Annotated in this window: 53 protein-coding genes (2 of these 53 cut by a window edge); 27 read left to right on the plus strand and 26 right to left on the minus strand. The window is 70.6% G+C overall.

Annotated elements, in window-relative coordinates:
* The 8 genes in view from C9J87_RS12050 to C9J87_RS12085 are tightly spaced (at most 33 nt apart) and all read left to right on the plus strand, a layout consistent with a single transcriptional unit that may run on beyond the window.
* A protein-coding gene (locus tag C9J87_RS12050; RefSeq protein WP_010833876.1) for an HAD-IB family hydrolase crosses the window boundary here: on the plus strand, nucleotides 1–1,955 show its 3' portion. It extends 340 nt beyond the left edge of the window; only the last 1,955 of its 2,295 coding nucleotides appear in the window; its start codon lies off the left edge, out of view; it ends in the stop codon at nucleotides 1,953–1,955.
* Complete coding sequence (locus C9J87_RS12055) at nucleotides 1,952–3,154, plus strand: zinc-dependent alcohol dehydrogenase (protein WP_107705642.1); 1,203 nt, start codon at nucleotides 1,952–1,954, stop codon at nucleotides 3,152–3,154. The genes C9J87_RS12050 and C9J87_RS12055 overlap by 4 nt, the downstream gene beginning before the upstream one ends.
* 1 nt (nucleotide 3,155) lies before the next feature.
* Nucleotides 3,156–4,736 carry a lactate racemase domain-containing protein gene (locus tag C9J87_RS12060; RefSeq protein WP_036491116.1) on the plus strand — a complete coding sequence of 527 codons (1,581 nt, stop codon included), beginning with the start codon at nucleotides 3,156–3,158 and terminating at the stop codon, nucleotides 4,734–4,736.
* Complete coding sequence (locus tag C9J87_RS12065; RefSeq protein ID WP_010833879.1) at nucleotides 4,733–5,659, plus strand: lysophospholipid acyltransferase family protein; 927 nt, start codon at nucleotides 4,733–4,735, stop codon at nucleotides 5,657–5,659. Before C9J87_RS12060 ends, C9J87_RS12065 begins: the two co-directional genes overlap by 4 nt.
* A gap of 10 nt (nucleotides 5,660–5,669) precedes the next feature.
* On the plus strand, nucleotides 5,670–6,464 hold the full coding sequence (locus C9J87_RS12070; RefSeq protein WP_010833880.1) for a purine-nucleoside phosphorylase: 795 nt from the start codon (nucleotides 5,670–5,672) through the stop codon (nucleotides 6,462–6,464).
* Nucleotides 6,464–7,276, plus strand: coding sequence for an NAD-dependent epimerase/dehydratase family protein (locus C9J87_RS12075; RefSeq protein ID WP_010833881.1), 813 nt, complete (start codon nucleotides 6,464–6,466; stop codon nucleotides 7,274–7,276). Before C9J87_RS12070 ends, C9J87_RS12075 begins: the two co-directional genes overlap by 1 nt.
* Before the next feature lie 33 nt (nucleotides 7,277–7,309).
* Nucleotides 7,310–7,726 (plus strand): MerR family transcriptional regulator, encoded by a 417-nt coding sequence (locus C9J87_RS12080; RefSeq protein WP_051204522.1) that lies wholly within the window; start codon nucleotides 7,310–7,312, stop codon nucleotides 7,724–7,726.
* Nucleotides 7,698–8,681, plus strand: coding sequence for an aldo/keto reductase (locus C9J87_RS12085; RefSeq protein WP_010833883.1), 984 nt, complete (start codon nucleotides 7,698–7,700; stop codon nucleotides 8,679–8,681). The genes C9J87_RS12080 and C9J87_RS12085 overlap by 29 nt, the downstream gene beginning before the upstream one ends.
* 6 nt (nucleotides 8,682–8,687) lie before the next feature.
* Here C9J87_RS12085 and C9J87_RS12090 read toward each other — a convergent pair whose 3' ends face one another.
* Both C9J87_RS12090 and C9J87_RS12095 read right to left on the minus strand, forming a co-directional pair.
* The gene (locus tag C9J87_RS12090) at nucleotides 8,688–10,001 is read right to left on the minus strand and encodes a DUF2252 domain-containing protein (RefSeq protein WP_010833884.1); all 1,314 of its coding nucleotides are present in this window, start codon (nucleotides 9,999–10,001) and stop codon (nucleotides 8,688–8,690) included.
* 9 nt (nucleotides 10,002–10,010) lie between these two features.
* Nucleotides 10,011–10,442, minus strand: coding sequence for an SRPBCC family protein (locus tag C9J87_RS12095; protein WP_232820039.1), 432 nt, complete (start codon nucleotides 10,440–10,442; stop codon nucleotides 10,011–10,013).
* 36 nt (nucleotides 10,443–10,478) lie between these two features.
* Here C9J87_RS12095 and C9J87_RS12100 point away from each other — a divergent pair, with 36 nt between their 5' ends.
* The gene (locus tag C9J87_RS12100; RefSeq protein WP_107705643.1) at nucleotides 10,479–12,146 is read left to right on the plus strand and encodes a phospho-sugar mutase; all 1,668 of its coding nucleotides are present in this window, start codon (nucleotides 10,479–10,481) and stop codon (nucleotides 12,144–12,146) included.
* 12 nt (nucleotides 12,147–12,158) lie between these two features.
* On the opposite strand, the gene C9J87_RS12105 is transcribed toward C9J87_RS12100, so the two are convergent.
* Nucleotides 12,159–12,764 (minus strand): hypothetical protein, encoded by a 606-nt coding sequence (locus C9J87_RS12105; protein ID WP_107705644.1) that lies wholly within the window; start codon nucleotides 12,762–12,764, stop codon nucleotides 12,159–12,161.
* Between the two features lie 52 nt (nucleotides 12,765–12,816).
* Between C9J87_RS12105 and deoC the strand changes: the two genes are divergently transcribed.
* Genes deoC through C9J87_RS12120 form a run of 3 tightly spaced genes read left to right on the plus strand, consistent with a single transcriptional unit; the run spans nucleotide 12,817 to nucleotide 16,120 of the window.
* Entirely contained in the window at nucleotides 12,817–13,782 is a 966-nt protein-coding gene (gene deoC / locus C9J87_RS12110) for a deoxyribose-phosphate aldolase (RefSeq protein WP_010833888.1), read from the plus strand.
* An 11-nt stretch (nucleotides 13,783–13,793) separates the two neighbouring features.
* The gene (locus C9J87_RS12115; protein WP_010833889.1) at nucleotides 13,794–15,257 is read left to right on the plus strand and encodes an aldehyde dehydrogenase family protein; all 1,464 of its coding nucleotides are present in this window, start codon (nucleotides 13,794–13,796) and stop codon (nucleotides 15,255–15,257) included.
* Nucleotides 15,257–16,120 (plus strand): aldehyde dehydrogenase family protein, encoded by an 864-nt coding sequence (locus C9J87_RS12120; RefSeq protein WP_010833890.1) that lies wholly within the window; start codon nucleotides 15,257–15,259, stop codon nucleotides 16,118–16,120. Before C9J87_RS12115 ends, C9J87_RS12120 begins: the two co-directional genes overlap by 1 nt.
* A gap of 24 nt (nucleotides 16,121–16,144) precedes the next feature.
* On the opposite strand, the gene C9J87_RS12125 is transcribed toward C9J87_RS12120, so the two are convergent.
* On the minus strand, nucleotides 16,145–17,842 hold the full coding sequence (locus C9J87_RS12125) for a VWA domain-containing protein (protein ID WP_107705646.1): 1,698 nt from the start codon (nucleotides 17,840–17,842) through the stop codon (nucleotides 16,145–16,147).
* A 151-nt stretch (nucleotides 17,843–17,993) separates the two neighbouring features.
* On the opposite strand from C9J87_RS12125, the gene C9J87_RS12130 reads away from it, so the two are divergent.
* Together C9J87_RS12130 and C9J87_RS12135 are read left to right on the plus strand one after the other, a co-directional pair.
* Nucleotides 17,994–18,596 carry an ATP-binding protein gene (locus C9J87_RS12130; RefSeq protein ID WP_107705690.1) on the plus strand — a complete coding sequence of 201 codons (603 nt, stop codon included), beginning with the start codon at nucleotides 17,994–17,996 and terminating at the stop codon, nucleotides 18,594–18,596.
* Nucleotides 18,593–19,156, plus strand: coding sequence for a hypothetical protein (locus tag C9J87_RS12135; protein WP_107705647.1), 564 nt, complete (start codon nucleotides 18,593–18,595; stop codon nucleotides 19,154–19,156). Before C9J87_RS12130 ends, C9J87_RS12135 begins: the two co-directional genes overlap by 4 nt.
* Here the strand turns inward: C9J87_RS12135 and C9J87_RS12140 are convergent.
* The gene (locus C9J87_RS12140; protein WP_107705648.1) at nucleotides 19,140–20,219 is read right to left on the minus strand and encodes an adenosine deaminase; all 1,080 of its coding nucleotides are present in this window, start codon (nucleotides 20,217–20,219) and stop codon (nucleotides 19,140–19,142) included. The two genes, C9J87_RS12135 and C9J87_RS12140, sit on opposite strands and share 17 nt — an antisense overlap.
* A gap of 18 nt (nucleotides 20,220–20,237) precedes the next feature.
* Between C9J87_RS12140 and C9J87_RS12145 the strand changes: the two genes are divergently transcribed.
* Nucleotides 20,238–20,690: a MaoC family dehydratase gene (locus C9J87_RS12145; RefSeq protein WP_010833895.1), complete on the plus strand. Its 453-nt coding sequence runs from the start codon at nucleotides 20,238–20,240 to the stop codon at nucleotides 20,688–20,690.
* Here the strand turns inward: C9J87_RS12145 and C9J87_RS12150 are convergent.
* The 4 genes from C9J87_RS12150 to C9J87_RS12165 are packed head-to-tail and all read right to left on the minus strand — an operon-like array spanning nucleotide 20,687 to nucleotide 23,589.
* Nucleotides 20,687–21,643, minus strand: a complete 957-nt coding sequence (locus tag C9J87_RS12150) for a TIGR01777 family oxidoreductase (RefSeq protein WP_107705649.1) — start codon at nucleotides 21,641–21,643, stop codon at nucleotides 20,687–20,689. The two genes, C9J87_RS12145 and C9J87_RS12150, sit on opposite strands and share 4 nt — an antisense overlap.
* On the minus strand, nucleotides 21,640–21,882 hold the full coding sequence (locus C9J87_RS12155; RefSeq protein WP_107705650.1) for a hypothetical protein: 243 nt from the start codon (nucleotides 21,880–21,882) through the stop codon (nucleotides 21,640–21,642). The genes C9J87_RS12150 and C9J87_RS12155 overlap by 4 nt, the downstream gene beginning before the upstream one ends.
* Before the next feature lie 31 nt (nucleotides 21,883–21,913).
* Nucleotides 21,914–23,191: a thymidine phosphorylase gene (locus C9J87_RS12160; RefSeq protein ID WP_107705651.1), complete on the minus strand. Its 1,278-nt coding sequence runs from the start codon at nucleotides 23,189–23,191 to the stop codon at nucleotides 21,914–21,916.
* Nucleotides 23,188–23,589, minus strand: coding sequence for a cytidine deaminase (locus tag C9J87_RS12165; protein WP_107705652.1), 402 nt, complete (start codon nucleotides 23,587–23,589; stop codon nucleotides 23,188–23,190). The genes C9J87_RS12160 and C9J87_RS12165 overlap by 4 nt, the downstream gene beginning before the upstream one ends.
* Nucleotides 23,590–23,736: 147 nt before the next feature.
* Here C9J87_RS12165 and C9J87_RS12170 point away from each other — a divergent pair, with 147 nt between their 5' ends.
* From C9J87_RS12170 to C9J87_RS12185, 4 genes are all read left to right on the plus strand, one after another.
* On the plus strand, nucleotides 23,737–24,831 hold the full coding sequence (locus C9J87_RS12170) for a BMP family lipoprotein (protein ID WP_107705653.1): 1,095 nt from the start codon (nucleotides 23,737–23,739) through the stop codon (nucleotides 24,829–24,831).
* A gap of 85 nt (nucleotides 24,832–24,916) precedes the next feature.
* On the plus strand, nucleotides 24,917–26,431 hold the full coding sequence (locus C9J87_RS12175; RefSeq protein ID WP_010833901.1) for an ABC transporter ATP-binding protein: 1,515 nt from the start codon (nucleotides 24,917–24,919) through the stop codon (nucleotides 26,429–26,431).
* The gene (locus C9J87_RS12180) at nucleotides 26,428–27,636 is read left to right on the plus strand and encodes an ABC transporter permease (protein ID WP_232820040.1); all 1,209 of its coding nucleotides are present in this window, start codon (nucleotides 26,428–26,430) and stop codon (nucleotides 27,634–27,636) included. Before C9J87_RS12175 ends, C9J87_RS12180 begins: the two co-directional genes overlap by 4 nt.
* Nucleotides 27,633–28,925, plus strand: a complete 1,293-nt coding sequence (locus C9J87_RS12185) for an ABC transporter permease (protein WP_010833903.1) — start codon at nucleotides 27,633–27,635, stop codon at nucleotides 28,923–28,925. Before C9J87_RS12180 ends, C9J87_RS12185 begins: the two co-directional genes overlap by 4 nt.
* A 5-nt stretch (nucleotides 28,926–28,930) precedes the next feature.
* On the opposite strand, the gene C9J87_RS12190 is transcribed toward C9J87_RS12185, so the two are convergent.
* From C9J87_RS12190 to C9J87_RS12210, 5 genes are all read right to left on the minus strand, one after another.
* Nucleotides 28,931–30,127 (minus strand): amidohydrolase, encoded by a 1,197-nt coding sequence (locus tag C9J87_RS12190; RefSeq protein ID WP_010833904.1) that lies wholly within the window; start codon nucleotides 30,125–30,127, stop codon nucleotides 28,931–28,933.
* A gap of 2 nt (nucleotides 30,128–30,129) precedes the next feature.
* Nucleotides 30,130–31,110 (minus strand): methylmalonyl Co-A mutase-associated GTPase MeaB, encoded by a 981-nt coding sequence (gene meaB / locus C9J87_RS12195; protein ID WP_010833905.1) that lies wholly within the window; start codon nucleotides 31,108–31,110, stop codon nucleotides 30,130–30,132.
* Nucleotides 31,100–33,271, minus strand: coding sequence for a methylmalonyl-CoA mutase (gene scpA, locus C9J87_RS12200; protein ID WP_107705654.1), 2,172 nt, complete (start codon nucleotides 33,269–33,271; stop codon nucleotides 31,100–31,102). Before scpA ends, meaB begins: the two co-directional genes overlap by 11 nt.
* Nucleotides 33,268–35,037 (minus strand): methylmalonyl-CoA mutase family protein, encoded by a 1,770-nt coding sequence (locus C9J87_RS12205; protein WP_010833907.1) that lies wholly within the window; start codon nucleotides 35,035–35,037, stop codon nucleotides 33,268–33,270. The genes scpA and C9J87_RS12205 overlap by 4 nt, the downstream gene beginning before the upstream one ends.
* A gap of 71 nt (nucleotides 35,038–35,108) precedes the next feature.
* Entirely contained in the window at nucleotides 35,109–35,393 is a 285-nt protein-coding gene (locus tag C9J87_RS12210; RefSeq protein WP_010833908.1) for a hypothetical protein, read from the minus strand.
* Nucleotides 35,394–35,557: 164 nt separating this feature from the next.
* On the opposite strand from C9J87_RS12210, the gene C9J87_RS12215 reads away from it, so the two are divergent.
* Nucleotides 35,558–36,616, plus strand: coding sequence for a glycosyltransferase (locus tag C9J87_RS12215; protein WP_010833909.1), 1,059 nt, complete (start codon nucleotides 35,558–35,560; stop codon nucleotides 36,614–36,616).
* Here the strand turns inward: C9J87_RS12215 and C9J87_RS12220 are convergent.
* The 3 genes from C9J87_RS12220 to C9J87_RS12230 are packed head-to-tail and all read right to left on the minus strand — an operon-like array spanning nucleotide 36,592 to nucleotide 40,014.
* Nucleotides 36,592–37,371, minus strand: coding sequence for a succinate dehydrogenase/fumarate reductase iron-sulfur subunit (locus tag C9J87_RS12220; protein ID WP_010833910.1), 780 nt, complete (start codon nucleotides 37,369–37,371; stop codon nucleotides 36,592–36,594). The genes C9J87_RS12215 and C9J87_RS12220 overlap by 25 nt on opposite strands.
* A complete protein-coding gene (locus C9J87_RS12225) occupies nucleotides 37,368–39,218 on the minus strand; it encodes a fumarate reductase/succinate dehydrogenase flavoprotein subunit (protein WP_232211521.1) in 1,851 nt (616 codons plus the stop codon). Before C9J87_RS12225 ends, C9J87_RS12220 begins: the two co-directional genes overlap by 4 nt.
* 1 nt (nucleotide 39,219) lies before the next feature.
* Nucleotides 39,220–40,014: a hypothetical protein gene (locus C9J87_RS12230; protein WP_107705655.1), complete on the minus strand. Its 795-nt coding sequence runs from the start codon at nucleotides 40,012–40,014 to the stop codon at nucleotides 39,220–39,222.
* 154 nt (nucleotides 40,015–40,168) lie between these two features.
* Between C9J87_RS12230 and C9J87_RS12235 the strand changes: the two genes are divergently transcribed.
* The 3 genes from C9J87_RS12235 (at nucleotide 40,169) to C9J87_RS12245 (ending at nucleotide 43,668) form a co-directional block, all read left to right on the plus strand.
* Nucleotides 40,169–40,870, plus strand: coding sequence for a succinate dehydrogenase cytochrome b subunit (locus tag C9J87_RS12235; protein WP_036493269.1), 702 nt, complete (start codon nucleotides 40,169–40,171; stop codon nucleotides 40,868–40,870).
* Between the two features lie 72 nt (nucleotides 40,871–40,942).
* A complete protein-coding gene (locus C9J87_RS12240) occupies nucleotides 40,943–42,910 on the plus strand; it encodes a fumarate reductase/succinate dehydrogenase flavoprotein subunit (RefSeq protein WP_198652345.1) in 1,968 nt (655 codons plus the stop codon).
* A 14-nt stretch (nucleotides 42,911–42,924) separates the two neighbouring features.
* Entirely contained in the window at nucleotides 42,925–43,668 is a 744-nt protein-coding gene (locus C9J87_RS12245) for a succinate dehydrogenase/fumarate reductase iron-sulfur subunit (RefSeq protein ID WP_036493272.1), read from the plus strand.
* Nucleotides 43,669–43,744: 76 nt separating this feature from the next.
* On the opposite strand, the gene C9J87_RS12250 is transcribed toward C9J87_RS12245, so the two are convergent.
* From C9J87_RS12250 to C9J87_RS12260, 3 genes are read right to left on the minus strand one after another with little or no spacing between them, the layout of a single operon-like run.
* A complete protein-coding gene (locus C9J87_RS12250; protein WP_036491132.1) occupies nucleotides 43,745–43,966 on the minus strand; it encodes an SCO4848 family membrane protein in 222 nt (73 codons plus the stop codon).
* Between the two features lies 1 nt (nucleotide 43,967).
* Nucleotides 43,968–45,020: a YihY/virulence factor BrkB family protein gene (locus tag C9J87_RS12255; protein ID WP_107705657.1), complete on the minus strand. Its 1,053-nt coding sequence runs from the start codon at nucleotides 45,018–45,020 to the stop codon at nucleotides 43,968–43,970.
* Nucleotides 45,021–45,034: 14 nt separating this feature from the next.
* Entirely contained in the window at nucleotides 45,035–45,556 is a 522-nt protein-coding gene (locus C9J87_RS12260) for a 2'-5' RNA ligase family protein (protein WP_010833917.1), read from the minus strand.
* A 60-nt stretch (nucleotides 45,557–45,616) separates the two neighbouring features.
* Here C9J87_RS12260 and trpS point away from each other — a divergent pair, with 60 nt between their 5' ends.
* Both trpS and C9J87_RS12270 read left to right on the plus strand, forming a co-directional pair.
* A complete protein-coding gene (gene trpS / locus C9J87_RS12265) occupies nucleotides 45,617–46,666 on the plus strand; it encodes a tryptophan--tRNA ligase (protein ID WP_010833918.1) in 1,050 nt (349 codons plus the stop codon).
* Between the two features lie 174 nt (nucleotides 46,667–46,840).
* On the plus strand, nucleotides 46,841–48,031 hold the full coding sequence (locus C9J87_RS12270) for a lipase family protein (protein ID WP_157953183.1): 1,191 nt from the start codon (nucleotides 46,841–46,843) through the stop codon (nucleotides 48,029–48,031).
* 54 nt (nucleotides 48,032–48,085) lie between these two features.
* Here C9J87_RS12270 and C9J87_RS19670 read toward each other — a convergent pair whose 3' ends face one another.
* The 3 genes from C9J87_RS19670 to C9J87_RS12280 form a co-directional block, all read right to left on the minus strand.
* Entirely contained in the window at nucleotides 48,086–48,256 is a 171-nt protein-coding gene (locus C9J87_RS19670; RefSeq protein WP_156887232.1) for a hypothetical protein, read from the minus strand.
* Between the two features lie 45 nt (nucleotides 48,257–48,301).
* Nucleotides 48,302–49,546: an MFS transporter gene (locus C9J87_RS12275; protein WP_036491139.1), complete on the minus strand. Its 1,245-nt coding sequence runs from the start codon at nucleotides 49,544–49,546 to the stop codon at nucleotides 48,302–48,304.
* A 113-nt stretch (nucleotides 49,547–49,659) separates the two neighbouring features.
* Nucleotides 49,660–51,870, minus strand: a complete 2,211-nt coding sequence (locus tag C9J87_RS12280; protein WP_010833921.1) for an NADP-dependent isocitrate dehydrogenase — start codon at nucleotides 51,868–51,870, stop codon at nucleotides 49,660–49,662.
* 158 nt (nucleotides 51,871–52,028) lie between these two features.
* Between C9J87_RS12280 and C9J87_RS12285 the strand changes: the two genes are divergently transcribed.
* Nucleotides 52,029–53,084, plus strand: coding sequence for an MIP/aquaporin family protein (locus C9J87_RS12285; protein WP_107705659.1), 1,056 nt, complete (start codon nucleotides 52,029–52,031; stop codon nucleotides 53,082–53,084).
* On the opposite strand, the gene C9J87_RS12290 is transcribed toward C9J87_RS12285, so the two are convergent.
* The gene (locus C9J87_RS12290; RefSeq protein WP_010833923.1) at nucleotides 53,085–53,810 is read right to left on the minus strand and encodes a hypothetical protein; all 726 of its coding nucleotides are present in this window, start codon (nucleotides 53,808–53,810) and stop codon (nucleotides 53,085–53,087) included.
* Nucleotides 53,811–53,912: 102 nt separating this feature from the next.
* Between C9J87_RS12290 and C9J87_RS12295 the strand changes: the two genes are divergently transcribed.
* Nucleotides 53,913–54,899 (plus strand): malate dehydrogenase, encoded by a 987-nt coding sequence (locus tag C9J87_RS12295; protein WP_010833924.1) that lies wholly within the window; start codon nucleotides 53,913–53,915, stop codon nucleotides 54,897–54,899.
* 55 nt (nucleotides 54,900–54,954) lie between these two features.
* Here the strand turns inward: C9J87_RS12295 and C9J87_RS12300 are convergent, their stop codons facing one another.
* Together C9J87_RS12300 and C9J87_RS12305 are read right to left on the minus strand one after the other, a co-directional pair.
* The gene (locus C9J87_RS12300) at nucleotides 54,955–55,353 is read right to left on the minus strand and encodes a DUF3017 domain-containing protein (RefSeq protein ID WP_010833925.1); all 399 of its coding nucleotides are present in this window, start codon (nucleotides 55,351–55,353) and stop codon (nucleotides 54,955–54,957) included.
* A gap of 10 nt (nucleotides 55,354–55,363) precedes the next feature.
* Nucleotides 55,364–55,795: the 3' portion of a bifunctional methylenetetrahydrofolate dehydrogenase/methenyltetrahydrofolate cyclohydrolase gene (locus C9J87_RS12305; RefSeq protein ID WP_010833926.1), read on the minus strand. Its footprint extends 417 nt past the window's final position; only the last 432 of its 849 coding nucleotides appear in the window; its start codon lies beyond the right edge, outside the window; it ends in the stop codon at nucleotides 55,364–55,366.

The following is a 55,795-nucleotide window of genomic DNA, read 5'->3' on the forward strand; positions in this document are numbered from 1 at the left end:
TCGTGCACTGTGCGGGCGACGTGTCCTTCGACCCGCCGGTCGACGAGGGCTTCCGCACGAACGTGCTCGGCACCCGCGGGCTGCTCGAGCGGATCACCGAGGTGGGCCCGCACGTCCACTACGTCCACGTGTCCACGGCCTACGTCGCCGGGCGCCGCCGGGGCGCGATCCCCGAGGGTCCGGTCGAGCACACGGTCGACGTCGACGCGGAGACCGAGTGGGGCATGGCCCAGCGCCGGGTCGTCGAGCATGCGTCGCGCTCGGCCGACGTGCTGACGAAGCTCCGCTCGAAGGCCGAGCGCCAGCACGGACGCGCCGGCCTCCTGACCGCGGCTGCCGCAGCGGAGGCCGACCGGCGCGCCTGGGTCGACCGCGAGCTCGTCCGCGTCGGGACCGAGCGCGCGCGCTCGCTCGGCTGGACCGACTGCTACACCTTCACCAAGGCCCTCGGCGAGCGCGTCGTCGAGGAGCGTGCGCGCACCGCGCCGACCACGATCGTGCGCCCCAGCATCATCGAGTCCGCCCTCAGGAGGCCGCATCCCGGCTGGATCGAGGGCTTCAAGATGGCCGAGCCGCTGATCCTCGCCTACGGCCGCGGCGAGCTCCCGGAGTTCCCCGCCGCCGGCGACACGATCGTCGACATCGTGCCGGTCGACCACGTCGTCGCGGCGATCGCGGCGGTGCTCGCGTCTCCACCGCAGGCCGGCGCGGCGGCCTACTTCCACGTCGTCTCCGGCGCCCGCAACCCGCTCACGTTCCGGCAGCTGTACGGCGCCGTGCGGGCCTACTTCGACGAGCACCCCTTCACCCACGGCGACCGAGGAGCGGCGCGGCTGCCCGAGTGGCGCTTCCCGGGCGCACAGAGCGTCGAGCGGCTGCTGGCCACCAGCGAGCGCGCGCACAAGCTCGCCGACTACGTCGTCGGTCACGCCCCACGCGGCGACCGCACCCGCGCGATCGCCCGCAACCTCGACCGGCAGGGTCGCCGGCTGGAGTTCCTGCGCCGCTACCTCGACCTCTACCGCGAGTACGCCGAGGCCGAGCTGCGCTTCGACGACGCGCACACCCGCGGCCTGCTCGCCGCCCTCCACCCCGACGACGGTGCGGCCTTCGGCTTCGACATCGACGAGGTCGACTGGGACCACTACCTCCGCGAGGTGCACTGCCCGGCGGTCACTGCGCCGATCCGCGCGCTCGACGACGTTCGCCGCAGCCGGCCGCCCAGCGCCACACCGGTGCTGCGCCCGGTCCGAACGCGCGAGGAGCCGACCGCCGCCTTCTTCGACATGGACGGCACGCTGCTGTCCTCCAACGTGATCGAGACCTACTTGTGGATGCGGCTGCACGACCTCTCCCCGGCCGAGCGCGTCGGGGAGCTCGGCCGGATCGCTGCCAGGCTTCCCGGCCTGGTGCGCGCCGAGCGCCGCGAGCGCAGCGCGTTCCTGCGCTCGATCTACCGGGAGTACACCGGTGCCCGGCTGTCCGACCTCGACACCGTCGTCGACGAGGTGCTCACCGACCTGGTCCTGTCGCGACTCGCGCCCGGCGCTGTACGACGCATCCGCGAACACCGCGCCGCCGGCCACACCACCGTCCTGATCACCGGCGCGATCCGCCCGCTCACCCGGCCGATCGCGCCCCTCTTCGACCACATCGAGGCGGCCGACCTGGCCGCCGACGCCCGCGGCATCTGCACCGGCTTCCTGGCCAGCTCACCGCTGGTGGGCGAGTCGCGCGCCGCGTGGATGCGCCACTGGGCGGCCGAGGAGGGCTTCGACCTGGCGAGGAGCTACGGCTATGCCGACAGCCACTCCGACCTCCCGCTGCTCAGCGCGGTCGGGCAGCCGGTGGCGGTGAGCCCCGACGTGTTCCTGGCCCGGCACGCCCGGCGCCAGCACTGGACGATCGTCGACTGGGCCAGCCCCGACACCGCACCGCGAGGCATCCCGCGATGATGCTCGCGCTGCAGATGTATCGCTCGCTCCCCCGGCACCTCGCCGGGCGGGCGGTCGGCGACCGGCTGCCGGGGATCCTGTCCGGCTATGCCGCCCCGCTGCGCCTGGTCACCATCGAGGAGCCCACGGTCGAGCGCCCCGGGTGGGCGCGGCTGCGCACGCGGCTCTCCGGTGTCTGCGGCTCCGACCTGGGCGCGCTCTCCGGGCGCACGAGCCGCTACTTCTCCGGGCTGGTGTCGATGCCGTTCGTCCCGGGCCACGAGGTCGTGGCCGACCTCCTCGACGACTGCGAGGACCTGGCCGCCGGGACGCGGGTGGTGATCGACCCGGTGCTGGCGTGCGCCGCCCGCGGCGTCGAGCCGTGCGAGGCCTGCGACGACGGGCTGACCAACCGGTGCAGCCGGGTCACCGTCGGGCACCTCTCCCCCGGCCTCCAGACCGGGTTCTGCGCCGATACCGGCGGCGGCTGGGGCGAGACGCTGACCGCCCACCGCAGCCAGCTCCACCCCGTGCCCGAGGGGCTGTCCGACGAGCAGGCGATCCTGGTCGAACCCATCGCCTGCGCCGTCCACACCGCCCTGCGCGCGCGGGTCGAGGACAACGCTCGCGTCCTGGTGAGCGGCGCCGGGTCGGTCGGCCTGCTCACGACGATGGCGCTGCGCAGCCTGACCCCCGCCGGCGAGATCACGGTCGTCGCGAAGTACGCCCACCAGCGCGAGCTCGCGCTCCAGCTCGGCGCGACCGAGGTGGTGTCGCCGGACGAGGTGCTGCGCCGGCTGCGCCGCTCGACCGGGGCGTTCGCGGTGCTGCCGGAGCACTCGGCGCCGTACCTCCTCGGCGGGGTCGACATCGCCGTCGACGCGGTCGGCAGCAAGGGCTCGCTCGAGACGGCGCTCAACACGACCCGGGCCGGTGGTCGGGTCGTGCTCTCCGGCATGCCTGCCGCCGCCGACCTGTCGGCCGCGTGGTTCCGCGAGCTCCAGGTGATCGGGTCCTACTCCTCGGCGCGCCGGGAACCCGGCGATCGCAGCGCCTTCGACATCGCGACCGAGCTCGTCACCGGCGACGTCGTCGCCCAGCTCGCCAAGGGCGTCGCCAGCTATCCGCTGCACCGCTGGCGCGAGGCGCTCGACCACGCCCACGGCGCCGGGCGGCTCGGCAGCATCAAGGTCGCCTTCGATCCGTCGAGGAAGGGTTGACATGAGCCGTCCCGGTTTCGTGCTCGAGGTGGATGACCGCACACCACCGCTCGTGGTCCATGAGGGCCTGGGCTTCCGGCTGGAGGACTTCCCGCCCGGCACCCGCGTCATCTACCCGCCCGAGTCGCTGCCCGCGATCGACGACGTCGACGCCGCGATCCGCGAGGCCCTGCTCAACCCGGTCGACGCCGATCCGCTGCCCACCAAGCTGTTCGCCGGGATGCGCCTGACCATCGCCTTCGACGACATCTCGCTGCCGCTGCCTCCGATGCGCGCCCCCGACATCCGCCAGCGGATCATCGAGGCGGTGCTGACGATGGCCGCCGACGCGGGGGTCGACGACGTCAAGATCATCGCCGCCAACGCCCTGCACCGGCGGATGACCCCCGCCGAGCTCAAGCAGATCGTCGGCGAGCGGGTCTTCCGGTCGTTCCACCCGCAGGGCGACCTCTACAACCACGACGCCGAGGACCGCGACGACCTGCTCCACATCGGGATGACCGACAAGGGCGAGGACGTCGAGATCAACCGCCGCGCCGCCGAGTCCGACCTGCTGGTCTATGTCAACGTCAACCTCGTCGCGATGGACGGCGGGCACAAGTCGGTGCCGATCGGGCTGGCGTCCTACAAGAGCCTCCGCCAGCACCACAACCCCGCGACGATGGTCGCGTCGCACTCCTTCATGGACCACACCAAGAGCCATCTACACCACTCCGCCTGGCGGATGGGCCGGCTGCTCAAGGACCACCTCGACATCTTCCAGATCGAGACCACGCTCAACAACGACGTCTTCGGGGCGCCCTACGACTTCCTGCTCAAGCGCGAGTGGGAGTGGTCGGTGCGCGACCAGGCCTCGATGCTGGCCGTGCGTCGCGGGCTCGGCGCGGCTCCGCGCAGGCTGCGGCACAAGCTCTTCCACGACCTGCGCTCGCCGTACGGCCTGACCGGGATCAATGCGGGCGACACCGAGGCCGTGCACGAGCGCACGATCGCGATGGTGCACCGCCAGCAGCTCACCGAGGTGCAGGGCCAGACCGACGTGCTGGTGATGGGCGTGCCCTACCTCGGGCCCTACAACGTCAACTCGTCGATGAACCCGATCCTCGCCACCTGCATGGGGCTGGGCTACTACTTCAACTCCTACCGCGGCCAGCCGGTCGTACGCCGCGGTGGGGCCGTGATCCTCTACCACCCGCTCGACGAGGGCTTCAACCAGCTGCACCACCCGAGCTACGTCGACTTCTACGAGGAGATCCTCGCCGAGTCGACCGATCCGGCGGTGATCGCGGAGAAGTACGAGCAGCAGTTCGCGACCGATCCCTGGTACGTCCACCTCTACCGCACCTCGCACGCCTACCACGGGGTCCACCCGTTCTACATGTGGTACTGGGCGGCGCACGCAATGGACCACGTCGAGGAGGTCATCTGGGTCGGCGCCGACCGGCGGGTCGCGCAGCGCCTGGGCTTCCGCGCGGCGTCGACACTGTCCGACGCGCTGGAGATGGCGTCCGGCGCGGTCGGCACCAGCCCGACGATCTCCTACCTGCACAACCCGCCCCACCTGATCGCGGACGTCCGATGAGGAAGTGGGCACAGGAGGGCCTCGAGGACGTACGCCGAGTGGCGGACGGCTGGCGATGGGGCCGTCGCTCCCAGGTGCCGCGCTCGGCGGAGCCCTTCGTCCCGGCCCGGCAGAGCACCGTCTTCCACACCGACTGGGCGCGCACCCGCGCCGCCCAAGTCGCCCGCGAGGTCGCGCAGAAGGGTGCCCTGGAGCCGTTGTTCCGCTCGCAGGTCCGCACCAGCGTCGAGGGCCTCGACGTGCTGGCCGGGCTCGAGGGCCCGGTGATCTTCGCGGCCAACCACGCCAGTCACCTCGACACCCCGCTGATCCTGCTGTCCCTGCCGACGAGGTGGCGGCGCCGTACTGCCGTGGCGGCGGCAGCCGACTACTTCTTCGACACCTGGTGGCGAGCGGTCGGGTCCTCGATCGTGTTCAACACGTTCCCGATCGAGCGCCGGGGCGGGACGATGGCGACCACGCCCGGCGAGGTGCTGGCCGACGGCTGGAGCCTGGTGATCTTCCCCGAGGGCACCCGGTCGCCCGACGGCTTCGTCGGCCGCTTCCAGTTCGGCGCGGCCTACCTCGCCACCCAGCACCAGGTGCCGGTCATCCCCATCGCCCACCGCGGCACGTTCGCCGCCATGCCACGCGGTCAGGGCTGGCCGAGCCCCGGTCGCCGTCGCCTCACCGTCCGCTTCGGCGAGCCGCTGCGACCCGGCAGCGACGAGTCGCCGCGCGAGTTCGCTCCCCGGATCCGCGACGCGGTGGCAGCCCTGCTCGACGAGGACCGGAGCACCTGGTGGGAGGCCCGGCGCCGCGCCGCGGACGGTGCCACGCACGACCCGGCAGGCCCGGACACGGCGCAGTGGCGCCGGGTGTGGGAGCAGACGGCCACGGTCCCCGCGCCCGAGGCAGGTCCTCGGCGCGCATGGCCGGATTAGGATCGCCCGCGTGACCGATCACAAGACTCTCGCCCAGCAGGCCGCGATCGAGCTGGCCCAGCTCACCGGCATCGAGCGCCACGACGTCGCCCTCGTCCTGGGCTCCGGGTGGCTGCCCGCCGCGGACGCCCTCGGAACCGCCACCGCGGAGATCAACACCACCGACCTGCCGGGCTTCCACGTCGCCGGCGTCGTCGGCCACTCCGGCAAGATCCGCAGCATCGCGGTCGGGGACAAGCACGTGCTGGTCTTCCTCAGCCGCACCCACTTCTACGAGGGCAAGGGCGTCGCCGCCGTCGTCCACCCGGTCCGCACCGCAGCCGCCGCGGGCTGCTCGACGATCGTGCTCACCAACGGTTGCGGTGGCCTCAAGGAGACCTTCCAGCCCGGCCAGCCGGTGCTGATCTCCGACCACATCAACCTGACGGCGACCAGCCCGATCGAGGGCGCCAACTTCGTCGACCTCACCGACCTTTACTCCGCTCGGCTGCGGGCGCTCTGCACGGAGATCGACCCGACGCTCGACGAGGGCGTCTACGTCCAGTTCCCCGGCCCGCACTACGAGACCCCGGCCGAGATCGCCATGGTGCGCGCCATCGGCGGCCACCTCGTCGGCATGAGCACCACCCTCGAGGCGATCGCCGCCCGCGAGGCCGGCATGGAGGTGCTCGGCATCAGCCTGGTCACCAACCTCGCCGCCGGCATCAGCGGCGAGCCGCTCAACCACGACGAGGTCCTCGAGGCCGGCAAGGCCGCGGCCGGCCGGATGGGCGACCTGCTCGGCCAGATCGTCCCCCGGCTCTGATGCGGGTCCTGGTCACGGGGGCAGCCGGGTCCATCGGCCGCGTCGTCGTCCCCGGACTGCTCGAGCGCGGCCACGAGGTGGTCGGGCTCGACCTCGTGCCGGCACCCGACGGCAGCACCTGCCCCTGGCACACGGTCGACTGCACCGACGCCGACGCGGTCGACGCGGTCTTCGAGCAGGAGCGCCTCGACGGCGTCGTGCACCTGGCCGGGCACCCCGACGAGGCCGACCTCCCGACGTCGCTGGCCTCCCACGTCATCACCACCGCCGCGCTGCTGGACGCCTGCGTCGCCCACCGCGTCAGCCGCTTCGTCCACGCCAGCTCCAACCACGCCGTCGGCCGCACCCCGCGCCGCGACCTGCCCGGCGGCGTCATCTCCGACGACGCCCTCCCCCGCCCCGACACGTTCTACGGCGTCGGCAAGGTCGCTGCGGAGGCCCTGCTCCGGTTGTACGCCGATCGCCACTCGATCGACGCCATCGCCTGCCGCATCGGTTCCTTCCTCGACGAGCCCGCCACCGCACGAGCGCTGGCCACCTGGCTCTCGCACGACGACGCGGTCAGGATGTTCGACGCGGCACTCACCGCTCCCTCGCCCGGCTTCGCCGTGCTCTACGGCATCAGCAACAACACCCGCGCCTGGTGGGACCTCGAGCCCGGTCGCAGGCTGGGCTACGAGCCGCTCGACGACGCCGAGGCACACGCCGGCCGGATCGCCGTACGCGATGTCGACGACGCCGAGGCGGCGCACGTGGGCGGACCGTTCGCGGGCGAGGAGTTCTACCGCCCTGCGCTCGGCAACCAGGCTTGACTTCGAGTGCACTCCGAGGCGGACACTGACGCCATGAGCCTGACCATCGCCGAGGCTGCCGAGCAGACCGGACTCACGGCCCACACCCTGCGCTACTACGAGCGCGACGGACTGATGCGCACGCCGGTGCGCCGATCCGCGTCGGGACACCGGGCCTACGACGAGGCCGACCTGAGCTGGATCACGCTGATCGCCAAGCTCCGCGCGACGGGGATGCCGATTCGCGTCGTGAAGCAGTACGCCGCCCTCGTCCGCACTGGCACCGGGAACGAGGCCGAGCGGCTCGATCTGCTCAGGGCTCACCGGGAGCACGTGCTCCGACAGCTCGCCGAGATGCGTTCCCACCTGGGCGCCATCGACCACAAGATCGACCTCTACGAGGGGTTGACTTCGAGCGCGCTCCAAGGCGTTGACTCGAGCCATGACGACACCACAGCGACAGCTTCGTGACCTGACCGTCTCCGCGCTCGGCCTCGGCTGCATGGGGATGAGCGAGTTCTACGGCTCGACCGACGAGCAGCAGGGCATCGACACCATCCACCGCGCACTGGACATCGGCGTCACCTTCCTCGACACCGCCGACATGTACGGCCCCTTCACCAACGAGCAGCTCGTCGGCAAGGCGATCGCCGGCCGGCGCGACCAGGTGCAGCTCGCGACCAAGTTCGGCAACGAGCGCAATCCGGACGGCAGCCGGGTCGGCATCAACGGCTCCCCGGAGTACGTCCGGTCCGCCTGTGACGCCTCGCTCCAGCGTCTCGGCGTCGACCACATCGACCTCTACTACCAGCACCGGGTGGACCAGTCCGTCCCGATCGAGGAGACCGTCGGTGCCATGGGCGAGCTGGTGGCGGCCGGCAAGGTCCGCCATCTCGGACTGTCCGAAGCCGCACCCGACACGATCCGCCGCGCCAACGCCACACACCAGATCACGGCACTCCAGACGGAGTACTCCCTGTTCACCCGCGACCTCGAGGACGAGATCCTTCCGGTCATCCGCGAGCTCGGCATCGGCCTCGTGCCCTACTCGCCGCTGGGTCGCGGCATCCTCACCGGTGCCATCACGCAGGGGACGCTCGAGCAGGACGACTCCCGCACCAGCGCCTACTTCCCTCGCCTCAACGGCGAGGCCCTCGACGCCAACCTGGTCCTCGTCGATCGCGTCCGCGCCATCGCGTCGGAGAAGGGCTGCACGCCCGGCCAGCTCGCTCTCGCCTGGGTGCTCGCGCAGGGTGACGACGTGGTGCCGATCCCCGGGACGAGGCGGGTGAAGTACCTCGAGGAAAACGTCGGCGCCCTCGACGTAGGGCTCACCGCGGGCGACCTCACCGCCCTCGATGCGGCCGTCCCCCGCGAAGCGGTCGTCGGTGCCAGGTACGGCGACATGTCGAGCATCGACGCCTGAGTGTCCTCAGGTCGAGGCAATCCCCATCCGGCCCTCGCGGAAGGCGTCGACGAACAGCGAGTGGTCCTCGCGCACCCGCAGGGCGTAGTCGATGCCCCATTGGCACAACCACTGCGTGAAGTCCTGGCGCCGCCCCACCAGCGAGTCCACGATCGCCGCCTCGACCTGGATGTCGACGAGGTCCTGGTCGCTGTCCTCGTCGGACGCGCAGTGGATCTTGGCCGTCGCCCTGCCCAGCAGGTCGACGATCTTGCGCATGTCGGAGGGCTCGTTGATGTTCGACCAGTCGAGGTCCACCTCGTACGGCGACACCTCGGTGACCACATAGCCGACCCCGCGGATGGTGGTGTGGCCGAGGAGCGGGTCGGTGTGCACCTGGAGCGCCCGCTGGCTGACCGCCGTGCGGTGGCCCTCGTGCTCGAAGTAGGCGTCGACCTCGCTGGTGTCCACGAACCGCGACAGCGCCGGGATGTTGGCCTGCTTCACCGAGAGCACCACGTCGTTGTCCAGCGCCTGGCTGTAGCCCTCCACCAGGATGTTGTAGGCGGGCAGCCCTGCGCTGCCGATGCCGAAGCCGGACTTGCCGACGACGTCGCGCAGGTCGTAGAAGAGCGCACGGTCGAACCGCTTGGACTGCGGGATCGTCTCGAGGTAGTCACGGAAGGCGGCCACGACCAGGGTGCGCTCGTCCCGGCCGAGACGCCGGGCCGAGGTGTCCTCGCTGAAGCGTCGGAGCCCACGCGTCAGCACCGTCATCTCGTCGAGCAGGTCGGCTCGCCGCAGCGTGCGTGCGCTCTCCAGCGCCGTCAGGACCGGACCGGTCGCGTTGTCGAGGGTCAGCGCGAAGTCGTCGTCGTCCTCGGTCGCGGCGTAGTGGTTGACCTGGGAGAGGTAGGAGCGGACGAAACGGCCGATCAGCTTGCGGACCGCCTCCTCGGGCAGCGCCTTCTGCCAGCCGACGAGGGCGAGGCTGGCAGCGAACCGCTGCAGGTCCCAGGTGAAGCGCCCGAGGTAGGCCTCGTCGAAGTCGTTGATGTCGAAGACCAGCCGGCCGTCGGAGTTGAGGTAGGTGCCGAAGTTCTCCACGTGCAGGTCGCCGTGGATCCAGATCCGTTCCGCCCCGTGACGCGCCCAGTCGTCCTGCTCGGCGGTCACGTCGTTGTAGAACAGGCAGGCCGATCCCCGGTAGAACGCGTGCGGATCGAGCGCCATCTTGCGGTACTTCGCCCGGAAGGCCACCGGGTCGGCCCGCATCAGCGGCGCGAACGCCTCGCGGACCACCTCGATGATCGTGTCGGTGCGCGCGCTCGCTGAGGCCATCTCGGCAATCTAGCCCGCGAGCCGACGGCGCAGGCCACGCAGGCACCCGGCCATCATCCGGTCGTGGTTCCACCGCAGCACCGGCCCGAGCGGGCGCGCCACCAGGGCCTGCAGCCTCCCCGTCACGTCGACGTCCTGATCGTGGTCGAGCCGGGTCCCACCGACGACGGGCGACAACCGCCAGCGCACCGTCCCGGACAGGTCGCCGCTGATCGTCGTCTCCAGCAGAGTGGGCTCGCGGTGCACGGCCCCCAGCACCAGGTCGAGCGTGTAGGGCAACGTCGAGCGGCACAGCACCCGGGCGGTGTCGTCGTCGATCTTGGCCACGGCCAGGACCTGCGGCCACCAGTCCGGATAGTGCTCGAGGTCGACCAGCACGGCGTGCACCTCGGCCGGCGGCGCGGCCACCATCCACGTCGATTCGAAGTGGAAGGCGCTCACACCGAGAGGCTAGTCCGCAGGCGATAGCGTCAGCCCATGACCGACACCACCCCGACCGACGGCTTCGCCGCCGACCTCCTGTCCCGCGCCCGTGCCTGGGCCGCCGAGGACCCGGACCCGCAGACGCGGGCCGAGCTGGAGCAGGCGATCGCGGCCGTCGAGGCGGGTGGCCTCGACACCGACCTGGCCGACCGCTTCGCAGGCACCCTGGAGTTCGGTACGGCGGGGCTGCGCGGCGCACTGGGTGCGGGCCCCACGAGGATGAACCGGGTCGTGGTCACCCGCGCCGCGGCCGGGCTGGCGGCCTACCTCGTCGACACCGGCCACCGCGGCGGCAGCGTCGTCATCGGCTTCGATGCCCGCCACAACAGCGACGTCTTCGCCCGCGACACGGCCGAGGTGATGACCGGCGCCGGGCTCAAGGCGCTGGTGATGCCGCGCCCGCTGCCCACTCCCCTGCTGGCGTTCGCCATCCGCGAGCTCGGGTGCGCTGCCGGCGTGATGGTCACGGCCAGCCACAACCCTCCACAGGACAACGGCTACAAGGTCTACCTCGGTGACGGCAGCCAGATCGTGCCGCCGTACGACCTCGAGATCGCGACCCGGATCGCGGCCGTGGGCCCGATGGCCGACGTCCCCCGGGGCACCGCCGGCACGGTGGTCGGCGAGGAGATCGTCGACCGCTACCTCGACCGGGTGGCCGATCTCGCCGACGACGGTCCGCGCGACCTCACCATCGTCTACACCCCGCTGCACGGCGTGGGCGCGACGACCGTGGTGCAGGTGCTGGAGACGGCCGGCTTCTCCGCCCCCCACGTGGTGGAGCTGCAGGAGGAGCCCGACCCCGAGTTCCCGACCGTTGCGTTCCCCAACCCCGAGGAGCCCGGTGCGATGGACCTCGCGATGGCGCTCGCGGTCGAGAAGAACGCCGACATCGTCGTGGCCAACGACCCCGACGCCGACCGGTGCGCCGTCGCCGTCCCCGGCCCGCACGGCTGGCAGATGCTGCGCGGCGACGAGGTGGGCGCCCTCCTCGGGCACCACCTCCTCGGGCTCGGCCGCGAGGGCACCTACGCCAACTCCATCGTCTCCTCCAGCCTGCTGGGCAAGATGGCCGCGGCAGCGGGTCAGCCCCACGAGGAGACCCTCACGGGCTTCAAGTGGATCAGCCGGGCGCCCGGGCTGGCCTTCGGCTACGAGGAGGCGCTGGGCTACTGCGTCGACCCGGACCACGTGAAGGACAAGGACGGCGTCTCCGCCCTGCTGCTCGTGTGCGAGATCGCCGCCACGGCGAAGGCCGAGGGCCGCGGCCTCAACGACATCCTCGACGACATCGCGACCGAGCACGGCCTGCACGCCACCGACCAGCTGTCGGTCCGCTTCGAGGACCTCGCCCAGATCCCCGCCACCATGCAGCGGCTGCGCGACACCCCGCCGACGACCCTCGGCGACCTGGCGGTCGAGCGGATCGACGACCTCGCGCTGGGCAGCGACGCACTGCCCCCCACCGACGGGCTGCGCTTCGTGCTGGCCGAGGGTGCGCGGGTGATCGTGCGCCCGAGCGGCACCGAGCCCAAGGTGAAGTGCTACCTCGAGGTCGTCATCCCGGTCGACCCCGACGACGGCGTCGATGCCGCGCGGATCGCCGCAGCCGGTCGCCTCGACGCGATCAAGGGCGACCTCAGGGCTGCCGCGGGAATGTGACCCGCGGCCTGCTCAGGCCAGGACGGCGACGAGCAGGCCCAGCACCGACACGGCGATGAGTCCGACCGGCAGCCACGCCGGTCGGCGCCGTACGCCGGAGGCCAGCTCGAGCTGCTCGTCGGAGAGCAGCGCGACCCCGGCCGCCTCGCGTGCGCGCTCCATCCGGCTGCGGATCTCCTGCTCGACGTAGTCGGCGTAGGCGATGTCGGCCACCGGGTCGGAGACGTCGGGGACGGCAGTGCTGCTGGTCGGCCTGGCCGTGACGACCTTGCGGAAGGGCTTGCCGACGGCTGTCGAGACGTAGCGCTTGTCGCCCACCCGGACGGCCATCACCTGTCGTACGGCGAGGTCCTCGATCGCCGCCAGCGGGAGCCGCTGGTGCTCGACCATGGTGCGCAGGACGAGCTCGTCGGCGGTGACCGAGACCCGTGGCCACAGCATGGAGGCCCACGCGAGCACGCTGAACAGGACGACCCCCGCGACGAGCGGTGCCGGCACCGACCCGGGGTCCGCCACGGCGAGCGCGACGACCCCCAGACCTGCGACCACGGCGATGCTGCCCATGATCCGACCGCCCGTCGGACGGAACCGGATCTCGTCCTCGAACTCCTGCGGCATCGGTCTCCTTCAGGTTTGCCTGCGTTGCCCGTCCCAACCCTATGCTGGCTCGGTGACGACAACTTCTGCCTCAACGGCGAGCGCGGGAGTCTTCGACGACATCACAGCGTCGGAGTCATCCCTTCGCCGGTTCCTGCACGGCCTGCCCGGTGTCGACCAGGTCGGCGCCGAGGCGCGGGCCGCGGGCCTGGGGACGCGGTCGATCAAGACCACGGCCAAGAGCTTCGCCATCGACCTCGCGATCCGGATGGTCGACCTGACCACCCTCGAGGGCGCCGACACCCACGGCAAGGTGCGGGCGCTGGCGTCGAAGGCCATGCGCCCCGACCCGGCCGACCCGACGTGCCCGATGACCGCCGCCGTGTGCGTCTATCCCGACATGGTCGCCACCGCCAAGCAGACGCTCGGCACCTCCGGCGTGCACGTCGCTGCCGTCGCGACCGCCTTCCCGAGCGGGCGCGCCGCGCTCGACATCAAGCTCGCCGACACCCGCGACGCCGTCGAGGCGGGCGCCGACGAGATCGACATGGTCATCGACCGTGGCGCGTTCCTGTCCGGGCGCTACCTCGACGTCCACGACGAGATCGTGGCCGTCAAGCAGGCCTGCGGGCCGGCCCACCTCAAGGTCATCTTCGAGACCGGCGAGCTGCAGACCTACGACAACGTCCGCCGCGCGAGCTGGCTGGCCATGATGGCCGGCGCCCACTTCATCAAGACCTCCACCGGCAAAGTGCAGCCCGCGGCCACGCTGCCGGTCACGCTGGTCATGCTCGAGGCCGTTCGCGACTTCCGGGAGCAGACCGGCCAGATGGTCGGCGTGAAGCCCGCCGGCGGCATCCGGACGACGAAGGACGCGATCAAGTACCTCGTCATGGTCAACGAGATCGCCGGCCCCGACTGGCTCGACCCGGACTGGTTCCGCTTCGGTGCCTCCACGCTGCTCAACGACCTCCTGATGCAGCGCACCAAGATGGTCACCGGCCGCTACTCCGGCCCCGACTACTTCACCCTGGACTGAGGGAAACAGACATGGTCAAGGTCCCCGAGAAGGCCACCGCCTTCTTCGAATACGCCCCCGCACCCGAGTCGCGCTCGATCGTCGACATCAAGGCCTCCTACGGGCTGTTCATCGACGGCGAGTTCGTCGACGGCCACGGCAAGAGCTTCAAGACGATCAACCCCGCCACCGAGGAGGTGCTGGCCGAGGTCGCCGAGGCCGACGAGTCGGACGTCGACCTCGCCGTGAAGGCGGCCCGCCGCGCCTACACCCGCGTGTGGGGTCGGATGCCCGGCAGCGAGCGCGCGAAGTACCTCTTCCGCATCGCCCGGATCATCCAGGAGCGCGGGCGCGAGCTCGCCGTCCTCGAGTCGATCGACAACGGCAAGCCGATCAAGGAGTCGCGCGACGTCGACATCCCCGTCGTCGCCGCCCACTTCTTCTACTACGCCGGCTGGGCCGACAAGCTCGAGCACGCCGGTCTCGGGACCGACCCGCGGCCGCTCGGCGTGGCCGGCCAGATCATCCCGTGGAACTTCCCGCTGCTCATGCTGGCGTGGAAGATCGCGCCTGCCCTGGCCGCCGGCAACACCGTCGTGCTCAAGCCGGCGGAGACCACGCCGCTCACGGCCCTGCTCTTCGCCGAGATCTGCCAGCAGGCCGACCTCCCGCCGGGCGTCGTCAACATCGTCACCGGGGCCGGTTCCACCGGCCAGGCCATCGTCGCCCACCCGGACGTCGACAAGGTCGCCTTCACCGGCTCCACCGACGTCGGCAAGGCGATCGCACGCGCCACGGCCGGCACGAGGAAGAAGGTCACCCTCGAGCTCGGCGGCAAGGCCGCCAACATCGTCTTCGACGACGCTCCCATCGACCAGGCCGTCGAGGGGATCGTCAACGGCATCTTCTTCAACCAGGGCCACGTCTGCTGTGCCGGCTCGCGCCTGCTCGTGCAGGAGTCGATCGCCGACGAGGTGATGGAGCGGCTCAAGCGCCGGATGTCCACCCTGCGCGTCGGCGACCCGCTCGACAAGAACACCGACATCGGGGCGATCAACTCCGCCGAGCAGCTCGCGAAGATCCGCGAGCTGTCCGACATCGGCGAGTCGGAGGGCGGCGAGCGCTGGTCGCCCGCGTGCGACCTGCCCAAGAACGGCTTCTGGTTCCCGCCCACGGTGTTCACCGGCGTCACCCAGGCCCACCGGATCGCCCGGGAGGAGATCTTCGGGCCGGTGCTGTCCACGCTGACCTTCCGCACTCCCGCGGAGGCCGTCGAGAAGGCCAACAACACCCCGTTCGGGCTCTCGGCCGGCGTCTGGACCGACAAGGGCTCGCGCATCCTCTGGATGGCCAACCAGCTCCGCGCCGGGGTGGTGTGGGCCAACACGTTCAACAAGTTCGACCCGACGTCGCCCTTCGGCGGCTACAAGGAGTCGGGCTACGGCCGCGAGGGCGGCCTCCCGGGCCTCGCCGCCTATCTGAAGGGAATCCACTGATGGCGCGCATCGACGTGAAGAAGACCTACAAGCTCTACATCGGTGGTGAGTTCCCCCGCTCGGAGTCCGGGCGGACCTACGTCGTCAACGACGCCCAGGGCAACCTGCTGGCCAACGCCGCCCAGGCCAGCCGCAAGGACGCCCGCGATGCCGTGGTGGCCGCGCGCAAGGCCTTCGGCGGCTGGTCGTCGAGGACGGCCTACAACCGCGGCCAGGTGGTCTACCGCATCGCCGAGGTGCTCGAGGGCCGTCGCGACCAGTTCGTGGCCGAGCTGCGTGCCAGCGAAGGGGTCACCGCCGCCAAGGCCAACACCTTCGTCGACGCCGCCATCGACCGGCTCGTCTGGTACGCCGGCTGGGCCGACAAGATCACCCAGGTCGTCAGCTCCGCCAACCCGGTCGCCGGGCCCTTCTTCAACATCTCCGCGCCCGAGCCGACCGGCGTCGTCGCCGTCGTCGCCCCGAGCGGTCCACTGCTCGGGCTCGTGAGCGTCGTCGCTCCGGCGATCGTCACCGGCAACACCTGCGTCGTGATCGCCAGCGAGGCACACCCGCTCACCGCGATCACGCTCGGCGAGGTGATGGCCACCTCCGACCTGCCCGGCGGCGTCGTCAACTTGCTCACCGGCTCGGCCGCGGAGATCGCCCCCTGGCTGGCGTCCCACATGGACGTCAACGGCATCGACCTGACCGGTGTCACCGACCCCGACCTCGCGACCTCGCTGGAGGTGGCGGCCGCCGACAACCTCAAGCGGGTCCGGCGAGCGCCCGAGGCACCGGTCGACTGGTTGGCGACGCCCGGCATCGACCGGCTGACCGACTGGTTGGAGACGAAGACGGTCTGGCACCCGATCGGGGTCTGAGACCCCGACCGGGAACCGGCTGGCTCAGCGGGACAGCAGACCGCCCGCCAGCACCGTCAAGATGTCGCGCGGGTCGCGTGCCTCATAGGCCTGACCGCCGGTGACCTTCGCCATCGCGGCGAGGGCTGCCATGTCGGCGTCGGTGCCGATGCCGACCGGGATGATGCGCACGGGTCGGTCCGGGTTGTGCAGCTCCTCAACCTGCTCGAGCAGCTCCTCGAGGCTGATCGAGCCCGGGTCGTCGTTGGCGCCGTCGGTCAGCAGCACGAGGCTGTTGTAGTAGGCAGGGTTGTACTCGCGGTTGGCGACCTTGTAGGCCTCCAGCATCGTGTCGTAGGTGCCCGCGCCGCCGCCCGTCAGGTTGGGCAGGATCGCGGCCTTCGCGAGCAGCAGCTCAAGCTGCGTGCCACCGTCGACGTTCGGTGCGTCGAGGCGCCGCAGCGGAGCCAGCTCACGCCAGTCCTGACCGACACCTCCCTGGTTGATGGAGTAGGACCAAATCCCGATCCGGGCGTGGTCGGGGAAGGCACCGAGAGCCCTGGCGGCCGCATCGGCGGCCAGCTCGATCCGGGACAGGGAACCCTCCACGGTGTCCATCGAGGACGACGCGTCGAAGACGGCCAGGACGCTGGACGGCACCGTGAGGATTCCCCAGCTCTTCATGGTCGATTCCACCTGGCTGGGCTGCGCGGCGGGCAGCTGCTTCGTCGCCTCGACACTCTCGTCGTCGGAAAGCGGTGCGCCGTCGGGTGCGCGCAGCTTGTCGTCCGCGATGGCCGCGAGGCCCTCCTCGGTGGTGAACCACGCGGCGAGCCGTTCGCCGGTGCGCCCGGCGACGTCGAGTGCGCCGGAGCTGACGGCGATGCCTCCCTCGCCGGCGTCCGGCTGCACGAGCGGGAAGTTGAGCACGGCTGCGCCGGTGGCCGGGGTCGACCACGTGAGCGACTCGTTGCCGCGTCGGGCGATCAGGAAGTCCCGCTCGGTGGCCGGGATGAGCCGGCGGCTGCCGGCCGGGATGGTGTCGAGCGTGACGGGGCGCTCCTGCCCGGCGGCCAGCTTGGCGCCGAACTTCTGCGCGACCGGCACCAGGGCGCCCTGCGCCGCAGCGACGTCGCCGCCGCGCTCGGCGGCCTCGGCGAGAGGTGCGAGCAGGGTCTGGGCGAAGGCTCCGCTCGACAGCGGGTCCGTCTTCACGAGCTGCGGCGAGGAGAGCGCCTCGAGCCACGTCGTCGGCCGGGGCCCCGATCCGCCGCCGGCCAGGCCCACGGGGCTGCTGGCGAGGGACGGCACGAGCACCTTGCCGGTCAGGTCGGCGCCGGCCAGCACCGTCTGCCACCCCGGGGAGTCGGGGACCCAGAGGTCGGGGATCACGTCCTCCTCGCCCTCGCCGACCTCTTGCTGGGCCGCCGCCACCTCGGCCACGGTCGCGGTGCTGACCTCCAGCTCGACGCACTGACCGGTGTCCTCCATGTCGGCCACGGCCTCGTCGACGAGGTCGGCCATCGCCGGCGCGGCCACCATCGTGACGGTCGTGGTGGCGGCGCTCGTGCAGCTCGCGGCGGCGTCGGAGTCGTCGTCGCCGAACAGCGACACGCCGAACCAGCCGACCGCGGCCACGAGGGCCAGCACCACACCGATGCTGGCCCAGCTGCGGCGGTCCGACTCCGGGTGCGTGGGCGTCTCGTCGGGCTCGGGCGGGGTGATGGCGTGGGCGCCGAACATGAACGTGCCTCTCGAAGCGAAACAGGGGATTTGCTTGGCAGACGATATGCGCTGTCACGCGTGGGGACGGCCCGAATCCACAAACTGCTCCCGCACACCGCACGTGGCCCCGGGCGACGTTTGCGTGGCTCGGCGCGGCACAATGTTCCTCGTGCCTGCCCGTGTGATCGTCCTGGCCGGTCCCAGCGGAGCCGGCAAGTCGCGACTGGCCCAGCGCCTGGGCCTGCCAGTCCTGCGGCTCGACGACTTCTACAAGGACGGCGACGACCCCACGCTGCCGACGATCGCGACAGGCGCCAATGCCGGGCTGGTGGACTGGGACCATCCTGACTCGTGGCTGCACGACGACGCGCTGACAGCCCTCACCGCCCTGTGCCACCACGGCACGACCGAGGTGCCGGTCTACGAGATCGCCCGCAACGGTCGCTGCGGCAGCCGACCGCTCGACCTGGGCCGCTCGTCCCTCTTCGTGGCCGAGGGCATCTTCGCGCCGGAGATCGTCCCCGAGTGTCGCCGCGCCGGCCTGCTCGAGGCGGCGTTCTGCATCACCCAGCGACCCGTCGTCACCTTCTGGCGGCGACTGACCCGCGACCTGCGCGAGCGGCGCAAGCCCCCGGTGATGCTGCTGCGGCGCGGGCTGGACCTGATGCGCGGCCAACGCCGCGTCGTGGCCCACGCGGTCAGGCTCGGCTGCGAGGTCGCCACCCCGGACGAGGCCTACGCCCGCCTGAGCGCCGAACGCAGTCCCAGATGAGCCTCTCCGAGACCGGCCGCCTGCTCCTGGGGCGACAGCTCCAGCAACCTGACCAGCGCAGCTGCGGCGCAGCCGTGGCCGTGATGGCCGAGGCCCTGCGCAACGACGGTTATGCGCGGCGCCTGCTGGCAGGAGGCGACGAGGAGTTCGACCGCGAGGTCTTCGCCATGCACCGCCGCCTCACCGGGCCGGTCGACGCGGCCGGCTCCCTCCAGGCCCCGTGGCTGAGGATCGTCGGCACTCCCCCGTGGGCGCTGGCTCGCCAACTCGCTCGCAGGTCCGACGGGCGACGTGTCGTGCCAGCACGGTTCCGACCGGGCAGCGCCTGGGCCGCGATGACCGCCAGCCTCGCCCGTGGGGAGCTGGTCCCGGCCTACGTCGGAAACCGCCGGCTCCCTCGCCATGTCGTGCTCGCCGTCGAGCAGCTCGAGGACGCCGTACGCATGTATGAGCCCGGCTCCGGACGGCTCGTGCGCGCCACCCGCGAGGAGTGGACCGAGGGACGCCTGCTCCTCGGGGGCTGGCGCGAGCCCTGGTTCGTGGTCAGCGCTCGGCGATGAGGGCTGCGTAGCCCGGCTTGATGACCTCGTCGATGATCGCGAGCCGCTCGTCGAACGGCAGGAACGCCGACTTCATCGCGTTGATGGTGAACCACCGCAGGTCCTCGAGGGTGTAGTCGAAGGCCTCGACGAGGCCGGACATCTCGTCGGTCATCGAGGTCTGGCTCATCAACCGGTTGTCGGTGTTGACGGTGACGCGGAAGCGCAGTCTCGTCAGCAGCCCGATCGGGTGCTCCGCGATCGAGGCGGCGGCCCCGGTCTGGATGTTGGACCGCGGGCACATCTCGAGCGGAATTCGGCTGTCGCGGACGTACGCCGCCAGCCGCCCCAGCTCGACCGAACCGTCGTCGTGGACGGTGATGTCGTCGACGATGCGCACGCCGTGCCCGAGCCGCGCGGCGCCGCACCACTGGATCGCCTGCCAGATCGAGGGCAGGCCGAAGGCCTCCCCGGCGTGGATCGTGAAGTGGGCGTTCTCCCGCTGGAGGTACTCGAACGCGTCGAGGTGACGGGTGGGCGGGAACCCTGCCTCGGCACCCGCGATGTCGAAGCCGGCGACCCCGCGGTCGCGCCAGGCGATGGCGAGCTCCGCGATCTCCATCGAGCGGGCCTGGTGGCGCATCGCGGTCAGCAGCTGCCGTACGACGACGCGCCCGCCGGCCGCAGCAGTGCCCTGGTCGAAGCCCTCCTGCACGGCAGCGACGACCTCGTCGAGGGTCAGGCCCTGCTCGACGTGCTGCTCCGGCGCATAGCGGACCTCGGCGTAGACCACACCGTCGGCGACCATGTCCTCCACGCACTCGCGCGCGACCCGGGTGATGGCCGGTCCGGTCTGCATCACCGCGACCGTGTGGTCGAAGGTCTCGAGATAGCGCTCGAGCGAGCCGGAGTCGGCGGACTCGACGAACCAGCGCGCCAGGCCCTCCGCGTCGGCGGCCGGCAGCTCGTGGCCACGCTCCGCGGCGAGGTCGATGATCGTCTGCGGTCGCAGGCCGCCGTCGAGGTGGTCGTGCAGCAGGACCTTGGGTGCACGGCGGACGTCGTCGCGGGTGGGAGTGCTCACCCCCCTATCCTTCCAGCCATGCGCACATTCACCACCCTGGAAGAGGTCGCCGCGTCGGCCAACACCGAGATCGGCACCACCGACTGGCTGGTCGTCGACCAGGAGCGAATCAACCTCTTCGCCGACGCCACCGGCGACCACCAGTGGATCCACGTCGACGAGGAGCGGGCGAAGACGGGACCGTTCGGTGCGACCATCGCCCACGGCTTCTTGACGGTGAGCCTGCTGCCGCACTTCAACACCGAGTCCTTCGCACTCGAGACCCCGGGTGCGCGCCTCAACTACGGGCTGAACAAGGTGCGCTTCCCGCACCCCGTCCCGGTCGGTTCGCGGCTCCGCTCGCACGTCTCCTTCGGCGACGTCACCGACCTCGCGACCGGCAAGCAGCTGGCGATCCGGCACACCGTCGAGATCGAGGGCGTCGACAAGCCCGCCTGCGTCGCCGAGCTCGTCGTCCTGCTCCTCGCCTAGCGTGCGCCGGCCGCGCGTCCGGCGAGATCGCGGGCGGCCTCCGGCCAGGTCGGGAAGTCGAAGGCGAACCCCGCCTCCACCAGCCGGGCCGGGACGACACGACGACTCTTGAGCAGCAGCTCCGTGTCGCTGCGCAGCACGAAGGCACCGACCTCGGCCATCGACCTGGTCGCCGGCAGCCCGAACCGGCGACCGACCGCTCGCCGCAGCACGCGCATCAGCTCGCGCTGCGGCAGCGGATGGGGCGAAGCGAGGTTGACTGCCCCGCTGAGGTCGTCGCGCTCCAGCAGCAGCTCGACGGCGCGGACGAAGTCGCTGTCGTGGATCCAGGAGACGAACTGCTGTCCCCCGTCGACCGGTCCGCCCAGGCCCACTCGCGCCAGCACCCGGAGCACGTCGAACACCCCACCCCGGTCGGGACTCATCACCATCGCCGACCGGAGCGCGACCTTCCTGGTGGCCGGGGTGTCCGCCTCCTGCTGGGCGGCCTCCCAACGCCGCGCGATCTCGGTGCTGAACGCCCAGTAGGCCGGGACGTCGTGCTCCTCGCCGCCGATGACGCCGTCGTGCTCGTCGTTGGCTGCGTCGAAGCGGTGGCTGTAGATCGTGGCCGTGCTCGCCTGCAGCCACACCGTCGGTGGTCGCTCAGCGCGCTCGACGGCACGACCCACGGCAAGGGTCGAGTGGACGCGGGAGTCCATCATCTCGGCGAGGTGCTCCTTGGTGTAGCGGCAGCTCACCGTGCGGCCCGCGAGGTTGATCACCGCGTCGGCGCCGTCCACCTCGTGGGCCCACTCCCCGACGGTGCGGCCGTCCCAGAGCACGTGCCGGATCACGGGCTCGAGTGGTGTGACGTGTCGGCTCAGCACGACCACCTCGTGTCCGGAGGCGGCGAGTGCCCGCCGCAGGATTCCTCCGACCTGTCCCGTTCCCCCGGGGATGACGATCTTCATGCCCGAAGCCTATTCAGATTTTTGAACATGTTCAACTCTACGGCGACCAGCGCGCCGAGGGCGACGAGGGCCTGGGCCACGGCCGTGGCGCCCAACGCCATCACCATCGCGCGCAACCGGAGCCGCGCGAGCACGGTCCCGACCACGAGGACGGCCAGCACGGCGGCGTACACATGATCGGGGCGCCCGCCGTCGCCGATGATCCCGAGGGCACTGATCGAGGCGATCAGGAACAGCACCGTCGCGGCGGGAAGATCGTGCGCAGGTCGATCAACCGATCCGGTCGATGACCAGGGGCTGGGGCGTGAAGGCACCGTCTCCGATGTCGTAGCCGCCCTCGAGCGAGGCGAGCGCCCGGTCGAAGCGTTCGGGCTCGTCGGTGAGCAGCGTGAACAGCGCCTGCCCCTGCGTCACGGTGTCGCCGGGGCGGGCGTGCCACACGACGCCGGCGCCGTCCTGCACCGGGTCCTCCTTGCGGGCGCGGCCGGCGCCCAGCCGCCAGGCTGCGAGGCCGACGGCCATCGCGTCGAGGCGGGTGAGGGTGCCGCTTGCGGGCGCGTTGACGACGTGCGACTCCTTCGCGACGGGCAGTGTCGCGTCGGGGTCGCCGCCCTGGGCGCGGATCATCCTCTTCCAGGCGTCCATCGCCGAACCGTCGGCCAGCTTGTCGGCCGGGTCGACGCCGGTCACGCCGGCACCGGCGAGCATCTCGCGGGCCAGGGCGATGGTCAGCTCGACCACGTCGGCCGGGCCGCCGCCGGCCAGCACCTCGACCGACTCGGCGACCTCGATCGCGTTGCCGGCGGTCAGGCCGAGCGGCGTGCTCATGTCGGTCAGCAGCGCGACGGTGTGCACGCCGGCGTCCTTGCCGAGCCCGACCATCGTCTCGGCCAGCTCGCGCGCCAGCGCCTCGTCCTTCATGAAGGCGCCGGTGCCGACCTTGACGTCGAGGACCAGCGCCCCTGTGCCCTCGGCGATCTTCTTGGACATGATCGAGCTGGCGATGAGCGGGATCGCCTCGACCGTGCCGGTCACGTCGCGCAGGGCATAGAGCTTCTTGTCGGCGGGAGCGAGCCCGTCACCGGCCGCGCAGATGACAGCGCCGACCGACTCGAGCTGGGCGAACATCTCCTCGTTGGACAGCGCCGCGCGCCAGCCCGGGATCGACTCCAGCTTGTCGAGGGTGCCGCCGGTGTGGCCGAGGCCGCGCCCCGACAGCTGGGGTACGGCGACTCCGCACGCCGCCACGAGCGGCGCCAGCGGCAGGGTGATCTTGTCGCCGACCCCGCCGGTGGAGTGCTTGTCGGCGGTCGGCCGGGACAGGGTGGAGAAGTCCATCCGCTCGCCCGAGGCGATCATCGCGGCCGTCCAGCGCGCGATCTCGCGCGGCACCATGCCGTTGAGCAGGATCGCCATGGCCAGCGCGGACATCTGCTCGTCGGCGACGTCGCCACGGGTGTAGGCGTCGATCACCCAGTCGATCTGGCTGTCGCTCAGCTCGCGGCGATCGCGCTTGGCGCTGATCACCTCAACGGCGTCGTGGGTCACGTGCGGTCCTCCAGGTCGAGGTCGAGGTCGTCGGGTCCGAAGGCCTGGGGCAGCACCTCGGCCATGGTGCGGACACCCAGGGGCGTCTCGATGAGCAGGTCCGCCCCGCCGTGCTCCCACAGCAGCTGGCGGCACCGTCCGCACGGCATGATCACCTCGGCTGCGCCGTTGACGCACACGAAGTGGGTCAGGCGGCCGCCGCCGGTGACGTGCAGCTCGGAGACCAGCCCGCACTCCGCGCAGAGCGTGGCGCCGTACGCCGCGTTCTCGACGTTGCAGCCGACGACGAGCCGGCCGTCGTCGACCAGGGCGGCCGCCCCGACGGGGAAGTGGGAGTAGGGCGCATAGGCGCGCCGCATCACGGTCGTCGCCTCGGCACGGAGCTCGTTCCAGTCCATCGGCCTCACTATGACGCATCTTGCGGCGAGGAGGTCTCGAACCGGCTTCGGATTCACTCATTGCCTTCCCACGCCGGACGACTTGCAGGCATCATTCACACCGACAAGCGGTCCCACTCCGGGGGCCGACTGATTTTGGAGGCATCTGTGAGGAAGACGAAGAAGGTCGTCGTCGGCGGCATCGTGGCGCTGCTGGCGTCCGCAACCCTGGCCGCTTGTGGCGACGCTCCCGAGGAGGACAACGGCACCGGCGGCGAGGCCACCGCGAGCGACTTCCTGCCCTGCATCGTCTCCGACGCGGGTGGCTTCGACGACAAGTCGTTCAACCAGCTGGGCTTCGAGGGCGCCACGCAGGCCGCCGAGGAGCTGGGCACCAAGCTGAAGCCGGTCGAGTCCAACAGCGAGAACGACTACGGCCCCAACCTCGAGAGCCTCGTCGCCGAGGGCTGCGACACAATCGTCACGGTCGGCTTCGCACTGTCGGCCGCCACGGTCGAGTCGGCCACGGCCAACCCGGAGATCGAGTACGTCCTCATCGACGACGCCGCGGACAACGACTTCGACGGCACCAAGGACGCCGAGAACGTCAAGCCGCTCCTCTACAACACGGCCGAGGCCGCGTTCCTGGCCGGCTACGCCGCTGCCGACTACACCAAGACCGGCGTGATCGGGACTTACGGCGGCATGGAGTTCCCGACCGTCACGATCTTCATGGACGGCTTCAAGCAGGGCGCTGACTACTACGCCCAGGAGAACGACAAGAAGGTCAAGGTCGTCGGTTGGGACGGCAAGACCGGCTCCTTCACCGGTGGCTTCGAGGCCAACGAGGCGGCGACCAGCACGGCTCGCCGCATCATCGAGCAGGACGCCGACGTGATCCTGCCGGTCGGTGGCCCGATCTACCAGGGTGCGCTCACCGCGATCGCCGACTCCGGCAAGGACGTCGCGATGATCGGCGTCGACGCCGACGTCTACGAGACCGACCCGAACACCCAGGACGTCATCCTCACCTCGATCCTGAAGAACATGAAGGTCTCGACCTACGAAGCCGTCCTGGAGGCGGGCGAGGGCGACCTCGACTTCGAGTCCTACGTCGGCACGCTCGAGAACGACGGTGTCGGCCTCGCGCCGTTCCACAACTTCGAGAGCAAGGTGTCCGAGTCCCTGGCCGCCGACCTCGAAGAGGTCAAGGCCGGCATCATCGACGGCTCCATCGAGGTCACCTCCTACCTGGCTCCCTGAGTCACGTAGACGATCCCGTCCCCGGGGGGAGGCCGACGCTCGCGTCGGTCTCCCCCTCGGCACGTCGTGAATAGGATGCGTTGCCATGAAGCTTGTTCTTCGAGACATCACCAAGCGATTCGGGTCGCTGGTCGCCAACGACCGGATTTCGCTCGAGGTGTTGCCCGGCGAGGTGCACTGCCTGCTGGGTGAGAACGGCGCCGGGAAGTCCACCCTGATGAACGTCCTCTACGGCCTCTACCGGGCCGACGAGGGCGAGATCGTGCTCGACGACGTCGTGCAGCACTTCTCCGGTCCCGGCGACGCCATGGCGGCCGGCATCGGCATGGTCCACCAGCACTTCATGCTGATCCCGGTGTTCACCGTCACGGAGAACGTCATGCTCGGCAACGAGGCCACCGGCTTCGCCGGCACCCTCGACCTCGACGCCGCCCGCGAGCGGGTCCGCGAGATCTCCAGCCGCTTCGGGTTCCACGTCGACCCCGACGCGATCGTGGAGGACCTGCCGGTCGGCGTACAACAGCGCGTCGAGATCATCAAGGCCCTGTCGCGAGACGCGGAGGTGCTGGTCTTCGACGAGCCGACCGCGGTGCTCACGCCGCAGGAGACCGACGAGCTGATGGACATCATGCGCCAGCTCAAGGAGGCCGGGAAGGCCATCGTCTTCATCACCCACAAGCTGCGTGAGGTGCGTGCGGTTGCCGACCGCATCACCGTCATCCGCCGCGGCGCGGTCGTCGGTGAGGCAGAACCCACCGCCACCAACGCCGAGCTCGCGGCCCTCATGGTCGGGCGACCGGTCGAGCTGACGGTCCACAAGGACGCACCCCAGCTCGGCGACGACGCGCTGGTGGTCCGTGACCTCCGCGTGGTCGACGCCCTCGGACAGGTCCACCTCGACGGCATCAGCTTCACGATCAAGGCGGGCGAGGTGCTCGCCGTCGCGGGTGTCCAGGGCAACGGCCAGACCCAGCTGACCGAGGCCCTGCTCGGCCTCCAGGACCACGTCGAGGGCTCGATCACGCTGGACGGCAAGGAGCTGGTCGGCCGCTCGGTGCGCAAGGTGCTCGACGCCGGCGTCGGGTTCATCCCGGAGGACCGCCAGACCGACGGGCTGGTCGGTAGCTTCTCCATCGCCGAGAACCTCATGCTCAACCGCAGCTTCCGCTCGCCGTTCGTCCGGCGCGGTGCGCTGCGACGAGACGCCCTCGAGACGTTCGCCGAGCAGAAGCTCCAGGACTACGACGTCCGTGCGCCCGACATCCACACCCACGCCGGCAAGCTCTCCGGTGGCAACCAGCAGAAGGTCGTCGTCGCCCGCGAGCTCTCGCGCGACCTGCGCCTGCTGGTGGCCGCCCAGCCGACGCGCGGGGTCGACGTCGGCTCCATCGAGTTCATCCACAAGCAGGTCATCGCCACCCGCGACAGCGGGATCCCGGTGCTGGTCGTGTCGACCGAGCTCGACGAGGTCGTGGCCCTGGCCGACCGGATCATGGTGCTCTACCGCGGGCAGGTGGTGGGCATCGTGCCCGGCGACACCCCACGCGAGACACTCGGACTGATGATGACCGGCGAGCGCCCGAAGGACGTGGTCGCGTGAGCGGCACCGAAGTGAAGCCGAGGGCCACCCCGCCCGAGGGCCCCAGCCGTTCACAGTCAGTGCTCCGCGAGATCGCCTCCGGCAACGCGCTGGCCGGCGTGCTCGCGGTGTTCCTGGCCGTCGTCGTCGGCTCGCTGATGATCGCCATCACCGACGAGGAGGTGCGGGCGTCGGCGTCCTACGTCTTCGCCCGCCCGGGCGACTTCTTCCAGGCGAGCTGGGACGCGATCTGGGGCGCCTACACCGCGCTGTTCCGTGGTGCGGTCTACAACGACCGGGTCGACGACTTCGCCACGCAGATCCGCCCGCTCACCGAGACCCTGAAGTTCGCCGGGCCGCTGATCGCGGCCGGGCTCGGGGTCGGCCTGGCGTTCCGCGCGTCCCTGTTCAACATCGGCGGTCGCGGCCAGATGTTGCTGGCCGGTGCTGCCGCCGGTTGGGTGTCCTTCACGTTCGACCTGCCGATGGTCGTGCACCTGCCGCTCGCCATCTTCGCGGGCATGCTGGCCGGCGCCCTGTGGGCCGGACTGGCGGGCCTGCTGAAGGCCCGCACCGGCGCGCACGAGGTGATCGTGACGATCATGCTCAACTACGTCGGCTACTACCTCGTCTTCTTCGCGCTCTCGCGCCAGGGGCTCCTGCAGGCCCCGGGCTCGGCCAACCCCAAGTCCGCACCGGCCCACGACTCGGCGATCCTGCCGAAGATCCTCGGCGACCGGTTCAACCTGCACCTCGGCTTCGTCCTCGCCCTGGTCGCCGTCGCCCTCGTGTGGTGGCTGCTCAACCGGTCGACGCTCGGCTACCGCATCCGTGCGGTCGGGGAGAACCCCGACGCCGCCCGCGCCGCCGGCATCAACGTGGGCCGCACCTACACCGTGGTGATGCTGATCGCGGGAGCCCTCGTCGGCCTCGCCGGCGCCAACCAGGTGCTCGGCACCGTCACCAGCGGCGTCACCACCGACCTCGACGCCGGCATCGGCTTCGACGCCATCACCGTCGCGTTGCTCGGCCGGTCCAAGCCCCTGGGCATCCTGGGCGCCGGGCTGCTCTTCGGCGCCTTCAAGGCCGGCGGCTTCGCGATGCAGGCCTCCGAGGGCATCCCGGTGGACATCGTGCTCGTCGTCCAGTCCCTGATCGTCCTGTTCATCGCGGCGCCGCCCCTGGTGCGCGCGATCTTCCGGCTCCCCGCCAAGGAGGCGAAGTGAGTACCACGACCGCTCTCTCCCCCACGCCCCACACCGGCGGCCCCGTCGTGGGCACCGTGAAGGTGGCCAGCCGCAAGACGCTCGTGATCTTCGCCGTACTCACCGCGGGCCTGGCGCTCATCCTGGCCACCTCGGCCGAGGCCGGTGACACGACCTTCCGCCTCGCGGCCGACAGCGACTTCTTCCAGCTCCCGCAGCTGACGGTCCCCTCGCTCCCGACGGCCTGGGTGCTCGCCGCGGTCTGTGCCGTGCTCACGGCCGAGTCGCTGCGCCGCTACCTCACCAAGCGCTCCACCCCCGGGTGGGTCGTGGTGGTCTTCGCCGTGGCGTGGATGGCCGGCTTCCTGACCTGGGCCGCCGCCGGCGGCTCGGTGCCGGTCGTGGGGCTGTTGGCCGGCTCGCTCGCGCTGGCCGTGCCGCTCGTGTTCGGCGCCCTCGGCGGCGTGCTCGGCGAGCGTGCCGGGGTCGTCAACATCGCCATCGACGGCCAGCTCCTGCTCGGGGCGTTCGCAGCGGCGATCGTGGCCTCGTCGACGGGCTCGCCCTGGGCTGGGCTCGTCGCGGCGATGCTCGCAGGCGCCCTGGTGGCGCTGGTGCTGGGCGTCTTCGCCATCACCTACCTCGTCGACCAGGTGATCGTCGGCGTCGTCCTCAACGTCCTGGTGATCGGCCTGACCAGCTTCTTGTTCAGCCAGGTGCTGGCGCCCAACGCCGCCACCCTCAACTCCCCGCCGCGCTTCCCGCGGGTGCCGATCCCGGTGCTCGGCGAGATCCCCCTGGTCGGACCGATCTTCTTCCGCCAGACCGTCGTCGTCTACCTCCTCTACATCGCGGTGGCGCTGGTGACCTTCGCCCTCTACCGCACGCGCTGGGGACTGCGGGTGCGCGCCGTCGGCGAGCACCCCAAGGCAGCCGACACGGTCGGCATCAAGGTCAACCGCACCCGCTACCGCACCATCCTGCTCGCCGGCGCGATCGCCGGCATGGGCGGCGCGTTCTACACCTTGGTCTCGGTCCCGCAGTTCAACCGCGAGATGACCGGCGGCGCCGGCTACATCGCGCTCGCCGCGGTGATCTTCGGCAAGTGGGACCCGGTCCGCGCGACCTTGGCGGCGCTGCTGTTCGGCTTCGCGTCCAACCTGCAGGGCGTGCTGGCGGTGCTCGGTTCCCCGGTCCCCAGCCAGTTCATGCTGATGCTGCCCTACGTCATCACGATCTTCGCCGTCGCCGGCCTGGTCGGTCGCTCACGACCGCCGGCGGCCGACGGGGTGCCCTACCAGAAGGAGTAGCGGGCTCAGGCCGTCAGCGCGGCGGTCGCGACCTCGGCGAGCACCCGCGCGCCGATGCCGGTCGCGCGCTCGTCGATGCGCAGGTTGCCCTGGTGGAGGTCGTACGTCGGGCCGCCGGGCGTGCGGGTTCCGAGCCGGGCCATCGAGCCGGGGATCCGGTCGAGGTACCACCCGAAGTCCTCGCCGCCCAGGCTCTGCGTGGTGGAGACATGTCCGTGGTCGCCGAGCACTCGCTCGACCGCGCCGGCCAGGACCGCCGTCGCGTCGGCGTCGTTGACCACCGGCGGCACCCCGCGCTGGTAGGTGACCTCCGCGGACACGCCGTACGGCGCCACGATCTGTCCGACGAGGGTGCGCACGATGTGCTCGGCGTCGGCCCAGGCGACCGCGTCGAGCATCCGCACGGTGCCGGCGAGGGTGCCCCGGCCGGGGATCACGTTGGCTGCGGCACCGGCCTGGACCATGCCCCACACGAGGCTGACGCCGGCGCGCGGGTCGAGGCGACGGCTCAGGATCGCGGGCAGCTCGGTGATCAGCTTGCCGAGGGCGAAGGTGAGGTCCTCGGTGAGGTGGGGGCGGCTGGTGTGCCCGCCCTTGCCGCCGAGGCGGACGAACAGCGAGTCCGCGGCGCCGGTCAACGGCCCCTCGCGCAGGCCCAGCCGGCCGACGTCGAGGCTGGGGTCGCAGTGCAGCCCGAAGACCTGGTGCACGTCGTCGAGGGCGCCGGCCTGGATGAGGTGCAGCGCTCCCCCGGGCATGATCTCCTCGGCCGGCTGGAAGAGCAGCCGCACGCGACCGTGCAGCAGCCCGCTGGCCTGCACCTGGTCGAGCGCCAGCGCGGCACCCACCAGGCCGGCGGTGTGCACGTCGTGGCCGCACGCGTGCGCGACGCCGGGGACCGTGCTGACCCAGGGGTCCTTGACGAGGTCCTCGACCGGCAGCGCGTCGAGGTCGGCACGCAGCGCGACCAGCCGCTCGCCGGTCCCGAGCTCGCCGATCAGGCCGCCGCCCGGGATCGGGTGGAGCTGCCAGTCGGTGTCGGCGAGCGCCTCGATGACCTTCTGCGTCGTGCGTGACTCAGTCCACGCCAGCTCGGGGTGGGCGTGCAGGTCGCGGCGGAAGTCGATGAGCTGGTCGGCGTACTTCTCGACGACAGCAGCGATCAGCGTGGTCGGCGAGTCGCCTGCGGTGGTGTCGGACATGATCAGTCCAGCGTAGTTGAGTCGTAGGCAGCGAGGATCTTGTCGGCGGCCATCGGCGCGGTCAGCTCGCCTGCCAGCACCTCGGCGCGTACGGCGTCGCGGACCGCCGCGACGCCCGGCGAGCGCCGCAGTCGCTGCTCGAGCTCGTCACGCACCAGCGCCCAGGTGAAGTCGAGCTGCTGGCCGGCGCGCTTGCGGGCCAGGCCCTCGGCTCCGAGGTGCTCGCGGTGGGCCTCGATGCGGGCCCAGACCTCGTCGACGCCGACGTCGTTGAGCGCCGAGCAGGTCACGACCGGGGGCGCCCACTCGCCGTGCCCGCGCACGAGGCGCAGCGCGCCGGCCAGCTCGCGGGCGGCGCCGCGGGCCTCCTGCTCGCGATCGCCGTCAGCCTTGTTGACGGTGATCACGTCGGCGATCTCGAGGATGCCCTTCTTGATGCCCTGCAGCTGGTCCCCGGTGCGGGCCAGCGTGAGGAAGAGGAAGGTGTCGACCATGCCGGCAACGGTGACCTCGGACTGGCCGACGCCGACGGTCTCGACGAGCACGACGTCATAGCCGGCCGCCTCGAGGACGTGCATCGCCTGCGTGGTCGCGCGGGCGACGCCGCCGAGCGTGCCCGCGGACGGGGACGGCCGGATGAAGGCGGCGGGATCGACCGACAGGCGGGCCATCCGCGTCTTGTCACCGAGCACCGAGCCTCCGGTGCGCACCGACGACGGGTCGACCGCGAGCACCCCGACGCGATGGCCGGCAGCGGTCAGCTGCGAGCCGAGGGCCTCGATGAAGGTGGACTTCCCGACGCCCGGGACGCCGGAGATGCCGACCCGGATCGCGGTCCCGGTGTCTGGGAGCGAGGACAACAGCTCCCGCGCCAGGACCCGGTGCGCGGGCTTGGACGACTCGACGAGCGTGATCGCCCGCGAGACTGCGGCCCGGCGCCCGGCGCGGATGCCCTCGAGGAGGCTGGGGACGTCAGGCGTCACGAAGTCGCGCCAGCAGGTCGAGCGCCGAGTCGGCGATCACCGTGCCCGGCAGGAACACCGCAGCGGCACCCATGTCCTTCAGCGTCTGCACGTCGTCCGGCGGGATGACGCCGCCGATGACCACCATGATGTCCTCGCGGCCCTGGTCGGCCAGTGCCTGCTTGAGGGCAGGCAGCAGCGTGAGGTGGCCGGCCGCCAGCGAGGAGACCCCGACGATGTGCACGTCGGCGTCGATCGCCTGCTGGGCGACCTCCTCGGGCGTGGAGAACAGCGGGCCCACGTCGACGTCGAAGCCGAGGTCGGCGAAGGCGGTGACGACGACCTTCTGACCGCGGTCGTGGCCGTCCTGGCCCATCTTGGCAACGAGGATGCGTGGGCGGCGCCCCTCCTCGGCCTCGAACTCGTCGGTGGCAGCCAGCACCTGGGCGACCTTGCCGCCGGCGGCGCCGTCGGTCGACAGGTTGGCTTCGTCGCGGTACACGCCGCTGATCGTACGGATCACGGCCTGGTGGCGGCCGTAGACCTTCTCGAGCGCGTCGGAGATCTCACCGACGGTCGCCTTCGCGCGGGCCGCGTCGACCGCGAGCGCGAGCAGGTTGCCCTCGAGCGAGCCGCCTCCGACCGCGCCGGCCTCGGCCGACCTGGTGAGGGCGTCCAGCGTGCGGCGTACGTCGTCGTCGTTGCGCTCGGCGCGCAGCCGCTCCAGCTTCGCGATCTGCTGGCGGTAGACGTCGTCGTTGTCGACGCGCAGCACGTCGAGCTTGTCCTCGACGGGCAGGCGGTAGGTGTTGACGCCGATGACCTTCTGCGAGCCGGCGTCGATGCGGGCCTGGGTGCGGGCCGCCGCCTCCTCGATGCGCATCTTGGGGATGCCCTGCTCGATGGCCTTGGCCATGCCGCCGGCGCGCTCGGCCTCGAGGATGTGCGCCCACGCACGCTCGGCGAGGTCGTGGGTGAGCCGCTCGACGTAGTAGGAGCCGGCCCACGGGTCGATGATCTCCGTGGTCCGCGACTCCTGCTGCAGAAGCAGCTGGGTGTTGCGCGCGATCCGGGCCGAGAAGTCGGTCGGCAGCGCGATCGCCTCGTCGAGGGCGTTGGTGTGCAGCGACTGGGTGTGGCCCTGGGTCGCGGCCATCGCCTCGATGCAGGTGCGCCCGACGTTGTTGAAGACGTCCTGCGCGGTCAGCGACCAGCCGGAGGTCTGCGAGTGGGTGCGCAGCGACAGCGACTTGGGGTTCTTCGGGTCGAAGTCGCTGACCAGTCGCGCCCACAGCGCGCGAGCCGCACGCATCTTCGCGATCTCCATGTAGAAGTTCATGCCGATCGCCCAGAAGAAGCTCAGGCGCGGCGCGAACTGGTCGATCGTCATGCCGGTGCCCAGGCCGGCGCGGATGTACTCCACACCGTCGGCCAGCGTGTAGGCGAGCTCCAGGTCGGCCGTGGCTCCGGCCTCCTGGATGTGGTAGCCGGAGATCGAGATCGAGTTGAAGCGCGGCATCTTCTGCGAGGTGAAGGCGAAGATGTCGCTGATGATCCGCATGCTCGGCGCGGGCGGGTAGATGTAGGTGTTGCGGACCATGAACTCCTTGAGGATGTCGTTCTGGATCGTCCCCGCGAGCTGCTCCGGCTTCACCCCCTGCTCCTCGGCGGCCGCGATGTAGAGCGCGAGCACCGGCAGCACGGCGCCGTTCATGGTCATCGACACCGACATCTCGTCGAGCGGGATGCCGTCGAAGAGGGTGCGGGTGTCGTAGATCGAGTCGATCGCGACACCGGCCATGCCGACGTCGCCACGCACCCGCGGGTGGTCGGAGTCGTAGCCGCGGTGGGTCGCGAGGTCGAAGGCGACGCTCAGGCCCTTCTGGCCGGCCGCGAGGTTGCGCCGGTAGAACGCGTTGGACTCCTCGGCGGTCGAGAACCCGGCGTACTGCCGGATCGTCCACGGCTGCGTGGTGTACATCGTCGGGTAGGGCCCGCGCAGGAACGGCGCGAGACCGGGCCACGTGTCGAGGGCGTCGAGGCCCTCGAGGTGCTCGGGGCCGTAGGTCGGGAGGATGTCGATGCCCTCGGGCGATGCCCACGGCTCGCCCCCGGAGGCGGCCGCCGCTGTCGTGGATCCGCCCGCCAGTGGCAGGTCGGCGAAGTTATTCGGAATGCTCATGCCAGCGCCTCTCGCGTCCGAGCGAGGAACGCCAACGCGTCCACGCCCATCGCACAACTGTCGTCCACACCATCGATCTGCTTGCCCGCGATGATCACGTGCTGGGCGCCCGCGTCGCGCAGCGCCGTGACGAGGGCGGTGCCCCAGTCGGCGTACGCCGCATCCGGACCGGCCAGACAGACAACACCGGAGGCGACGCCGCTCGACTTGTACGCCGCCAGCGCCGACTCGACCCCGTCGGTCGGCCCGGCCGCCTCGACGGCGACCCCACCGGCGGCGAACAGGTTGGTGGCGAACGTCGCGCGAGCGGTGTGCGCGGCGACGGTGCCCATGGTCGCGAGGAACACCGGCGCGGCGGCGGGCTCGTCGCGCAGCGCCTCGAAGGCGTGGCCGTAGCGGCGCACGCCCTCCCCGACGGGGGATGCCGGGCGTTCCGGCAGCGTCTCGCCGAGGTTGGGGAACTCGCTCACGCCGGTCAGCGGACGCTTGCGCTGTGCGACCTGCTCGTCGCGCACGGCAGCCACCTCGGCGATGCGGGCGACGAGCCCGTCGTCGGCGGCCAGTCCCCCGGCGGCCTCGATCTTCTGGAGCTCGGCCCAGCCGGCGGCGGCCAGGTCGTCGGTCAACTTCTCGACGGCGTAGGAGCCACCGGCGGGGTCGGCGACCCGGGCGACGTGCGACTCGGAGATCAGCAGCGAGGAGGTGTTGCGGGCGATCCGGCGACCGAGCGCGTCGGGGAGGCCGAGCGGCTCGTCGAAGGGGATCACCGTGACGGCCTCGGCGCCACCGGCTCCGGCGGCGAACGCAGCGACCGTGCCGCGGAGCATGTTGACCCAGGGGTCGTACTTGCTCATCTGCGGGCGGGAGGTGACGGCGTGCTGGCGCATCGTGGGATCGGCGACGTCGCTGAGCTCGAGGACCCGCGCCCAGAGCCGGCGCGCGGCGCGCAGCTTGGCGATCGAGGGGAACTGCTCGTCGGTGACGGCGAGGCGGAACTCGATGACGGCCGCGGCCTCGTCGGCGCTGAAGCCGGCATCGGTCAGGGCACGCAGCGCGGTGACGGCGGCCGCGATGGCGACGCCGAGCTCCTGGGCGTCACTGGCGCCCTGCTCGTGCACGGCCAGGCCGGAGGCGACGACGCCGAGCACGCCGTGCTCGCGAGCGAGGGTCGCGATCTCGACCAGGTCGTCAGCGAGCGGGTCGGCGCCGAGGTTGGTGCCGGGGTGCAGGTCGACACCGGTGTCGTCGGCGAGCGCGACCAGCGCCTGCGCGGCGGCGAGCGAGGAGCCGGACAGGATCACCGGGGCGAGGTCGAGCAGCACCCCCTGCAGGGCGCGGGGCAGGTCGTCGACGCCGAGACCGGCACCGAGCTCGACCCACAGCGACGTGGCGCCGTTGTCGAGGTCGACCAGCATGGCCTCGTTGGCCAGCGCCGCGTCGGGGCCGCTGATGTGGGCTCGGATGTCCCAGTCGCTCGCGCGGGTGGGGCGACCGGAGGTCGTGAGGCCCTCGAGATCGGCAGCCGAGCCGATGGGCGCGACCTCGATGCCGTCGAGCGTGGTCCGCGTGAGCTTCGCCCACACCGCCGAGTCCGGGTCGTCGTCGGACAGCTTGCGACTCTTGCGCAGGACGGCGGCCGTGGCCGCCTCCCAGGCTGCCGCGTCGTGGTCGTCGGCGGGCGTGGCCAGTCGGAGCGAACCCTGAGCGGGCTCCAGCTCCTCGGGCTCGTTGAGGCCACCCTCGGCATTGGCGGGGACGTCGGTCATGGTGGGCAGGATAGGCCCGACGCACCCGACCGCGCTGCGGGTGGACCTATGGCATACCTCTCACAGGGAGCTCAGCAGGGGCGGACCGCGGTGATGTCCGTCCGGTTGTGGTCGTGGTCCATCGCGAACGTGCCGGGTTTCCCGACGTGCACGTTGGCGTGGAACTGGTTGAACGCGTGCTGCAGCGACGGCCTGTCGCAGACGTTCGGCCCCACCTCCACGAGCGTGCCGCCGACGTTGACGTAGTGGTGGTGCGCGGGGACGTTGCCGGCGGGCTGGGCGGCGGACAGGGCTGCGACTCCCACGAGGGAGGCTGCGGCGAGCCCCGCGAAGGCGAGGCGGATCAGGTTGCGCATGGGGGTTCCTCCGTCAGGGCGGGTTGAGACCCGAGAACCACCACTCAGCATCCCCGCCGCGATCACTCGCGTCATCACCCAGACTGGCGATCACGGGCGCGATGTTCATCCAGTCTCCACCCGGTTGGTGCGGCGGGTTCGCCTGACGGCGGGACCCTGCCGCCATGGAGACGCGCCGGATCGCCCTGGTCACCGAGAAGTTCTATCCCGCCGTCGACGGCACGACGACCACGCTCAAGCAGGTCGCCGACCACCTCATCGACGCGGGACACGAGGTGCTGATCGTCGCGCCCGGGCCGGGCCTGGGCACCTACCGTCGCAGCCAGGTCGCCCGGATCCGGCCGCTCGACAAGCCGGGTCGCCAGGTGCGCGAGGCGCTCGAGCGGTTCCAGCCCGACCTGGTGCACGTCACCTCGCCGGCCACGATCGGCCGCAAGGCCCTGAAGCACGCGCGTCGCCTCGCCGTACCCACCCTCGTCGTGCAGCACTCGGTGCCGTTGCTGGCTCCCCGGGCGGACCGCGTCGTCGCGACCTCCGCGTTCCTCGCCGATCGGCTGCGCGAGCTCGACGTGGACGCCCCGGTCTGGGAGCCGGGCGTCGACACCCGCGCCTTCAACCCCGACCTGCGCGACCAGTGGCTGCACGACAAGTGGTCGCGTGCCCGCTCCCGCGAGGGCCGCCAGGTCGTGGTCGGCTACGCAGGCAGTCTCCACAAGCGTCACGGCGTACGCCGCCTCGCGGAGCTCGCAGGTCTCGCGGGCGTCCGCCTCGTCGTGATCGGCGACGGCCCGCAACGGGTCTGGCTCGAGCGCCACCTGCCCCACGCGAAGTTCACCGGTGCGCTGACGACCGGCGACCTCGCCGCGGCCCTCGCCTCGCTCGACCTGCTCGTCCACACCGGTGAGGAGGAGTCGTGCTGCCACGCCCTGCGCGAGGCCGCCGCGACCGGGCTCCCCGTCGTCGCCCCGCGGGCGGGCGGAGCACCGGGCGTCGTGCGCACGCTGGAGACGGGCCTGCTCTACGACCCGGCCTCCCCGACGGGGCTGCGTCGCGCCGTCGAGGCCGTGGCGGGTGATCGGCACCGCGCGCTCATGGGGGCGCGCGGTCGCGAGCTGAGCACGCGGTCGTGGGCCGACGCCTGCGCCGAGCTCGTCGCCGAGCACCACGCGCCGCTGCTCGGCACGCGCGAGCTCGTCGCTCAGGCGTCGGTGCGCCCCTCGTAGTCCTTGCTCCGCAGCCCGATCTTGTTGCCGAGCCACACGAGCGGGTCGTACTTGCGGTCGGCGACGCGCTCCTTCATGGGGATGATCGCGTTGTCGGTGATCTTGATGCCCTCCGGGCAGACCTCGGTGCAGCACTTGGTGATGTTGCACATCGACAACCCCGCGGCGCCCTGGGCGAGCTCACGCCGGTCGTGGGTGTCGAGCGGGTGCATGTCGAGCTCGGCATAGCGCAGGAAGAACCGCGGCCCGGCGAAGGCCGGCTTGTTGTCCTCGTGGTCGCGCACGACGTGGCAGGTGTTCTGGCACAGGAAGCACTCGATGCACTTGCGGAACTCCTGCCCGCGCTCGACGTCGATCTGCGCCATCCGGCGCTTGCCGTCGGCGTCGCGCGGCGGCGGTGCGAACGCCGGCAGCTCCTTGGCCTTCTCGTAGTTGTAGGACACGTCGGTGACCAGGTCGCGAATCACCGGGAAGCTGCGCATCGGGGTGACCGTGATGACCTCGTCCTCCTCGAAGTCCGAGAGCCGGCACATGCACATCAGCCGCGGCTTGCCGTTGACCTCCGCGCTGCAGGAGCCGCACTTCCCGGCCTTGCAGTTCCAGCGCACCGCGAGGTCGCCGGCCTGCGTGCCCTGGACGCGGTGGATCGCGTCGAGCACGACCTCGCCCTCGGAGACCTCGACGGGATAGTCCTTGATCTCGCCGCCGTCCTTGTCCCCACGCCAGATCCGCAGCTTGAGCAGGTAGTTGGTCATGCGAAGTACCCCTTCAGCTCGTCGGGCATCTCGGGCAACGGCTTCTCGTGCAGGTCGACCCCGTCGCCGGTGCTGTTGAGGTTGACCACGAGGTTCTTGGTCCCCCACTCGGGATTCGGGCCGGGGAAGTCGTCGCGGGTGTGACCGCCGCGGGACTCCTCGCGCGCGAGCGCCGCCTTCGCGATGCACTCGCTGACGATCAGCATGTTGCGCAGGTCGAGCGCGAGGTGCCAGCCCGGGTTGTACTGCCGGTGCCCCTCGACGACCATCGTCCGCGCCCGCTCCTTGAAGGCCTCGATCTCGCTCAGCGACTCCTCGAGCTCGGTGGCGGTGCGGATGATGCCGACCAGGTCGTTCATCGACTGCTGCAGGTCCGACTGGATCGTGTACGGGTTCTCCCCGCCCTCGACCTCGAACGGCGCCAGCGCGCTGGCCTGCGCCGCCTTGACGTCTGCCTCGTCGACCCGGGGCCGCTGCTCGCCCAGCGAGTCGGCGTAGGCCGTCGCGGCCTCGCCCGCCCGCTTGCCGAAGACCAGCAGGTCGCCGAGCGAGTTGCCGCCGAGCCGGTTGGAGCCGTGCATGCCGCCCGAGCACTCGCCCACGGCGTACAGGCCCGTCACCGCGCTCTCCTGGGTGTCGGCGTCGACCTCGACGCCGCCCATGACGTAGTGGCAGGTGGGCCCGATCTCCATCGGCTCCGCGGTGATGTCGACGTCGGCCAGCTCCTTGAACTGGTGGTACATCGACGGCAGCCGCTTGCGGATGAACTCGGGTGTACGGCGCGAGGCGATGTCGAGGTAGATGCCGCCGTGGGGCGTGCCGCGCCCGGCCTTGATCTCGGAGTTGATGGCCCGCGCCACCTCGTCGCGCGGCAGCAGCTCAGGGGGCCGGCGGTTGTTCTTCTTGTCGTCGTACCAGCGGTCGGCCTCCTCGACCGTGTCGGCCGTCTCCGCTTTGAAGAACTCCGGGATGTAGTCGAACATGAAGCGCTCGCCCTCGGAGTTCTTCAGGATGCCGCCGTCGCCGCGCACCGACTCCGTGACCAGCAGCCCCTTCACCGAGGGCGGCCAGACCATGCCCGTCGGGTGGAACTGGACGAACTCCATGTTGATCAGGCTCGCGCCGGCCCGCATCGCCAGCGCGTGGCCGTCGCCGGTGTACTCCCAGGAGTTGGAGGTGACCTTGAACGACTTGCCGATCCCGCCGGTGGCGAGGATGACGCTGGGGGCGTCGAAGACGATGAAGCGGCCGGACTCGCGCCAGTAGGCGAAGGCGCCTGCGACCTTGTCGCCGTCCTTGAACAGGTCGGTGACCGTGCACTCCATGAACACGTCGATGCCGAGCGCCACCGCCCGCTGCTGCAGCGTGCGGATCATCTCCAGGCCGGTCCGGTCGCCGACGTGGGCGAGACGGGCGTACTTGTGCCCGCCGAAGTCGCGCTGGGAGATCAGCCCGTCGTCGGTGCGGTCGAACAGCGCGCCCCAGTCCTCGAGCTCCTGGACCCGCTCGGGCGCCTCCTGGGCGTGCAACTGCGCCATCCGCCAGTTGTTGAGCATCTTCCCGCCGCGCATGGTGTCGCGGAAGTGGACCTCCCAGTTGTCCTCCGGCCAGCGGTTGCCCATCGCCGCGGCGATGCCGCCCTCGGCCATCACCGTGTGGGCCTTGCCGAGGAGCGACTTGCACACGATCGCGGTGCGCGCGCCCGAGTCGTGGGCGGCGATGGCCGCACGCAGCCCCGCCCCGCCGGCTCCGATCACGACGACGTCGTAGGTGTGCCGCTCCATGCCGCCCTCGGCGGACCCGGACATCTCGTTGCCGGTCATGGGGTGTCGGGTCGTCTCAGCCATGTCAGAAGAACCTCGGGTCGTCGAAGGTGCCCATCGCCAGCAACCAGATGTAGAGGTCGACCAGGGCGACGGAGAACAGGGAGTACCACGCGTACTTCGCGTGGTGGACGTTCAGCTTCGAGACCCAGGTCCACAGCTTGTAGCGCACCGGGTGCTTGGAGAAGTGCCGGAGCCGTCCACCCACGGTGTGCCGGCACGAGTGGCACGAGAGCGTGTAGAGCCAGATGAGGACGACGTTGATCAACATCAGGAGCGTGCCCAGCCCCATGTGGCCCCACTCGTGCTCGGCATTGCGGAACGCCAGCACGACGTCGAAGCTCAAGATCAGGGCGACCAGCACAGCGGCGTACCAGAACCAGCGGTGCAGGTTCTGCAGGATCAGCGGGAAGCGCGACTCACCGGAGTAGGCCTGGTGCGGCTCCGCGACGGCGCACGCGGGCGGCGAGAGCCAGAAGGCGCGGTAGTAGGCCTTGCGGTAGTAGTAGCAGGTCATCCGGAAGCCCAGCGGGAAGATCAAGATGATCAGCGCCGCGGAGAACGGGAAGCCCTTGAACGGCTGCCCGAAGTCCGAGGCGCCCTCGACGCAGTCGCCCAGGCAGGGCGAGTAGAACGGCGAGAGGTAGGGCGAGGAGTAGTAGTCGCGACCCATGAAGGCGCGGATCGTCGCGTAGACGACGAAGGCCGAGAACACCACGAACGTCAGCAGCGGCGCGACCCACCACCGATCCGTTCGCAGGGTGCGCGCCTCGATGCTGGCCCGCGTGGGTCCTGTCACTCCGGTATCGGTGGATGCCACAGCTGCTACTCCTCCGTGGTGGACAACGGCTCCGACTATGACGGCTGTCACACGTCAGGGGAAGGGGGCGCGCCACACGGACCGGCCGGTAACCGGACATATGTCACACGGCCCGCGCCTTTTGCACGGTCCCGAGCGCGGTACGGTGCTGCTCGTGTCAACCACGTCTCTGGTCAAAGGGGCGCGTGCATCGCGCTCGACCATCGCGCTCAAGCTCCTGATGGCGATTTCCGGCCTCATCTTCATCGGCTTCGTGCTGATGCACATGTACGGAAATCTCAAGGCCTTCGCCGGCCATGATGCCTTCAACGAGTACGCCCACCACCTGCGCACCTTCGGTGAGCCAATGCTGCCCCACGAGGGGTTGCTCTGGATCATCCGAGTGACGCTGCTCGGTGCACTCATCGTGCACGTGTATGCCGCCGTCGCGCTGTGGCGTCGTGCCCAGCGCGCGCGCACCACGCCGTACGCCGTGAAGAAGCACACCGGGGCGACGTTCGCGAGCCGGCTGATGCGCTGGGGCGGCGTCACGCTGCTGCTGTTCATCATCTGGCACCTCCTCAACTTCACCATCGGGAAGGTCAACGTCTCCGGCGGCCCGACCAACGACCCCTACAACCTCCTGGTCGACACGTTCGACACGTGGTGGCTGACGGTGATCTACCTCGTCGCGATGGCCGCGCTCGGCGCGCACCTGCACCACGGTGTCTGGAGTGCCGCGCAGACGCTCGGCCTGACGGGCAACGCCAAGGCCCGCGCCACCTGGAAGAAGATCGCGTTCGTGACTGCGCTGATCATCTCGGTCGGCTTCTCGCTGGTGCCGATCTTCGTCCTCGCCGGCGTCATCTCGAAGTAAGGGATCTCAATGAACTACGAAATGCCGGACACCACCACGACGGCCGATCCCTCCCAGGACACCCCGGCCGAGATGACCGACGACGCCGCGGGCTACTACAGCCCCGGTGAGCCGATCGTCGACGCCAAGGCACCGACGGGCCCGATCGCGGACCGCTGGCAGGACCGCAAGTTCGAGGCCCGGCTGGTCAACCCGTCCAACCGCCGCAAGCTCAACATCATCATCGTCGGCACCGGCCTGGCCGGTGCCTCCGCGGCGGCCACGCTCGGCGAGGCCGGCTACAACGTGAAGTCCTTCTGCTACCAGGACTCGCCGCGTCGCGCCCACTCGATCGCCGCCCAGGGCGGCATCAACGCGGCGAAGAACTACAAGGAGGACGGCGACTCCGTCCACCGCCTCTTCTACGACACCGTCAAGGGTGGCGACTACCGCTCGCGCGAGTCGAACGTCTACCGCCTGGCCGAGGTCAGCACCAACATCATCGACCAGTGCGTCGCCCAGGGCGTCCCGTTCGCCCGGGAGTACGGCGGCCTGCTGGACAACCGCTCGTTCGGCGGCGTCCAGGTGTCGCGGACGTTCTACGCCCGTGGCCAGACCGGCCAGCAGCTGCTGATCGGCGCCTACCAGGCGCTCGAGCGCCAGGTCGCCGCCGGCACCGTCGAGACCTTCACCCGGCACGAGATGCTCGAGCTGATCGTCGTCGACGACAAGGCCCGCGGCATCATCGCGCGCGACATGGTCACCGGCGCGATCGAGACCCATCTGGCCGACGTCGTCGTCCTCGCCAGCGGTGGCTACGGCAACGTCTTCTACCTCTCGACCAACGCAATGGGCTGCAACGTCACCGCCGCGTGGCGTGCGCACCGCAAGGGCGCCTACTTCGCCAACCCCTGCTACACGCAGATCCACCCGACCTGCATCCCGGTCTCGGGCTCGCACCAGTCCAAGCTGACGCTGATGAGCGAGTCGCTTCGCAACGACGGCCGGATCTGGGTGCCGAAGAACGCGGCCGACTGCGAGAAGGACCCGCGCGACATCCCCGAGGAGGACCGCGACTACTACCTCGAGCGGATCTACCCCTCCTTCGGCAACCTGGTCCCCCGCGACATCGCGTCGCGTGCGGCCAAGTACGTCTGCGACGAGGGCCGCGGTGTCGGCCCGAAGGTCGACGGCGTCGCCCGCGGTGTCTACCTCGACTTCGCAGCCGCCATCGAGCGCCTCGGCAAGGACGGCATCGAGGAGAAGTACGACAACCTCCTCGACATGTACGAGCGGATCACGGGTGAGAACCCCTACGAGGTGCCGATGCGCATCTACCCCGCCGTGCACTACGTCATGGGCGGCGTCTGGGTCGACTACGACCTGATGTCGACCATCCCGGGCCTGTTCGTGACCGGTGAGGCCAACTTCTCCGACCACGGCGCCAACCGCCTCGGCGCCTCGGCGCTGATGCAGGGCCTGGCCGACGGCTACTTCGTGCTGCCGCACACCATCCGCGACTACCTCGCGGACGGCCCGTTCGAGAAGGTCGACGAGTCGCACCCGGCCGTCGTCGAGGCGCGCACGTCGGTCGAGGAGCGGATCAACCACTTCCTCAACGTCAACGGCACCCGCAGCGTCGACTCCTACCACCGCGAGCTCGGCAACATCATGTGGGAGTACTGCGGCATGGAGCGGACCGAGGACGGCCTGAAGAAGGCCATCGACCTCATCCGCACGCTCAAGGACGACTTCTGGCGCAACGTCAAGGTGCTCGGCACCAACGAGTCGCTCAACCAGTCGCTCGAGAAGGCCGGCCGGGTCGCCGACTTCATCGAGCTCGGCGAGCTGATGTGCATCGACGCCCTCAACCGCCGCGAGTCCTGCGGTGGCCACTTCCGTGGCGAGTCGCAGACCGAGGACGGCGAGGCCCTGCGCCACGACGACCTGTTCGCGTACGTCGCAGCATGGGAGTTCGCCGGTGACGGTGAGCCGCCAGTCCTGCACAAGGAAGAACTCACCTACACAGCCATCGAGATGAAGCAGCGGAGCTACAAGTGAGCAGCAACAGCAACATGAGCCTGACGCTCAAGATCTGGCGTCAGCCCGATGCCGTCTCGGCCGGCGCGATGCACACCTACCAGGTCACCGACGTGTCCCCGGACATGTCGTTCCTGGAGATGCTCGACGTGCTCAACGAGGACCTCAACGCCAAGGGCGAGGACCCGATCGCGTTCGACTCCGACTGTCGCGAGGGCATCTGCGGCATGTGTGGCCTGATGATCAACGGTGACGCGCACGGTCCCGAGGTCACCACCACCTGCCAGCTGCACATGCGCTCCTTCACCGACGGCGAGACCATCACCATCGAGCCGTGGCGTGCCACCGCCTTCCCGGTGATCAAGGACCTCGTCGTCGACCGCAGCTCGTTCGACCGGATCATCCAGCAGGGTGGCTACATCTCGGTCAACACGGGTTCGGCTCCCGAGGCCCACTCCGTGCCGGTCCCCCGCGACGACGCCATGCGCGCCTTCAGCGTGGCCACCTGCATCGGTTGCGGCGCCTGCGTCGCGGCCTGCCCCAACGGCTCCGCGTCGCTGTTCATGGGTGCCAAGATCACCCACCTCGGCGAGCTCCCGCAGGGCCAGCCCGAGCGCGACTCCCGCGTCGTCAACATGGTCGCCCAGCACGACCACGAGGGCTTCGGTGGCTGCACCAACATCGGTGAGTGCACCGCCGCCTGCCCCAAGGAGATCCCGCTCGACGTGATCTCGCAGCTCAACAAGGACCTGCGCACCGCGCTCAAGCACGGTTTCTGAGCTCCAACGTCGAGACAGCGGTATCCCACAGCCACCTGGTGGCTGGTGGATACCGCTGTTTCGTTGTCCTGCCCGCTCAGTCGCGCGAGCGCAGCACCTTCGCACCCCAGGCGGCGAACACGCCCCCGAGGACCAGGTTGACCACGATCAGCACGGTGTGGGCGATCCAGTAGCCGGCCGGGCGGTCCTCGCCGGCGGCGTGGGCGGCGTACAGGTTCTTGGTGAACATGCCCCAGGTGAGGAAGTTCCACGCGGCGAGGCCGAGGAGGAACAGGCCGTGCTTGCGCTGCATCTGCATGTCAGTGCTTCTTTCGTCGGAGTACGGCGACCAGCGCGAGCATCACGCCCGCGCCTGCGGCAAAGGAGCCCTTGGCCAGCCCTGCGGCAGGAGCAGGCTGTGCGGCCACGCGCGCGGCCGCAGGGAGGTCGATGGGCGGGCCCTGGACGACACCGTCGGCGGCCTGCACCGAGGCCCGCGCAGCGCGGGCGTCCGCTGACGTGTGCGCCCACGCGGCGGCGTACATCACGACCCGCGAGAAGTAGTTGATCCACACGACGAGGACGAGCGCGATCCCGAACGCCTGCACGGCCGGCTGCTCCTTGGTCGCCTGGAGCAGGAACGTCGAGAGCTGCTTGAGCAGCTCGAAGGCGATCGCCCCGAGCAGCGCACCCGACCACAGGGACCCGTTGGGGACGTTGGGCCGCGCGAGCACCTTGAAGAAGGCGAAGAACAGCAGGGTGCTCGCGGCCAGCCCGAGCGCGAGGGCCAGCAGCCACAGCAGCGGCTCGGCACCGGCGCCGAGGCCGAGGAAGTCGAGGATGGGTTCGGCGAACTTGGTGACGACACCGGACACGGCGACGCTGAGCACCAGCACCGAACCCAGGGTCAGCAGGCCGAGCACGTCGCGGACCTTGCCGAGGACGAAGTTGGGGCGCTCGCGCTCCGGCTCCTCGAAGACCGCGATCAGCGCCGTACGCATGCCCGAGAGCCACCCGAGGCCGGAGTAGAGCGCGAGCACGAGACCGATGCTCAAGATGCCCGGCGCGTTGTCCTGGAAGGTCGAGAGCTGCAGACCGTCCTTGCCGCCCACGATCCCCGGCAGCACCTGCCCGAGCGCCTCGATCAGGTCGTCGTCGGCCTTCTCGTAGGCCTTGGACACGAAGCCGATCACGGCGAACGCGACCGCGAGGATCGGGAAGAACGACAGGAACGCGAAGTAGGTGACGGCGGCCGCGAGCGCACTGCCGTTGACGTCGCCGTAGTGCTCGACGGTGCGGACGACGTGGTCGATGAGGGGGCGCCGCTCGCGGATGACGGCGAGGCGCTGCTTCGTGGTGTCGATGAACGACATGGGGACTCCCGAGATCAGGCGGTGGTGGCGAGCAGCGCGAACTCGCGGGTGGGCTGCCAGCCGGCGCCGTCGTCGTGGACGTAGAGGGCGAAGTGGTCGGCCGCGAACTCGCACTCGAAGTCGGCCAGCTCGGCGAACGCGCGGTCGAGCTGGGCGTCGGCGAGGTGGTGGGCGACGGTCACGTGCGGGTGGTAGGGGAAGGCCAGCTCGACGGCCAGCGGTCCGCGGCGTACGGCGAGCGCGAGCTGCTCGCACTGGGAGATCCCCTCGACCACGGAGACGAAGACGACCGGCGACACGGGGCGGAAGGTGCCGGTGCCGCGCAGGTGGATCCGGAAGGCGTCCACGGAGCCCGCAACGGCCGCCAGGTGGGCCTCGACGCCCGGCAGGTCGTCCGCGGAGACCTCCACCGGAGGGATCAACGTGATGTGCGTGGGGATCTGGGTGGCCGTGAGGTCGCCGACGGAGGTCCGGTAGTCCTGGAGCTCCGTGGCCCAGGGCTCCGGAATCGCAACGGCAACTCCGATGGTCGGCACGCCGAGACCCTACCGAACTGGGTCGCGGTGTCCGGCAGGCGGTTTGTAGGATCCCTGTTCGTGAGCGACTCCTATCAGGCAGCCCTGGCGCGCAGCGCCGCGATCGAGAAGCGACTGGAGGAGAATCCCGCGAGCTTGCGGATGCTGACGGGTGACCGCCCGACCGGCTCCCTGCACATCGGCCACTACTTCGGATCCATCCGCAACCGCGTCAAGCTCCAGCAGAGCGGCGCCGAGATCTGGCAGCTGATCGCCGACTACCAGGTCATCACCGACCGCGAGATGCTCGGCGACATCCGGGGCAGCGTGCACAGCCTCACGCTCGACAACATCGCCGCCGGCCTCGATCCCGAGCGCGCCACGATCTTCACGCACTCGGCCGTCCCGGCGCTCAACCAGCTGATGCTGCCCTTCCTGAGCCTGGTGAGCGTGGCCGAGCTGCAGCGCAACCCCACGGTCAAGGACGAGGCCAAGACCGCCGGCATCACCAGCATCGGCGGGCTGCTGCTCACCTACCCCGTCCACCAGGCCGCCGACATCCTCTTCTGCAAGGCCAACGTCGTGCCGGTCGGTCGCGACCAGCTGCCCCACCTCGAGCAGACCCGCGTCGTGGCCCGCCGCTTCAACGAGCGCTACGGCGCCACCTTCCCCGAGCCCGACGCCCTGCTGTCGGAGGCGACCCTGATCCTCGGCCTCGACGGCACCAAGATGAGCAAGTCCAAGGGCAACGTCATCGAGCTTCGGATGACCGCCGACGAGACGGCCAAGAAGCTCAAGGGCGCCAAGACCGACAGTGACCGCGTCATCACCTACGAGCCGGAGACCCGGCCCGAGGTCGCCAACCTGCTCCTGCTCATCTCCCTGTGCGAGGGCGTCGAGCCGGAGCTGGTCGCCGACGAGATCGGCGACGGCGGCGGTGGTGCCCTGAAGAAGCGGCTCACCGACGCGATCAACACCGAGCTCGCGCCGTTGCGCGCCCGCCGGCAGGAGCTCGAGGGCGACTCGTCGTACGTCGCCGACATCCTGCGTGCCGGCAACGCGCGCGCCAACGAGGTGGCAGAGGCGACCCTCGCGGAGGTCCGCGAGCGGATGGGCATGGTCTACACCTGAGCGGTCCGGACAAACTTACGCTTGCGTAGAAATTTGTTCATCAGTATGGCGCTGTGCGTTAACTCGTGAGTAACATCACCCGTGGTCGGGAGGACCGACATCGGGGGATGTTGCTTGGGAGGGCACACAAGAATGAAGCGCGCACGCACACTGGTTGCGTCCATCACCACACTCATGGCGTCCGCCGTCGTGGTCGTCTCCGCACCGACGGTGGCCAACGCCGTCGTCGAGGAGCCGCCGCGTCCGGCGTTCTACGAGGCGCCTGCCACGCTGCCGGCGACCAACGGCGCGGTGATCCGCACGGAGCCCATGAGCTTCCTGCTCGACCCCGCCGACGCCACCAGCCTGGTCACCAATGCCAAGCGGGTGCTCTACAAGACCACCAACCGCGCCGGCAAGGCGATCGCCGTGTCCGGCGTCGTCCTCGTCCCCAAGGCCAGCTGGATCGGCTTCGGCTCGCGCCCGGTGATCGGCTACGCCGCCGGCACCCAGGGCATGGGTGACAAGTGCGCCCCGTCTCGCCAGTACAGCGAGGGCCTCGAGTACGAAGCGGCCGGCATCCAGGCCCTGCTCAACCGGGGCTACGCCGTGGCCGTGACCGACTACGAGGGTCTCGGCACCGCCGGCATCCACACCTACATGGACCGCGTCTCGCAGGGCCGGGCCGTCCTCGACGTCGTCCGGGCCGCCCAGCGGATCTCGGGCACCGGACTCTCCTCAACCAGCCCCGTCGGCATCGAGGGCTATTCGCAAGGTGGCGGCGCGGCCGCCGCTGCCGTCGAGCTGGCGTCGACGTACGCCCCTGAGCTCCGCGTCAAGGGCGCGGCGGTCGGCGCCGTCCCCGCCGACCTCAAGTCGGTCGCCGAGCACCTCGACGGCGGCCTCTACTCGGCCTTCGCCTTCTTCGCGCTGCGCGGTCTCTCCGCCAGCTACGGCGTCGACCTGCTGCCCTACCTCAACGCCGAGGGCGTCAAGACGATGCAGACCGTCGAGCAGGACTGCGTCTTCGACCTGTTCGGCCACTCGTTCGTGAAGTCGGAGACGCTCAGTCACAACGGCAAGGGCATGTCCGACCTGATCGGGCTGCCGCAGTTCGCCCGCATGATCGAGGACCAGCGGATCGGCACCATCAAGCCCACGGTGCCCGTGCTCGTCAGCCACTCGAGGCTCGACGACGTCATCCCCTTCGCCAACGGCAGGAACATGGCCGCGTCGTGGTGCGACCAGGGCGCCAACGTCCGGTTCTCGGCCAACATCCTGCCGACGCACATCGGCGGCTACCTGCCGTTCGGCACGGAGGCCGCGATGTTCTTCGAGGGCCGCTTCGCGGGCCTGCCGCAGTGGAGCAACTGCTGGACCCTGTGACCCAGCGCTGACCCAGCACTGACCGAGCAGCGCCGAGGGCGTGGTCCGGACCGTTCACGCGGTCCAGGCCACGCCCTCGATCAGCTGGTCCGCCCATGGGTTGACGCCGGCCAGCTCACGGCGACGGGCGATCAGCTCCACCAGGTCGTGCGTACGCCGATCGCGCAGTGCACGACGGCGGTCGAGCTCGGCTTCGGGGATCTCGGAGGACGAGTACTCGTTCATGGCCCCAGCGTGCGCGACGCGTGCGAACGACCGATGGACGCAGCGTTACGCCTTCGTAAGTTCGGACGCCGGCACGGTTGCGATCCGGTGACGCCGGTGCACGGCGACCGAGAGCACCAGCACGACGAAGCCGCCGATGCTCAGCGCGACACCGACGAGCGCCGGCGCGCGGTAGCCCCAGCCGGCGGCGATGACGAGCCCGCCCAGCCAGGCGCCGAGGGCGTTGGCGACGTTGAGCGAGGCGTGGTTCATCGCGGCGCCCAGCGTCTGGGCCTCGCCCGCGACGTCCATCAGCCGCAGCTGGAGGTTGACCACGAGCACCGACCCGAGCGCCGTGATCGCGAAGACCACGGGCAGCGCCAGCCAGCCGCCGGGAGCGGTCAGCCAGAAGAGCATCAGCGTGGCCCCCATGCCGGCAGCACCGATCAGCAGCGACCGGAAGATCGACCAGTCGGCCATCACCCCCGCCAGCCACGTGCCGCCGACCATGCCGAGGCCGAACGACAGCAGGAAGACCGGCACGGCCGACTCCCCCAGCCCGCCGACCTCGGTGACGGTCGGGGCGATGTAGGTGTAGACCGCGAACATGCCGCCGAAGCCGATGGCGCCGGCCAGCAGGGTCAGCCAGACCTGCGGCAGCCGGAACGCCGCGAGCTCGCGGCGCCCGCTGGCCTCACCGTCGCCGGGACAGCTGGGCACGAACGCCAGCACCAGCGCCAGCGTGATGACGCCGAGCGCGGTGACGACCCAGAAGGCGATGCGCCAACCGAGGTTCTGTCCCAACCACGTCGCCGCTGGTACGCCGAGGACGTTGGCCACGCTCAGTCCGAGCATGACCGCCGCGACGGCACGGCCCTTGCGGGCCGGGCTCGCCATGCTGGCCGCCAGCAGTGACGCGACACCGAAGTAGGCACCGTGGGGCAGGCCGGCGGCGAAGCGGGCGACCATCAGGGCGCCGTACGACGTGGCGAGGGCGCTGGCGGCGTTTCCCAGCGCGAAGGCGACCATCAGCGCGACCAGCAGGGCGCGCCGCGGCAGCCGGGCGCCCAGGAAGGCCAGCACGGGAGCACCGACGACGACACCGAGGGCATAGGCCGAGATGACGTGACCGCCGGTGGGGATCGAGACGTCGACGCCCCGGGCGATCTGCGGCAGCAGCCCCATCGTCACGAACTCGGTGGTGCCGATCGCGAAGCCGCCCATGGCCAGCGCCAGGATCGCGAGCCCGAAGTGGCGGGCGCGGACCACCGGGGTGTGGTCGATCTCTGGGGCCTCGGGAGTCGTCGTCATCTGCACTCATTCTCCAAGGCGCGGAGCCGACCACCAATTCCCGAGCCGCAGACGCGTGCTGCCGCCCACGGTGACCGTGCGCGCCGCGGGCGGACCCGCGGCGCGCACTCGGATCACAGCGAGGCGAGGGCCTCGTTGAAGGTGGTGCTGGGACGCATGACCGCGTCGGCGAGCTTGTCGTCGGGCTCGTAGTAGCCACCGATGTCCGCGGGCGAGCCCTGGACGCTGACCAGCTCCTCGACGATCTTCGCCTCGTTCTCGCGCAGCGTGCCGGCAAGAGCGGCGAAGGCCGCCGCCAGCTCGGCGTCGTCGGTCTGCTGGGCGAGCTCCTCGGCCCAGTAGAGGCCGAGGTAGAAGTGCGAGCCGCGGTTGTCGATGGTGCCGAGCTTGCGACCGGGCGAGCGGTCCTCGTTGAGGAACGTCTCGGTCGCGCGGTCCAGGGTGTCGCTGAGGATCTTGGCCCGCGCGTTGTCGTCGTAGGCCGCGAGGTGCTCGAGCGAGGCCGCCAGGGCGAAGAACTCGCCGAGGCTGTCCCACCGCAGGTAGTTCTCCTTGACGAGCTGCTGGACGTGCTTGGGGGCCGAGCCGCCGGCGCCGGTCTCGAACAGGCCGCCGCCGTTCATCAGCGGCACGATCGAGAGCATCTTGGCGCTGGTGCCCAGCTCGAGGATCGGGAACAGGTCGGTGTTGTAGTCGCGCAGCACGTTGCCGGTCACCGAGATGGTGTCCTCGCCGCGACGGATCCGCTCGATCGAGGTCGCGCACGCGGCGGCCGGGGCGGCGATGGTGATGTCCAGCCCGGAGGTGTCGTGCTGCGGGAGGTAGGCGTTGACCTTCTGGATCAGGTTGGCGTCGTGGGCGCGGGTCTCGTCCAGCCAGAAGATGGCCGGCGAGCCGGTGGCCCGGGCGCGCGTCACGGCGAGCTTGACCCAGTCCTGGATCGAGGCGTCCTTGGTCTGGCAGGCGCGCCAGATGTCACCGGTCTCGACGTCGTGGCTGATCAGCTCGTCGCCGTTGGACGCCACGATCGCGATCGTGCCGTCGGCGGTCACCTCGAACGTCTTGTCGTGCGAGCCGTACTCCTCGGCCGCCTTCGCCATCAGGCCGACGTTGGAGACCGAGCCCATGGTCGAGGGGTCGAAGGCGCCGTGGGCGCGGCAGTCGTCGATCACGGTCTGGAAGACGCCGGCGTAGGACGAGTCCGGGATCACCGCGAGGGTGTCGGCCTCCTGGCCGTCCGGTCCCCACATGTGGCCGCTGGTGCGGATCATCGCGGGCATGCTCGCGTCGACGATGACGTCGGAGGGCACGTGCAGGTTGGTGATGCCCTTGTCGGAGTCGACCATGGCCAGCGTGGGGCCGTCGGCCAGCTCGGCCTCGAAGGACGCCTTGATCGCGTCAGCCTGGTCCAGCGTGCCGATGCCGCCGAGGATGCCGCCCAGCCCGTCGTTGGGGCTGAGGCCGGCACCGGCCAGCGCGTCGCCGTACGCCGCGAAGGTCTTGGGGAAGAAGGCGCGCACGACGTGGCCGAAGATGATCGGGTCGGAGACCTTCATCATCGTGGCCTTGAGGTGCACCGAGAAGAGGACGTCGTCGGCCTTGGCGCGCTCGATCGACGCCTTGAGGAACTCGTTGAGCGCGTCGACGCGCATCACGGTGGCGTCGATGACCTCACCGGCGAGCACTGCGAGCTCGTCCTTGAGCACGGTCACGGTGCCGTCCTTGGCGGTGTGCTCGATGCGCAGGGTGTCGTCGGCAGCCATCACGACGGACTTCTCGTTGTGGCGGAAGTCGTCGGAGTCCATGGTCGCGACGTTGGTGCGCGAGTCGGCGCTCCAGGCACCCATCGAGTGCGGGTGCGACTTGGCGTAGTTCTTGACCGCGCCGGGCGCACGACGATCGGAGTTGCCCTCGCGCAGGACCGGGTTGACCGCGGAGCCCTTCACCTTGTCGTACTTCGCGCGCGTCGCCTTGTCCTCGTCGGACTGCGGGTTCTCGGGGTAGTCCGGGAGGTCGTAGCCCTTGTCCTGCAGCTCCTTGATCGCGGCCTTGAGCTGCGGGATGGAGGCGGACACGTTGGGCAGCTTGATGATGTTGGCCTCGGGCTTGGTGGCCAGCTCACCCAGCTCGGCGAGCGCGTCGGGGAGGCGCTGGTCCTCGGTCAGCCGCTCGGGGAACTGGCTGATGATCCGCGCTGCGACCGAGATGTCGCGGGTCTCGACCTCGACGCCCGCGGTCCGGGCGTAGGCCGCGACGATCGGCAGGAACGAGTACGTCGCCAGCATGGGTGCTTCATCGGTGTGGGTGTAGATGATCTTGGCCATGGGTACGGGGCGCTCCTTGGGACGAGGCGTGAAAACTAACTTGACGTCAAGATACCTGACGCCGCGTGCGCCTAGCCTCGCACCCGGAGTCCTCCGCTCGCTAGAGTGCCCGTGGTCCACGGGGGTGGGCGCTCGACCTCTCAGGAAGGCAGGCGTTGATGACAGACGCAAGCAGCATTGACGACACACCCACCACTGGCCAGAAGTTCGCCGCCGAGGTCCTGGGCACCTTCGTGCTCGTGTTCTTCGGCGTCGGCGCCGCCCTGATGAGCGGCGGGGACTACATCACCACGGGCCTCACCTTCGGCCTGACCGTCGTGGTGATGGCCTACGCCGTCGGCCGCATCTCCGGAGGACACTTCAACCCCGCCGTCACGCTCGGCGCCGTCCTCGGCGGTCGCCTGCCGTGGAGCTCCGTACCGGTCTACGTCGGCGCCCAGCTCGTCGGCGGCCTGATCGCCGGCGCCCTGCTGTTCGGCCTGATGCACGGCTTCGAGGGCTACACCTCCGAGGGCAACATCGGCGCCAACGCGTTCGGCGACCAGAGCGCCAGCAACTACGCCATGTGGGCGGCCTTCGCGCTCGAGGCACTGCTCACGATGGTCTTCCTGTACGTCATCCTCGCCGTCACCGACGAGCGCAACGAGCTCCAGGCCCTGATGGGCCCGCTCGCCATCGGCCTCGCGCTCTCGATGATCCACTTCGCCTCCATGGGCGCCACGGGCACGTCGGTCAACCCGGCCCGCTCCATCGGCGTCGGCGTCTTCGGCGGCACCGACGCGATCATCCAGCTGTGGCTTTTCATCCTGGCGCCGCTCGTCGGCGCGGCCATCGCCGGCCTGACCTACCCGCTCGTCTTCGGCCACGGCAGCGAGCCGGTCTCCGGCTCCGGCCTCAGCTTCGGTGGCGGTCGTGGCCAGCAGGCGACCTACGCTCCCCCGGCCGGCTACGAGCAGCAGTGGAACCAGGGCCAGCCCCCGCAGCAGTGGCAGGCGCCCGCTGCGCCCCCGCAGCAGCAGGGCTGGGGCCAGCAGACGCCGGCCCAGCAGTGGGCCCAGCCGCCGGCCCAGCCGCCGACACAGGCCGCTCCCCCGGCCCAGACCGCTCCCCAGCACTGGGGCCAGCCCGCCGGGCAGCCCCCGGCCCAGGAGTGGGGCCAGCCGATCGAGGACGATGGCGAGGACGGCCGCACCCAGGTGCGTCGACCCGACTGATCAGCTGTCGGCCGAGAAGGACACCAGCGCGAGCGTGCTGGTGTCCGACTCGGTCCGCACCAGGCCGACACCGCGCACGTAGTGGCGCACGGCCTCGACGGTGGCATCGAGTGCCGTCGTCTCGCGGATCTCGATCGCGTCGGTCCACGAGCCGTACGGCGTCGACACGCTGGCCGCCACGTCGAGCACCCACGACCGGTCCTCGGCCACGCCAGCGGCGTACTGCTGGACGAATCCGTCGCCGACCCGCGGCCTGGCCGGCATGACCAGGCCCGCCTGCGCGCCGCCGATGCCCGCCTGCCAGGTGTCGGTCCCACCGCTGGCGGCACCGAAGGACCACACGTTGCCGGCGCGGTCCTGGGCGTAGTAGCGCGTCGAGGTCTCCTCGCCACGGCGACGCCGGACGCTGGTCGTCACGGCGGTCGTGGTGACGCCGGCGATGCGCCGTCTCTCGTCGGCGACCCGCACGACGACGTCGGGACCGCGGTCGGCCTCGTAGGTCCACTCGCTCCCGGCCGACAGCGGCAGGAACGGGTTGTCGATCCCGCGCACGAAGTCGGCGGGCTCGGGGGTCGCGGTCGGGATCTCCAGGCCGTCCACGCCAGCCGGGTCGATCGAGCGCGGCTCACCTGCGCCGCAGCCGGCCGCGGCCAGCAGACCCGGGGCGATCAGGGCGATGACCGCGATCCGGACGAAGCGACGGGCGGCGGGGGCGAGGCTCGGCATGGGAGGAGAATGCCAGCCAGCCCTCCCGGGCCGGACAACGAGCGGCGCTGCTAGCGTCGCCGGCAGATCAACCACCACTCAACTTCGCGTACAGGAGTCCCCGTGAGCACCACTCCCTTGAAGGTCGCCGTCACCGGCGCGGCCGGTCAGATCGGCTACAGCCTGCTCTTCCGCCTCGCCAGTGGTTCGCTGCTGGGCGACCGCCCGATCGAGCTGCGCCTGCTCGAGATCGAGCCGGCCCTCAAGACGCTCGAGGGCGTCGTGATGGAGCTCGACGACTGCGCCTTCCCCAACCTCGCGGGCATCGAGATCGGCCACGAGGCCGAGAAGATCTTCGACGGCGTCAACCTCGCCCTGCTCGTCGGCGCGCGCCCGCGCGGTCCCGGCATGGAGCGTGGCGACCTGCTCTCCGCCAACGGCGCCATCTTCACCGCGCAGGGCAAGGCCCTCAACGCGGTCGCCGCTGACGACGTGCGCATCGGTGTCACCGGCAACCCGGCCAACACCAACGCCCTGATCGCGATGACCAACGCCCCCGACATCCCGCGCGAGCGGTTCTCGGCGCTCACCCGCCTCGACCACAACCGCGCGATCTCGCAGCTCGCCGCCAAGACCGGCGCTGCGGTGACCGACATCAAGAAGATGACGATCTGGGGCAACCACTCCGCCACGCAGTACCCCGACCTCTTCCACGCCGAGGTCGGCGGCAAGAACGCCGCCGAGGTCGTGGGCGACCAGGCCTGGATCGAGAACGACTTCATCCCGACCGTCGCCAAGCGCGGCGCCGCGATCATCGAGGCGCGGGGCTCGTCCTCGGCCGCCTCGGCCGCCTCGGCCACGGTCGACGCCGCGCGCGACTGGCTGCTCGGCTCCGCCGCCGACGACTGGGTCTCGATGGCGGTCGTCTCCGACGGCTCCTACGGCGTGCCCGAGGGCCTCATCTCCTCCTTCCCCGTCACCACCAAGGACGGCGACTGGGAGATCGTCCAGGGCCTCGAGATCGACGAGTTCTCGCGCGGTCGCATCGACGCCTCGGTCGCGGAGCTCTCCGAGGAGCGCGACGCGGTCACCGAGCTCGGCCTCATCTGACCCAGCACGACCCACGCACGGCCCGTCTGCTCCTCGGAGCGGGCGGGCCGTTCGGCTACGGCCCCGGCTGGTTGGGGATCGAGGTGCTCAGGAAGATCAGCGCCACCCCGAGCGCGACCAGCAGCGCGACGTCGAGCGCCTTGTGTCGTACGGCGAGCATGCCGGCGTCGCGAGGCCCCAGCACCGTGCGCACCGTGGCGGCGAGCAGCAGCGCGCCGCCGATGGTCCGGACCCCGAGGCGCCAGTCGCTGAAGGACGCCAACAACAGGCCGGTGCCGGTGACCAGCAGCACGAGCAGGTAGAACGCACCGCCGATGGTGGAGGGATAGCGCCGCTCACCGGGCGCCTCGTCGGGGTGGTCGCCGTCGACGAGGTCCTCGGCCGAGATCGCCGGCACGTCCTCCGGCGGGCGGATGGCGCGATCGTCCGGCGGCGGCTCGAGCGGATCGGTCACGAGATTCCCGTCATTGGGGGTGGGACTGTTCGGCGATCTCCACGATATTGGTCAGCAGCATGGCGCGGGTCATCGGTCCGACACCCTTGGGGTTGGGCGAGACCCAGCCCGCGACGTCCCACACGTCGGGCGCCACGTCACCGGTGACCTTGCCGTCGACGCGGGAGACCCCGACGTCGAGCACGGCGGCACCCGGCTTGACCATGTCGCCGGTGATGATGCCGGGGACGCCGGCGGCGGCGACCACGATGTCGGCGTGCCGCACGTGGGCGGCCAGGTCGACGGTGCCGGTGTGGCACAAGGTGACCGTGGCGTTCTCCGAGCGGCGGGTCAGCAGCAGCCCCAGCGGGCGGCCGACGGTCAGTCCGCGGCCCACGACCGCCACCTCGGCGCCGGCGATCTGCACGCCGTGGCGGCGCAGCAGCTCGATCGCGCCGACCGG

Source organism: Nocardioides allogilvus, assembly GCF_003047285.1.
Taxonomy (GTDB): Bacteria; Actinomycetota; Actinomycetes; order Propionibacteriales; family Nocardioidaceae; genus Nocardioides; species Nocardioides allogilvus.

Bases quoted from the DNA above. Each gene is read 5' to 3' on its own strand.
- C9J87_RS12055 (WP_107705642.1), top strand. From the start codon at position 1,952: ATGATGCTCGCGCTGCAGATGTATCGCTCGCTCCCCCGGCACCTCGCC.
- C9J87_RS12060 (WP_036491116.1), top strand. From the start codon at position 3,156: ATGAGCCGTCCCGGTTTCGTGCTCGAGGTGGATGACCGCACACCACCG.
- C9J87_RS12065 (WP_010833879.1), top strand. From the start codon at position 4,733: ATGAGGAAGTGGGCACAGGAGGGCCTCGAGGACGTACGCCGAGTGGCG.
- C9J87_RS12075 (WP_010833881.1), top strand. From the start codon at position 6,464: ATGCGGGTCCTGGTCACGGGGGCAGCCGGGTCCATCGGCCGCGTCGTC.
- C9J87_RS12080 (WP_051204522.1), top strand. From the start codon at position 7,310: ATGAGCCTGACCATCGCCGAGGCTGCCGAGCAGACCGGACTCACGGCC.
- C9J87_RS12085 (WP_010833883.1), top strand. From the start codon at position 7,698: ATGACGACACCACAGCGACAGCTTCGTGACCTGACCGTCTCCGCGCTC.
- C9J87_RS12090 (WP_010833884.1), bottom strand. From the start codon at position 10,001: ATGGCCTCAGCGAGCGCGCGCACCGACACGATCATCGAGGTGGTCCGC.
- C9J87_RS12100 (WP_107705643.1), top strand. From the start codon at position 10,479: ATGACCGACACCACCCCGACCGACGGCTTCGCCGCCGACCTCCTGTCC.
- C9J87_RS12105 (WP_107705644.1), bottom strand. From the start codon at position 12,764: ATGCCGCAGGAGTTCGAGGACGAGATCCGGTTCCGTCCGACGGGCGGT.
- C9J87_RS12115 (WP_010833889.1), top strand. From the start codon at position 13,794: ATGGTCAAGGTCCCCGAGAAGGCCACCGCCTTCTTCGAATACGCCCCC.
- C9J87_RS12120 (WP_010833890.1), top strand. From the start codon at position 15,257: ATGGCGCGCATCGACGTGAAGAAGACCTACAAGCTCTACATCGGTGGT.
- C9J87_RS12125 (WP_107705646.1), bottom strand. From the start codon at position 17,842: ATGTTCGGCGCCCACGCCATCACCCCGCCCGAGCCCGACGAGACGCCC.
- C9J87_RS12135 (WP_107705647.1), top strand. From the start codon at position 18,593: ATGAGCCTCTCCGAGACCGGCCGCCTGCTCCTGGGGCGACAGCTCCAG.
- C9J87_RS12145 (WP_010833895.1), top strand. From the start codon at position 20,238: ATGCGCACATTCACCACCCTGGAAGAGGTCGCCGCGTCGGCCAACACC.
- C9J87_RS12150 (WP_107705649.1), bottom strand. From the start codon at position 21,643: ATGAAGATCGTCATCCCCGGGGGAACGGGACAGGTCGGAGGAATCCTG.
- C9J87_RS12165 (WP_107705652.1), bottom strand. From the start codon at position 23,589: ATGGACTGGAACGAGCTCCGTGCCGAGGCGACGACCGTGATGCGGCGC.
- C9J87_RS12175 (WP_010833901.1), top strand. From the start codon at position 24,917: ATGAAGCTTGTTCTTCGAGACATCACCAAGCGATTCGGGTCGCTGGTC.
- C9J87_RS12190 (WP_010833904.1), bottom strand. From the start codon at position 30,127: ATGTCCGACACCACCGCAGGCGACTCGCCGACCACGCTGATCGCTGCT.
- scpA (WP_107705654.1), bottom strand. From the start codon at position 33,271: ATGAGCATTCCGAATAACTTCGCCGACCTGCCACTGGCGGGCGGATCC.
- C9J87_RS12205 (WP_010833907.1), bottom strand. From the start codon at position 35,037: ATGACCGACGTCCCCGCCAATGCCGAGGGTGGCCTCAACGAGCCCGAG.
- C9J87_RS12210 (WP_010833908.1), bottom strand. From the start codon at position 35,393: ATGCGCAACCTGATCCGCCTCGCCTTCGCGGGGCTCGCCGCAGCCTCC.
- C9J87_RS12215 (WP_010833909.1), top strand. From the start codon at position 35,558: ATGGAGACGCGCCGGATCGCCCTGGTCACCGAGAAGTTCTATCCCGCC.
- C9J87_RS12220 (WP_010833910.1), bottom strand. From the start codon at position 37,371: ATGACCAACTACCTGCTCAAGCTGCGGATCTGGCGTGGGGACAAGGAC.
- C9J87_RS12225 (WP_232211521.1), bottom strand. From the start codon at position 39,218: ATGGCTGAGACGACCCGACACCCCATGACCGGCAACGAGATGTCCGGG.
- C9J87_RS12240 (WP_198652345.1), top strand. From the start codon at position 40,943: ATGACCGACGACGCCGCGGGCTACTACAGCCCCGGTGAGCCGATCGTC.
- C9J87_RS12245 (WP_036493272.1), top strand. From the start codon at position 42,925: ATGAGCCTGACGCTCAAGATCTGGCGTCAGCCCGATGCCGTCTCGGCC.
- C9J87_RS12250 (WP_036491132.1), bottom strand. From the start codon at position 43,966: ATGCAGATGCAGCGCAAGCACGGCCTGTTCCTCCTCGGCCTCGCCGCG.
- C9J87_RS12255 (WP_107705657.1), bottom strand. From the start codon at position 45,020: ATGTCGTTCATCGACACCACGAAGCAGCGCCTCGCCGTCATCCGCGAG.
- C9J87_RS12270 (WP_157953183.1), top strand. From the start codon at position 46,841: ATGGCGTCCGCCGTCGTGGTCGTCTCCGCACCGACGGTGGCCAACGCC.
- C9J87_RS19670 (WP_156887232.1), bottom strand. From the start codon at position 48,256: ATGAACGAGTACTCGTCCTCCGAGATCCCCGAAGCCGAGCTCGACCGC.
- C9J87_RS12275 (WP_036491139.1), bottom strand. From the start codon at position 49,546: ATGACGACGACTCCCGAGGCCCCAGAGATCGACCACACCCCGGTGGTC.
- C9J87_RS12280 (WP_010833921.1), bottom strand. From the start codon at position 51,870: ATGGCCAAGATCATCTACACCCACACCGATGAAGCACCCATGCTGGCG.
- C9J87_RS12285 (WP_107705659.1), top strand. From the start codon at position 52,029: ATGACAGACGCAAGCAGCATTGACGACACACCCACCACTGGCCAGAAG.
- C9J87_RS12290 (WP_010833923.1), bottom strand. From the start codon at position 53,810: ATGCCGAGCCTCGCCCCCGCCGCCCGTCGCTTCGTCCGGATCGCGGTC.